At 73.3% G+C, this 57671-nt stretch carries 49 protein-coding genes (1 of these 49 running past the window's edge); 19 read left to right on the plus strand and 30 right to left on the minus strand.

The window, feature by feature from the left end:
* Window positions 1–165: 165 nt before the first annotated feature.
* The 4 genes from LCD33_RS03025 to LCD33_RS03040 all read right to left on the minus strand — a co-directional run bounded on the left by LCD33_RS03025 (window position 166) and on the right by LCD33_RS03040 (window position 4531).
* Window positions 166–1209 (minus strand): 3-isopropylmalate dehydrogenase, encoded by a 1044-nt coding sequence (locus LCD33_RS03025; protein ID WP_224956488.1) that lies wholly within the window; start codon window positions 1207–1209, stop codon window positions 166–168.
* Between the two features lie 235 nt (window positions 1210–1444).
* Window positions 1445–3034: a phosphoglycerate dehydrogenase gene (gene serA / locus LCD33_RS03030; protein WP_224956487.1), complete on the minus strand. Its 1590-nt coding sequence runs from the start codon at window positions 3032–3034 to the stop codon at window positions 1445–1447.
* Between the two features lie 216 nt (window positions 3035–3250).
* Window positions 3251–3511 carry a DUF397 domain-containing protein gene (locus LCD33_RS03035; protein WP_373690015.1) on the minus strand — a complete coding sequence of 87 codons (261 nt, stop codon included), beginning with the start codon at window positions 3509–3511 and terminating at the stop codon, window positions 3251–3253.
* A 111-nt stretch (window positions 3512–3622) separates the two neighbouring features.
* Complete coding sequence (locus tag LCD33_RS03040) at window positions 3623–4531, minus strand: DMT family transporter (RefSeq protein WP_224968636.1); 909 nt, start codon at window positions 4529–4531, stop codon at window positions 3623–3625.
* 69 nt (window positions 4532–4600) lie between these two features.
* Between LCD33_RS03040 and LCD33_RS03045 the strand changes: the two genes are divergently transcribed.
* Complete coding sequence (locus LCD33_RS03045; RefSeq protein WP_224977489.1) at window positions 4601–5458, plus strand: LysR family transcriptional regulator; 858 nt, start codon at window positions 4601–4603, stop codon at window positions 5456–5458.
* A gap of 309 nt (window positions 5459–5767) precedes the next feature.
* Here LCD33_RS03045 and ilvC read toward each other — a convergent pair whose 3' ends face one another.
* The 3 genes from ilvC to LCD33_RS03060 form a co-directional block, all read right to left on the minus strand.
* On the minus strand, window positions 5768–6763 hold the full coding sequence (ilvC, locus tag LCD33_RS03050; protein WP_224956484.1) for a ketol-acid reductoisomerase: 996 nt from the start codon (window positions 6761–6763) through the stop codon (window positions 5768–5770).
* A 125-nt stretch (window positions 6764–6888) separates the two neighbouring features.
* The gene (ilvN, locus tag LCD33_RS03055; RefSeq protein ID WP_224956483.1) at window positions 6889–7395 is read right to left on the minus strand and encodes an acetolactate synthase small subunit; all 507 of its coding nucleotides are present in this window, start codon (window positions 7393–7395) and stop codon (window positions 6889–6891) included.
* Between the two features lie 8 nt (window positions 7396–7403).
* Window positions 7404–9236, minus strand: coding sequence for an acetolactate synthase large subunit (locus tag LCD33_RS03060; RefSeq protein ID WP_224956482.1), 1833 nt, complete (start codon window positions 9234–9236; stop codon window positions 7404–7406).
* 574 nt (window positions 9237–9810) lie between these two features.
* On the opposite strand from LCD33_RS03060, the gene LCD33_RS29305 reads away from it, so the two are divergent.
* Entirely contained in the window at window positions 9811–10671 is an 861-nt protein-coding gene (locus LCD33_RS29305; RefSeq protein WP_224966759.1) for a PH domain-containing protein, read from the plus strand.
* Window positions 10672–10901: 230 nt separating this feature from the next.
* Window positions 10902–12746: a dihydroxy-acid dehydratase gene (ilvD, locus tag LCD33_RS03070; protein WP_224956481.1), complete on the plus strand. Its 1845-nt coding sequence runs from the start codon at window positions 10902–10904 to the stop codon at window positions 12744–12746.
* 98 nt (window positions 12747–12844) lie between these two features.
* Here ilvD and LCD33_RS03075 read toward each other — a convergent pair whose 3' ends face one another.
* A complete protein-coding gene (locus LCD33_RS03075; RefSeq protein WP_224956471.1) occupies window positions 12845–13567 on the minus strand; it encodes a DoxX family protein in 723 nt (240 codons plus the stop codon).
* 391 nt (window positions 13568–13958) lie between these two features.
* Between LCD33_RS03075 and LCD33_RS03080 the strand changes: the two genes are divergently transcribed.
* From LCD33_RS03080 to LCD33_RS03090, 3 genes are all read left to right on the plus strand, one after another.
* Window positions 13959–15134 (plus strand): sorbosone dehydrogenase family protein, encoded by a 1176-nt coding sequence (locus LCD33_RS03080; RefSeq protein WP_224977490.1) that lies wholly within the window; start codon window positions 13959–13961, stop codon window positions 15132–15134.
* Between the two features lie 145 nt (window positions 15135–15279).
* Window positions 15280–16770 carry a potassium/proton antiporter gene (locus LCD33_RS03085; protein WP_374108022.1) on the plus strand — a complete coding sequence of 497 codons (1491 nt, stop codon included), beginning with the start codon at window positions 15280–15282 and terminating at the stop codon, window positions 16768–16770.
* Between the two features lie 32 nt (window positions 16771–16802).
* Window positions 16803–17360 carry a sugar O-acetyltransferase gene (locus LCD33_RS03090; protein WP_224977491.1) on the plus strand — a complete coding sequence of 186 codons (558 nt, stop codon included), beginning with the start codon at window positions 16803–16805 and terminating at the stop codon, window positions 17358–17360.
* A 63-nt stretch (window positions 17361–17423) separates the two neighbouring features.
* Here the strand turns inward: LCD33_RS03090 and gatB are convergent, their stop codons facing one another.
* From gatB to gatC, 4 genes are read right to left on the minus strand one after another with little or no spacing between them, the layout of a single operon-like run.
* Complete coding sequence (gene gatB, locus LCD33_RS03095; RefSeq protein WP_224966757.1) at window positions 17424–18929, minus strand: Asp-tRNA(Asn)/Glu-tRNA(Gln) amidotransferase subunit GatB; 1506 nt, start codon at window positions 18927–18929, stop codon at window positions 17424–17426.
* Window positions 18926–19123 (minus strand): hypothetical protein, encoded by a 198-nt coding sequence (locus tag LCD33_RS03100; protein ID WP_224956466.1) that lies wholly within the window; start codon window positions 19121–19123, stop codon window positions 18926–18928. Before LCD33_RS03100 ends, gatB begins: the two co-directional genes overlap by 4 nt.
* Complete coding sequence (gene gatA / locus LCD33_RS03105; protein WP_224956464.1) at window positions 19123–20658, minus strand: Asp-tRNA(Asn)/Glu-tRNA(Gln) amidotransferase subunit GatA; 1536 nt, start codon at window positions 20656–20658, stop codon at window positions 19123–19125. The genes LCD33_RS03100 and gatA overlap by 1 nt, the downstream gene beginning before the upstream one ends.
* The gene (gene gatC / locus LCD33_RS03110) at window positions 20658–20957 is read right to left on the minus strand and encodes an Asp-tRNA(Asn)/Glu-tRNA(Gln) amidotransferase subunit GatC (protein ID WP_224956462.1); all 300 of its coding nucleotides are present in this window, start codon (window positions 20955–20957) and stop codon (window positions 20658–20660) included. The genes gatA and gatC overlap by 1 nt, the downstream gene beginning before the upstream one ends.
* Before the next feature lie 391 nt (window positions 20958–21348).
* Between gatC and LCD33_RS03115 the strand changes: the two genes are divergently transcribed.
* The gene (locus tag LCD33_RS03115; protein ID WP_224956480.1) at window positions 21349–22002 is read left to right on the plus strand and encodes an amino acid-binding protein; all 654 of its coding nucleotides are present in this window, start codon (window positions 21349–21351) and stop codon (window positions 22000–22002) included.
* 257 nt (window positions 22003–22259) lie between these two features.
* On the opposite strand, the gene ligA is transcribed toward LCD33_RS03115, so the two are convergent.
* The 4 genes from ligA to LCD33_RS03135 form a co-directional block, all read right to left on the minus strand.
* Entirely contained in the window at window positions 22260–24374 is a 2115-nt protein-coding gene (ligA, locus tag LCD33_RS03120) for an NAD-dependent DNA ligase LigA (RefSeq protein ID WP_224956479.1), read from the minus strand.
* Between the two features lie 250 nt (window positions 24375–24624).
* Window positions 24625–25308, minus strand: a complete 684-nt coding sequence (locus LCD33_RS03125) for a hypothetical protein (protein WP_224977492.1) — start codon at window positions 25306–25308, stop codon at window positions 24625–24627.
* Between the two features lie 66 nt (window positions 25309–25374).
* Window positions 25375–26439 (minus strand): DUF6461 domain-containing protein, encoded by a 1065-nt coding sequence (locus tag LCD33_RS03130; RefSeq protein ID WP_224956457.1) that lies wholly within the window; start codon window positions 26437–26439, stop codon window positions 25375–25377.
* 86 nt (window positions 26440–26525) lie between these two features.
* A complete protein-coding gene (locus LCD33_RS03135) occupies window positions 26526–27557 on the minus strand; it encodes a methionine synthase (RefSeq protein WP_224977493.1) in 1032 nt (343 codons plus the stop codon).
* 128 nt (window positions 27558–27685) lie between these two features.
* On the opposite strand from LCD33_RS03135, the gene LCD33_RS03140 reads away from it, so the two are divergent.
* The gene (locus LCD33_RS03140; RefSeq protein WP_224956454.1) at window positions 27686–28654 is read left to right on the plus strand and encodes an ABC transporter substrate-binding protein; all 969 of its coding nucleotides are present in this window, start codon (window positions 27686–27688) and stop codon (window positions 28652–28654) included.
* Window positions 28655–28771: 117 nt separating this feature from the next.
* On the opposite strand, the gene mnmA is transcribed toward LCD33_RS03140, so the two are convergent.
* The 3 genes from mnmA to LCD33_RS03155 are packed head-to-tail and all read right to left on the minus strand — an operon-like array spanning window position 28772 to window position 32559.
* Window positions 28772–29860 carry a tRNA 2-thiouridine(34) synthase MnmA gene (mnmA, locus tag LCD33_RS03145; RefSeq protein ID WP_224956453.1) on the minus strand — a complete coding sequence of 363 codons (1089 nt, stop codon included), beginning with the start codon at window positions 29858–29860 and terminating at the stop codon, window positions 28772–28774.
* Between the two features lie 4 nt (window positions 29861–29864).
* Window positions 29865–31097, minus strand: a complete 1233-nt coding sequence (locus tag LCD33_RS03150; protein WP_224956452.1) for a cysteine desulfurase family protein — start codon at window positions 31095–31097, stop codon at window positions 29865–29867.
* Window positions 31098–31152: 55 nt separating this feature from the next.
* Window positions 31153–32559 (minus strand): MFS transporter, encoded by a 1407-nt coding sequence (locus tag LCD33_RS03155; protein ID WP_224966754.1) that lies wholly within the window; start codon window positions 32557–32559, stop codon window positions 31153–31155.
* A 140-nt stretch (window positions 32560–32699) separates the two neighbouring features.
* On the opposite strand from LCD33_RS03155, the gene LCD33_RS03160 reads away from it, so the two are divergent.
* A complete protein-coding gene (locus LCD33_RS03160) occupies window positions 32700–33329 on the plus strand; it encodes an SRPBCC family protein (RefSeq protein WP_224966753.1) in 630 nt (209 codons plus the stop codon).
* Window positions 33330–33374: 45 nt separating this feature from the next.
* Window positions 33375–34148, plus strand: coding sequence for a class I SAM-dependent methyltransferase (locus tag LCD33_RS03165; RefSeq protein WP_224966752.1), 774 nt, complete (start codon window positions 33375–33377; stop codon window positions 34146–34148).
* A 118-nt stretch (window positions 34149–34266) separates the two neighbouring features.
* On the opposite strand, the gene LCD33_RS03170 is transcribed toward LCD33_RS03165, so the two are convergent.
* Window positions 34267–35118, minus strand: a complete 852-nt coding sequence (locus LCD33_RS03170; RefSeq protein ID WP_224977494.1) for a 1-acyl-sn-glycerol-3-phosphate acyltransferase — start codon at window positions 35116–35118, stop codon at window positions 34267–34269.
* Window positions 35115–35894: a GNAT family N-acetyltransferase gene (locus LCD33_RS03175; RefSeq protein WP_224977495.1), complete on the minus strand. Its 780-nt coding sequence runs from the start codon at window positions 35892–35894 to the stop codon at window positions 35115–35117. Before LCD33_RS03175 ends, LCD33_RS03170 begins: the two co-directional genes overlap by 4 nt.
* Window positions 35895–36034: 140 nt before the next feature.
* Here LCD33_RS03175 and rnhA point away from each other — a divergent pair, with 140 nt between their 5' ends.
* Window positions 36035–36490 (plus strand): ribonuclease HI, encoded by a 456-nt coding sequence (rnhA, locus tag LCD33_RS03180; protein ID WP_224956447.1) that lies wholly within the window; start codon window positions 36035–36037, stop codon window positions 36488–36490.
* 108 nt (window positions 36491–36598) lie between these two features.
* Here the strand turns inward: rnhA and LCD33_RS03185 are convergent, their stop codons facing one another.
* Together LCD33_RS03185 and LCD33_RS03190 are read right to left on the minus strand one after the other, a co-directional pair.
* Entirely contained in the window at window positions 36599–37558 is a 960-nt protein-coding gene (locus LCD33_RS03185) for an electron transfer flavoprotein subunit alpha/FixB family protein (protein WP_224956446.1), read from the minus strand.
* A 28-nt stretch (window positions 37559–37586) separates the two neighbouring features.
* Window positions 37587–38369 (minus strand): electron transfer flavoprotein subunit beta/FixA family protein, encoded by a 783-nt coding sequence (locus tag LCD33_RS03190; protein ID WP_224956445.1) that lies wholly within the window; start codon window positions 38367–38369, stop codon window positions 37587–37589.
* 306 nt (window positions 38370–38675) lie between these two features.
* Between LCD33_RS03190 and LCD33_RS03195 the strand changes: the two genes are divergently transcribed.
* On the plus strand, window positions 38676–39521 hold the full coding sequence (locus tag LCD33_RS03195) for a DegV family protein (RefSeq protein WP_224956444.1): 846 nt from the start codon (window positions 38676–38678) through the stop codon (window positions 39519–39521).
* Here the strand turns inward: LCD33_RS03195 and hrpA are convergent, their stop codons facing one another.
* The 3 genes from hrpA to LCD33_RS03210 all read right to left on the minus strand — a co-directional run bounded on the left by hrpA (window position 39522) and on the right by LCD33_RS03210 (window position 45935).
* The gene (gene hrpA / locus LCD33_RS03200; RefSeq protein ID WP_224977496.1) at window positions 39522–43472 is read right to left on the minus strand and encodes an ATP-dependent RNA helicase HrpA; all 3951 of its coding nucleotides are present in this window, start codon (window positions 43470–43472) and stop codon (window positions 39522–39524) included.
* 128 nt (window positions 43473–43600) lie between these two features.
* Window positions 43601–44356: a tyrosine-protein phosphatase gene (locus tag LCD33_RS03205; protein ID WP_224977497.1), complete on the minus strand. Its 756-nt coding sequence runs from the start codon at window positions 44354–44356 to the stop codon at window positions 43601–43603.
* A 97-nt stretch (window positions 44357–44453) separates the two neighbouring features.
* Window positions 44454–45935, minus strand: a complete 1482-nt coding sequence (locus tag LCD33_RS03210) for a neutral zinc metallopeptidase (protein WP_224966747.1) — start codon at window positions 45933–45935, stop codon at window positions 44454–44456.
* 228 nt (window positions 45936–46163) lie between these two features.
* On the opposite strand from LCD33_RS03210, the gene LCD33_RS03215 reads away from it, so the two are divergent.
* A complete protein-coding gene (locus LCD33_RS03215; protein WP_224977498.1) occupies window positions 46164–47321 on the plus strand; it encodes a hypothetical protein in 1158 nt (385 codons plus the stop codon).
* Between the two features lie 19 nt (window positions 47322–47340).
* Here the strand turns inward: LCD33_RS03215 and glgP are convergent, their stop codons facing one another.
* On the minus strand, window positions 47341–49890 hold the full coding sequence (gene glgP, locus LCD33_RS03220; protein ID WP_224956439.1) for an alpha-glucan family phosphorylase: 2550 nt from the start codon (window positions 49888–49890) through the stop codon (window positions 47341–47343).
* Window positions 49891–50057: 167 nt separating this feature from the next.
* Between glgP and LCD33_RS03225 the strand changes: the two genes are divergently transcribed.
* The 6 genes from LCD33_RS03225 (at window position 50058) to LCD33_RS03250 (ending at window position 56055) form a co-directional block, all read left to right on the plus strand.
* Entirely contained in the window at window positions 50058–51335 is a 1278-nt protein-coding gene (locus LCD33_RS03225; protein WP_224956436.1) for a neutral zinc metallopeptidase, read from the plus strand.
* Between the two features lie 471 nt (window positions 51336–51806).
* Window positions 51807–52397 (plus strand): cysteine dioxygenase family protein, encoded by a 591-nt coding sequence (locus tag LCD33_RS03230; protein WP_224966745.1) that lies wholly within the window; start codon window positions 51807–51809, stop codon window positions 52395–52397.
* Window positions 52394–52849, plus strand: a complete 456-nt coding sequence (locus tag LCD33_RS03235) for a rhodanese-like domain-containing protein (RefSeq protein WP_224956434.1) — start codon at window positions 52394–52396, stop codon at window positions 52847–52849. The genes LCD33_RS03230 and LCD33_RS03235 overlap by 4 nt, the downstream gene beginning before the upstream one ends.
* A 229-nt stretch (window positions 52850–53078) precedes the next feature.
* Window positions 53079–53846 (plus strand): ABC transporter ATP-binding protein, encoded by a 768-nt coding sequence (locus LCD33_RS03240; protein ID WP_224956478.1) that lies wholly within the window; start codon window positions 53079–53081, stop codon window positions 53844–53846.
* A gap of 144 nt (window positions 53847–53990) precedes the next feature.
* Window positions 53991–54773, plus strand: coding sequence for an enoyl-CoA hydratase/isomerase family protein (locus tag LCD33_RS03245; RefSeq protein WP_224956433.1), 783 nt, complete (start codon window positions 53991–53993; stop codon window positions 54771–54773).
* Window positions 54774–54876: 103 nt separating this feature from the next.
* Window positions 54877–56055 carry a class I SAM-dependent methyltransferase gene (locus tag LCD33_RS03250; RefSeq protein ID WP_224966744.1) on the plus strand — a complete coding sequence of 393 codons (1179 nt, stop codon included), beginning with the start codon at window positions 54877–54879 and terminating at the stop codon, window positions 56053–56055.
* On the opposite strand, the gene LCD33_RS03255 is transcribed toward LCD33_RS03250, so the two are convergent.
* From LCD33_RS03255 to LCD33_RS03265, 3 genes are all read right to left on the minus strand, one after another.
* Window positions 56056–56805, minus strand: a complete 750-nt coding sequence (locus tag LCD33_RS03255) for an alpha/beta hydrolase (protein ID WP_224956431.1) — start codon at window positions 56803–56805, stop codon at window positions 56056–56058.
* 116 nt (window positions 56806–56921) lie between these two features.
* On the minus strand, window positions 56922–57236 hold the full coding sequence (locus tag LCD33_RS03260) for a hypothetical protein (RefSeq protein ID WP_224956430.1): 315 nt from the start codon (window positions 57234–57236) through the stop codon (window positions 56922–56924).
* A gap of 32 nt (window positions 57237–57268) precedes the next feature.
* Window positions 57269–57671, minus strand: partial view of a DUF3558 family protein gene (locus LCD33_RS03265; protein ID WP_224956429.1) — the end only. 569 nt of this gene lie beyond the right edge of the window; 403 of the gene's 972 nt are visible here — the last part of the coding sequence; the start codon falls outside the window, past its right edge; it ends in the stop codon at window positions 57269–57271.

Below are 57671 nucleotides of genomic sequence, written 5' to 3' on the forward strand. Positions count from 1 at the left end.
CAGCGCGCGCAGGATCGCCCGGTGCTCCGACCCGGTCGTCTCCGCGTGGTCCTCGGTGGCCGCCAGCAGCTCGCGCGGCCCCGACCGGGGCGTCCGCGGCCCGCACCCGGACCCGCGGACGGGCGCCTCCCCGGAGTGGGGAGGCGCCCGTCCTGGACCCGGAGATCAGGGTTGCTGGGCCACCTCGCGGGAGGACACCAGCGCGGCGAGCCGGTCGCCGACGGCGAACGTCGCTCCCGGTGCCGAGTGGTCCCGCGTCGCCAGGTCGAAGGCCACGGAGGCCTCCACCCGGCGTGCCGCCTCGGTCTGCCCGACGTGGTCGAGCAACAGCGCCACCGACAGCACCGCGGCCGTCGGGTCCGCCGAACCGTGCCCGGCGATGTCCGGCGCGCTGCCGTGCACCGGCTCGAACATGCTCGGGTTCCGCCGCGTCGCGTCGATGTTGCCGCTGGCGGCGAGACCGATCCCACCGGTCACCGCACCGGCCAGGTCGGTGATGATGTCGCCGAACAGGTTGTCGGTGACCACCACGTCGAACCGGCTCGGGTCGGTCACCAGGTGGATCGTCGTCGCGTCCACGTGCTGGTAGGCGACCGTCACGTCGGGGTGTTGCAGCGAGACCTCCTCGACCACCCGGGACCACAACGATCCGGCGTGGGTGAGGACGTTGGTCTTGTGCACCAGCGTGAGGTGCTTGCGCGGCCGGGACGCGGCGCGGGCGAACGCGTCGCGCACCACCCGCTCCACGCCGAACGCCGTGTTGAGGCTGACCTCGGTGGCGATCTCGTGGGTCGTGTCCTTGCGCAGCAGACCGCCGTTGCCCGCGTAGGGGCCTTCGGTGCCTTCGCGCACCACCACCATGTCGATCTCACCCGGGTCGTTGACCGGGCTCTTCACCCCCGGGTACAGCCGGGCGGGGCGGAGGTTGACGTGGTGGTCGAGCTCGAAGCGCAGCCGCAGCAGCAGCCCGCGCTCCAGGATTCCGCTCGGCACCGAGGGGTCGCCGACCGCGCCGAGCAGGATCGCGTCGTGCTGGCGGAGTTCGGTCAGCACCGATTCCGGCAGCAGCTCACCGGTCGCGTGCCAGCGGGCGGCTCCCAGGTCGTATCGAGTGATCTCGGTATCGGGAACGACCTCACCGAGGACCTTGAGCGCCTCGGCCACCACCTCCGGCCCGATCCCGTCACCGGGGATCACAGCGAGCCGCATGTACACACCTCCCGACTACCACCCCGACCCGCGGGGCTCGAACTGTTGCGCCGAAGGCTACCGGCAAGGCCACGCGGGCAGGCACGCCGGACCCACCAAGTGGTCGAGGCATCCCGGTTGGCGGGACACCCGAACGAGTGACGCAGGTGAGCGGGGTGGCGAAAAGGGCCGCCCACAGGTGTGCGACGGCCCCTTTTCCGGCAACGGCGAACCCGAAACCTCGCCGGTCAGCCGATCACTCGAAGTCCACGGTCCGGACCGTGCGAGCGCCGACGGCCGCGCCGATCGGCTCCAGCACGCCCGCCTCCACCGGGCGGTCCACCCGCAGCAGCATGATCGCGTCGGAGCCCTCGGCGGTCTGGCTGACCGTGGCCGCCTCGATGTTCACGCCGACCTCGCCCAGCAGGGTGCCGACCTTGCCCATCACGCCCGGGCGGTCCGGGTACTCCAGCAGCAGCACGCTGCCCTCGGCCCGCAGGTCGAAGTGGCGGCCGTTGACCTCGATCAGCTTCTCCACCAGGTCGGTGCCCGACAGCGCGCCCGACACGACCGCCGAACGGCCGTCGGCGAGCGTCGCGCGCACCGAGACGACGCTGCGGTGGTTCGGGCTCTCCGAGGTGGTCTTCACCTCGACCTGCACCCCGAGGTCCTCGGCCAGCTGCGGCGCGTTGACGAAGGTGACCTGGCTGTCCACGGCACCGGAGAACACGCCGCGCAGCGCCGCGAGCTGCAGCACCGAGACGTCTTCGTGCGCGAGCTCGCCGCGCGCCTCGACGGTCACCGAGGTCGGCGTGCTGCCGAGCACGGCGGCCAGCAGCTGGCCCAGCTTCTGGGTCAGCGGCAGGTACGGGCGCACCTCTTCGCCGACGGCACCGCCCTGCACGTTCACCGCGTCCGGCACGAAGTCGCCGCGCAGCGCCAGCAGCACCGAGCGGGCCACGTCGGTGCCCGCGCGGTCCTGCGCCTCGGTGGTGGAGGCGCCCAGGTGCGGGGTGGCGACCACGTTGGTCAGCTCGAACAGCGGGCTGGAGGTGGTCGGCTCCGTCTTGTAGACGTCGATGCCGGCACCGCCGATGTGGCCGCTGCGGATCGCCTCGGCCAGCGCCTCCTCGTCCACCAGGCCACCGCGGGCGGCGTTGATGACGATGAGGCCCTGCTTGGCCTTCTTGAGCTCCTCCGCGCCGATCAGGCCGAGGGTCTCGGCGGTCTTCGGCAGGTGGATGGAGATCGCGTCGGCGCGCGCCAGCAGGTCTTCCAGGCTGACCAGCTCGATGCCCAGCTGCGCGGCGCGCGCGGCCGAGACGTAGGGGTCGTAGGCGATGAGCTTGGTGCCGAAGGCCGCGATGCGCTGCGCGAACAGCTGGCCGATCTTGCCGAGGCCGACGACGCCGATGGTCTTGCCGTTGAGCTCGATGCCGCTGAAGGAGCTGCGCTTCCACTCCCCCGCGCGCAGGCTCGCGTCCGCGGCGGCCACGTTGCGGGCCACCGCCAGCAGCAGCGCCAGCGCGTGCTCGGCGGCGGAGACGATGTTCGAGGTGGGCGCGTTGACGACCATCACGCCGCGCTCGGTGGCGGCGGGCACCTCGACGTTGTCCAGGCCGACGCCGGCGCGGGCGACGACCTTGAGCTTGCCGGTCGCGCCGAGGACTTCGGCGTCCACCTTGGTGGCGGAGCGGACCAGCAGCGCGTCGGCGTCGGCGACGGCCTCCAGCAGCGCCGGCCGGTCCGTGCCGTCGACGTGGCGGATCTCGACCTCTTCTCCGAGGGCTTCCAGCACGGAGGGGGCCAGCTTCTCGGCGATCAGGACGACAGGACGGTTGGTCACGGGCGCGCTCCATTGAGAGGGATCACGGTCGTAGCTGGGCACGGCGTTGTACCCGGACGGTCAGCGAGTTTAACGGGAGATTGAGAACTCGTTCACAAGGGTGTGACGCATCCCAACCCCACCGCGCGCCGCCCCGGGCGTCCGCGCGAGCGGCCCGACCGGATCGAAGGCGGGAGGATGAACCGGCAGCTCAGCGGCTGCGCGTGCGGTCGGGGATCACGGCTCGTCGAATTCGCCGTCCTTGGCCCCCGCGACGAAGGCGTCCCATTCCTCGGGCGTGAACACGAGGACGGGTCCTTCCGGCTCGGCGCCGTTGCGCATGCCGATGTAGCCGTCGACGAAGGCGATCTCCACGCCCGGTTCGTCGTCGTCCTCGGTGCTGGTGATCCACTCGGCGTCGGTGAAGTCCAGCTTGTGCCGGATGTGCGCCTTGTCGTCCACCGGTTCGTCCACGGTGGTGTTGGTCTCTTCGCTCACGCCCGGCACGATACCGCTCACCGGCGGTGCCCTTCGATCGCGTGAACGGGTGGCCGGTCCCCCGGACGCCGACGCGTCCGGGCCCTCCGGTGACGCCCCGCTGCGCGGTCGTCAACGGCGGGCCGCGCGGGGCCCGGCGAGCACGGCGACCGCGTTCGCCGCCACGATCACCCCGATCGCCACCCACTCCAGCGGTCCGGGCCGCTGGCCCAGCACGACGAGGCCGACCACCGCGGCGAGCACCGGGTTGACGCTCATGAAGACGCCGAAGAAGTTCGCGGGCACCCGGCGCAGCGCGAACAGGTCCGCGACGAACGGCACCACCGAGGACAGCACTCCCGCGGCGACCGCGCAGCCGAGCGCGGCGGGCGTCGGCGGGTGCTGCCAGAGCACCGCGATGCCGATCGGCAGGTACAGCAGCCCGGAGACGCCCGCCGCGGCCGCCGAGCCCTGCGCGCCGGGCACCCGGCGCCCCACGGTCCGGTTCAGCAGCACGTAGCAGCCCCAGCAGACCGCGGCCAGCAGCGCCAGCCCGATGCCCGCGTAGTCGGTGCTGGGCTGCGGCCGGGTCAGCACCACCACGGCGGCCCCGGCGGCGAGGGCGCAGCCGAGGTCGACGGCGCGCCGCGAGGTCAGCAGCGCCACCGCCAGCGGCCCGAGGAATTCGAGGGTGACGGCGAGGCCGAGCCCGACGCGGTCGATGGCGGTGTACAGCGAGAGGTTCATGGTGGCGAACACGGCGGCCAGGCCCAGCACCGGCCACCACTGCCGCGCGGTGAACGAGCGCAGCCGCGGCCGCCCGGCGACCAGCAGCACCACGGCCGCCACCCACTGCCGCACCGCCACCACCCCGGCGGGCCCGACGACGGGGAACGCGAGCGCCCCGGTGGCGGCGCCGAACTGGTTCGACAGCCCGCCGCCGAGCATCAGCGCCACCCCGGCCGCCCGCCCGGTTCCCGCGGTCCCGGTGTCCGCGGTGGTGGTCCCGATGGCCGGTTCGAGGCGTTCCGTCGTCGTCATGACCGCGAGCATCGGGCCGCCGCGGCGCCGGGCAAAATGCACCGGGACCACCATCCATACGCTGGAGTCATGGATGTGGAGTTGCGGCAGCTGCGCTGCCTGGTGGCGATCGCGGACGCCGGGACGTTCACCGACGCCGCGATCGAGCTCGGCGTGTCGCAGGCGGCGGTCTCGCGCACGCTGCGCTCGCTGGAGCGCGCGCTCGGCGTCCGGCTGCTGGACCGCACCAGCCGCAGCTGCGTCCCGACCACGGCGGGCGCGCGGGTGCTGGCCCGCGCCCGGCACCTGCTGGCCGAGGCGGAGGAGCTGGCGCGGGAGGCCACCGGCGGCCACGCCCGGCTGCGCCTCGGGCACGCGTGGTCGGCGGTGGGGCGGCACACCAAGGAGTTCCAGCGCCGCTGGGCGGCCGAGCACCCGGACGTTGCGCTGCACCTGGTGCGCACCAACACGCACACCGGCGGCCTCGCCGAGGGCGCCTGCGATCTGGCGGTGGTGCGGGCCGGGGTGGATTCCGCGCGCTACGGGCACGCGACGGTGGGGCACGAGCGGCGCTACGTGGCGCTGGCGGGCGACGACCCGTGGGCGCGGCGGCGTTCGGTGCCGCTGGGCGAGATCCGGGACCGGGTGCTGGTGGTGGACCGCCGCACCGGCACCACCACCGCGGACCTGTGGCCGCCGGAGCAGCGCCCGGTGCTGGAGCAGACGCACGACATCGACGACTGGCTGGCGGCGATCGCGACCGGCCGCTGCGTGGGGATCACCCCGCACGGCACGGTCGCCCAGTACCGCCGCGACGGCATCACCTACCGCCCGGTCCGCGACGCGCCCCCGGTCCCCGTCCAGGTCATCTGGCCCCGCAACGACCCCCACCCCGCGACCAGCGCCGTGGTCGACCTCCTCACCACCCTCTACGCGAAGAAGCCCTGACACCCCCGTCCTGTCAGCGGCGAAGCCGATGAGCGGAGACCACACACGCAGCAGGACCACCCGCGGGTTCTCAGCGCTTTCCTCGCGAGGACAGCGTTTTCTCATGTGGCGGAGCCACCTGTGAAAACGATCCCGCAGCGAGGAAAGCGCTGAGGTTCCGCCACCCCACCCCGGATCAAGAAGACCCCGGGGAAAAAACGCCGAAGGCCCGGTGATCCCTTGTGAGGATCCCGGGCCTTCCCGACCGCTCACCCGCCGTCGATCGGACGGCGGGCGGCGTGCTGGTTCAGTTCAGCGGTGCGCCGATGCTCACTTCCCGGTCCAGGACATGAGGGCGCGGAGTTTCTTGCCGACCTCTTCGATCTGGTGGTCGTTGCCGGCCTGCTGCAGCTTGGTGAAGTGGGGGCGGCCGGCCTCGTCCTCGGCGACCCATTCCTTCGCGAAGGTGCCGTCCTGGATCTCGCCGAGGATCTTCTGCATGGATTCCTTGACGTGCGCGTCGACGACGCGCGGGCCGCGGGTGAGGTCGCCGTACTCGGCGGTGTCGGAGCAGGAGTAGCGCTGCCCGGCGATGCCGCCCTCCCACATGAGGTCGACGATCAGCTTCAGCTCGTGCAGCACCTCGAAGTAGGCGATCTCGGGCTGGTAGCCGGCCTCGACGAGGACCTCGAAACCGGTCTGCACGAGGGCGCTGGCACCACCGCAGAGGACGGCCTGCTCACCGAACAGGTCGGTCTCGGTCTCCTCCTTGAAGGTGGTCTTGATGACGCCGGCGCGGGCGCCGCCGATGCCCGCGGCGTAGGACAGCGCCAGCGCCTGCGCGTTGCCGGAGGCGTCCTGCTCGATGGCGATCAGACACGGCACGCCCTTGCCGTCGACGAACTGGCGGCGCACCAGGTGGCCGGGACCCTTGGGAGCGACCATGGCGACGTCGACGTCCGACGGCGGCTGGATCAGGCCGTAGCGGATGTTGAAGCCGTGGCCGAAGAAGAGCGCGTCGCCGCTCTTGAGGTTGGGGGCGACGTCGTTGGCGTAGATCTCCCGCTGCTTGGTGTCCGGCGCCAGGATCATGATCACGTCGGCTTCGGCGGAGGCCTCGGCCGGGGTCAGCACCCGCAGGCCCTCTTCCTCGGCCTTGGCGCGGGACTTCGATCCCTCGGGCAGGCCGATGCGAACGTCCACACCGGAGTCGCGCAGGCTCAGCGCGTGCGCGTGGCCCTGGCTGCCGTAGCCGATGACCGCGACCTTGCGGCCCTGCACGATGCTGAGGTCGGCGTCGGCGTCGTAGAAGATCTCAGTTGCCATGATGGTTTCCGTGTTCCTTTCGGGACTTCTCGAATTGTTCTGCCCGCGGGGGCCGTCCCGGTCGCGGCGGGACGGCCGCCCGCCGGTGCGCGCCGACGATCTCCCGGCGGAGCCGGGGACCGGGGTCAGCGCACCGCGGTGGCGGTGATGGAGCGGGGTCCGCGGCCGATGGCGATCGCCCCGGACTGCACCATCTCCCGGATACCGTAGGGCTCCAGCATGCGCAGCAGCGCGCCCAGCTTCTCGCCGTCGCCGGTGGCTTCGACGGTCAGCGCCTCCGGGGAGACGTCGACGACCTTGGCCCGGAACAGCTGGACGGTTTCCAGCACCTGGCTGCGCACGGAGGCGTCCGCGCGCACCTTGACCAGGAGCAGTTCGCGCTGGACCGCGACCTCCGGTTCCAGCTCCACGATCTTGATCACGTTGACGAGCTTGTTGAGCTGCTTGGTGACCTGTTCGAGGGGCTGGTCGCTGACCGCGACCACGATCGTCATCCGGGAGATCTCCGGGTGCTCGGTCGGGCCGACGGCCAGGGATTCGATGTTGAAGCTGCGGCGGGAGAACAGCCCGGAGACGCGGGCGAGCGCGCCCGGCACGTTCTCCACCAGCACGCTGAGAGTGTGTCGGCTCATGGGTGCGGTCACCCCTCGTCTTCGTCGAACAGCGGGCGGATTCCGCGCGCCGCCATGATCTCGTCGTTGCCGGTTCCCGCGGCCACCATGGGCCACACCTGCGCGTCCTTGCCCACCACGAAGTCGATCACGACGGGTCGGTCGTTGATCTCCATCGCCTGCTGGATGACGCTGTCGACGTCCTCCCGGGATTCGCACCGCAGGCCCGCGCAGCCGAGCGCTTCGGCCAGCAGCTTGAAGTCGGGGATGCGGTGCTTGTGGGTGCCGAGGTCACTGTGTGAGTAGCGCTCGGCGTAGAACAGGCTCTGCCACTGCCGGACCATACCGAGGTTGCCGTTGTTGATGACGGCCACCTTGATCGGCAGTTCCTCGATGGCGCAGGTCGCGAGCTCCTGGTTGGTCATCTGGAAGCAGCCGTCGCCGTCGATCGCCCACACCTGGGTGCCGGGCAGTCCGGCCTTGGCGCCCATCGCGGCGGGCACCGAGTAGCCCATGGTGCCGAGACCGCCGGAGTTCAACCAGGTCCGGGGGTTCTCGTAGTTGATGAACTGGGCCGCCCACATCTGATGCTGGCCGACGCCCGCGCAGTACACCGCCTCCGGCCCGGCCAGCGCCCCGAGCCGCTCGATGACGTACTCGGGGGCGAGGCTGCCGTCGGCGGGCCACTCGTAGCCGAGGGGGAAGGTGTCGCGCCAGCTGCTCAGCTGCGTCCACCACGGGCCGAGGTCGGCGGTGCCGCCCGCTTCGGTGGCGGTGGCGACGGCGTCGATGAGCTCGGCGATGACCTCCTTGCAGTCGCCGACGATCGGCACGTCGGCGTTGCGGTTCTTGGAGATCTCGGCCGGGTCGATGTCGGCGTGCACGACCTTCGCCTCCGGCGCGAAGGAGGACAGCTGCCCGGTGACCCGGTCGTCGAACCGGGCGCCGAGCGCGATCAGCAGGTCGGAGCGCTGCATCGCGGCGACCGCGGCGACGGTGCCGTGCATGCCGGGCATGCCCAGGTGCAGCGGGTGCGAGTCGGGGAACGCGCCGCGGGCCATCAGGGTCGTGACGACCGGGATGCCGGTGGTCTCGGCGAGCTCGCGGAGCCGCTCGGTCGCCTCGGCCTTGAGCACGCCACCACCGACGTAGAGCACGGGCCGCTGCGCCGCGGTGATCAGCTTCGCGGCTTCGCGGACCTGCTTGCCGTGCGGCTTGCTGGTCGGCCGGTAGCCGGGCAGCTTCATCTCCGGGGGCCAGGAGAAGGTGGTCGCGGTCTGCTGGACGTCCTTCGGGATGTCCACCAGGACCGGCCCGGGACGTCCGGACGAGGCGATGTAGAAGGCCTCGGCGATGGTGCGCGGGATGTCCTCGGCCTTGGTGACCAGGAAGTTGTGCTTGGTGATCGGCAGCGTGATGCCGCAGATGTCGGCTTCCTGGAAGGCGTCGGTGCCGATCAGGCTGGTCGACTGCTGGCCGGTGATCGCGACGATCGGGACCGAGTCCATCTGCGCGTCGGCGAGCGCGGTGACCAGGTTCGTCGCGCCGGGACCGGAGGTCGCCATGCACACGCCGACCTTGCCGGTGGCCTGGGCGTAACCGGTGGCGGCGTGCCCGGCGCCCTGCTCGTGCCGGACCAGCACGTGCCGGACCTTCGTGGAGTCGAGCAGCGGGTCGTAGGCAGGCAGGATCGTGCCGCCGGGGATGCCGAAGACGATCTCGGCGCCGACGGACTCCAGCGACCGGACGAGCGACTGCGCGCCGGTGACCTGCACTGGAGCGTCGTTGGTCGGTGCTGGTTTGGGACGGTGTCCCGGCGGCGGTGCCGGGACCGGGCTCTGCCTGGTGTGGGCGCTGGTCATCGAGTTCGCCTCTGTCCGAACGGTGGTGGTCGGTGAGTGGGCACGAAAAAACCCCCGCCGGGCCGGATAGGACCGTACGAGGGTTGGCGCGTCGTCGCTGCGGAGCTTCCTCAGGCGTCGACGCGCCGGGGAAGTACGAGAATGTCGTGCAGTCGCAGCATGACGAGGACGTTAACGGCCCGGACGCCGCGAGGTCAAACCATGCGGGAAGATCCTCCCGCATGCTGGACACCGGAGGCCCGGGCGGAGCCGCGCACCGCCCGGTGTTCCCGCAGGTCGGGAGCATGCCGCGCGCATTCGGCGGAACCCGGTGTGGCGTACGTCGCTCCGCCGCCGCGGGTCCGCGCGGCCCGGTCGCGACACCGGGCGCACCGCGTCCCCGCACTCCCGCCACCAGCAGGGACGCTGCGGGCGTCCCGCGCGCGGGTGAGAGCATCGAGGGGTGAGCGAGACACCTGCGGCACCCGAGCCGCCCGGCCCCGGCCGCGGCGAGCGCGACACCGGGCGCACCGGCTCCCCCGCGGAGCCCGGGGCCGCGGGGCCGGAACGCGCAGAGGCAGAGGGGACCCGCGAAGTGAGCACGTCCGAGGACCAGGGCACGACCGGCACCGCCACCCGGGAGGACGCGGCGGAACCCGGCGTCGCGCCGGCCACCGAGGCGACCGGCCCCGATGCGCCCGAGGGCTCCGGCGCCGCCGGGCAGCCCCGCACCGCCGAGGGATCCAGCACCGGAGACTCCGGCACCGACGACTTCGGCATCGGGAGCTCCGGCACCGCCGAGCCCGCCGGACCGGCCGCGACGCCCGTCCCGCGCGCCGCCGGGCGTGCCAAGGCGCTGCCGAAGTCGCTGACCTTCCAGCTGACCCGGACCTCGCTGCTCGCGGTGTTCGCGGTGACGATCTCGGTCACGCCGATCGCCTTCGCCGAGCCGTTCCCGCAGCTGCTGCCCACCTACCTGATCCCGCTGGCGCTCGCCTACGTGATCGTGCGGCCGCGCACCGTGGTCACCGCCGAGCGGATCACCGTGCGCCGCCTGTTCGGCCGCACCGGGTTCGGCTGGGACGAGCTGGCCTCGCTGCGCCTGGACGAGCGGCGCTGGGTGCGGGCCGTGCTCGGCTCCGGCGCGGAGATCGCGCTCCCGGCGATCCGGGTGCGGGACGTGGGTCGGCTGGCCGAGCTCAGCGGCGGCCGCGTCCCCGACCCGAACGCCGCGCCGAGCGCTCCGGAGCCCGACGGCGCCACCGCCGAGGCCCGGGACGCGGCGGACGAGGGCACCGGGTCCGCGACCGACGCCGAATCCGCCGCCACCGCTGGAGATGCCGCCTCCGGATCTCCGACCACCGCGGGCACCGAGGCCACCGGTGCCGAGTCCGCCGCCGAGCCGTCCACCGACGAGCCCGGCGCCGACGGCACCTCCCGCGAGTCCGCGGGCTGATCCCCGCTCGCGCCGGCGGTGCCCGTTCCGAACCGGGCGCCGCCGGCGCCGTCCGCTCCCCGGTACCGGCCGAGGCCTGCGTCACGAACGCCCGGGGAGCGCGAACCGGTCACCTCCGGCGCCGCCGGGCAGGAGTAGCGTCGAGGTCACCGCAGTTCGTCCCCCCACTCACGAGGTGGGCGTCTTTTCGCCGTCCCGACGCGAATTCAGCGAGAGAACCGAGAAGGACCATGCCCCAGTTGCGCTCCCGCACCACCACCCACGGACGGAACGCCGCAGGCGCCCGTTCGCTGTGGCGTGCCACCGGCATGACCGACGACGACTTCGGCAAGCCGATCGTGGCCATCGCCAACTCCTACACCCAGTTCGTGCCCGGTCACGTGCACCTCCGCGACCTCGGCGACGTGGTGGCCGAGACGATCCGCGAAGCGGGCGGTGTGCCGCGGGAGTTCCACACGATCGCGGTGGACGACGGCATCGCCATGGGCCACAGCGGGATGCTCTACTCGCTGCCCTCGCGCGAGATCATCGCCGACTCGGTGGAATACATGGTCAACGCGCACCAGGCGGACGCGCTGGTGTGCATCTCGAACTGCGACAAGATCACGCCGGGCATGCTGAACGCCGCGATGCGGCTCAACGTGCCGACGGTGTTCGTCTCCGGTGGCCCGATGGAGGCCGGGAAGGCCGTGGTCGTGGAGGGCGTCGCGCAGGCGCCGACCGACCTGATCACCACGATCTCCGCGTCGGCGAACTCCGCGGTCGACGACGACGGGCTCAGCGAGGTGGAGCGCTCCGCCTGCCCGACCTGCGGCTCCTGCTCCGGCATGTTCACCGCGAACTCGATGAACTGCCTCACCGAGGCCTTGGGCCTCGCGCTGCCCGGCAACGGTTCCACGCTGGCCACGCACGCCGCGCGCCGCGCCCTGTTCGAGGAGGCCGGGCGCACCGTCGTGCGGATCTCGAAGCGCTGGTACCAGGAGGACGACGACTCGGTCCTGCCGCGCTCGGTCGCGAACAAGAAGGCGTTCGAGAACGCGATGGCGCTGGACATGGCGATGGGCGGCTCCACGAACACGGTGCTGCACACGCTGGCCGCCGCCCGCGAGGGCGAGATCGACTTCGAGCTCTCGGACATCGAGCGGATCAGCCGCCAGGTGCCGTGCCTGTCGAAGGTCGCGCCGAACTCCGACTACCACATGGAGGACGTGCACCGAGCCGGCGGCATCTCCGCGATCATGGGTGAGCTGGACCGCGCGGAGCTGCTGCACCGCGACGTGTCCTCGGTGCACAGCGCCAGCCTCACCGAGTGGCTGGACCGCTGGGACGTGCGCGGCGCATCGCCCTCCCAAGAAGCGCTCGACCTGTTCCACGCCGCGCCCGGCGGAGTCCGCACCACGCAGGCGTTCTCCACCGAGAACCGCTGGTCCTCGCTGGACACCGACGCCGCGGGCGGCTGCATCCGCGACTTCGAGCACGCCTACACCGCGGACGGCGGGCTGGCGGTGTTGCGCGGCAACCTCGCCGAGGACGGTGCGGTCGTGAAGACCGCGGGCGTCGAGGAGGAGCTGTGGCACTTCCAGGGCCCGGCGCGGGTGCTGGAGAGCCAGGAGCAGGCCGTCGCCGCGATCCTGCAGAAGAAGATCGAGCCCGGTGACGTGCTGGTGATCCGCTACGAGGGCCCCTCCGGCGGACCGGGCATGCAGGAGATGCTGCACCCGACCGCGTTCCTGAAGGGCTCCGGTCTCGGCAAGAAGTGCGCGCTGATCACCGACGGCCGGTTCTCCGGCGGTTCCTCCGGGCTGTCCATCGGGCACATCTCGCCGGAGGCGGGCAACGGCGGCGTGATCGGCCTCGTCGAGGAAGGCGACCAGATCCTCATCGACGTGCGGGAGCGCACGCTGCAGCTGCTCGTCGACGACGAGGTGCTGGCCGAGCGGCGCGCCAAGATGGAGAGCAGCGAGCACCCGTGGCAGCCGGTGTCCCGCGAGCGCAAGGTGACCTCGGCGCTGCGCGCCTACGCGCGGCTGGCCACCTCCGCCTCGCACGGCGCCGTCCGAGACGTCTCCAAGTAGGACCGCGAACGTGCCGATGGCCGGGTTCCACGTGGAACCCGGCCGTCGCTTTTCGTCGGAGGACGCGGAGCCGCCGAGGACCGGCGCTCCGCCGGACATCAGGACCTCAGCAGGACCAGCACCGCCGCCGCGGAACCCGCCGCGATCACCAGGCAGATGAAGCCGCTGACCAGCGGGTGCCGGAACCAGGACCGCCCGTTGTCCAGCGCGACCCGGCCGGGTCCGGTGAACATCAGGCACAGCGCGATGGCGATCAGGACGACCGGGTACTCGTAGCCGCCCTCCTGGTCGAAGAACGGGCCGGGCAGCTTCATCGACACGATGGCGCTGGCCATCACGCCGACGATGCCCGCGGCCGCCAGCGGCGTGAACAGGCCCAGCACGAGCAGTGCGCCCGCGCCGAGCTCGGTCCCGCCGGTGACCAGGGACAGCACCGCGCTCTGCTCGAACCCGGCCTTGGCCAGGCTCTGCGCGAACTTCTCCGGGCCGGAACCGCCGAGCACGCCGAACAGCTTCTGCGCGCCGTGCGCGGCGAAGATGCCGCCGACGACCAGGCGCAGCACCAGCAGGCCCAGATCGGTGCCTGCGTTCCACGCGAACGGCTTGCGGTCGTCGAGCTCTTCGTAGAAGTCGGCACCGGAGCCGCGGTCCACCACGGCGGTCGCGTTCGCATCGCTGTACGCGGCGTCGTCGTAGTAGTCGTAGTCGTAGTCCTGCACGCCGAGGCCCTGGGTTCCCGTAGGCCCGTCGGCGGACTTCTTCCCGCCGCGCTGCGGACGCTCGTCTCGGTGTCCGCTGGGGCGATCGTCGTGAATGCTCACGGCGCAGAAGGTTAAGGCATCACGCACTGCCGAAGCGACCCTTTCGGGTGAACCTTTTCCGAGGGGAATTCCACGGAGATCGCGTTGTTCCGGCATTCGCCAGAATGCGGTACCGGACTCGTGAATTCTTCGTTTCCGCAGGTGCCGGCGATGCGCCGCGCGACTCGGACGGTTCCGGATCGACCGCCCGGACCGGTCTCGCGGCGCGGACCGGTTCCGGATCGGCGACCGCGGTCTCATCCGGAATTGCTGCATTCGGTGGCGCTCGCGCGGCTGCACGGCGGGTTCCGCGGAACGGACGTTCCCGGCGGGTGGGATTCCGGGCGGCGCGACGCTCGGCCCGCCGGGTGCTCACCCGGTGTTCACGGCGCGGCCGATACCCTCGGCACTCGTGGCAGCCCAGCGCACCTCCCCCGCCGGTCGCCGTCCTCGCGCGCGGACGGCGGGAGCGCTGCTGGCCGCGATCGCGCTCGGCGGCTGCGCCCAGTTCCCCGACGAGCACCCCGGTGCCTGGCGCGACCAGCCGTCGCTGGAACCGCAGGCCGGCCCGCAGCCGTCGATCGAGCAGCCCGCGCCGCCCCCACCGCCACCGGGACAGCCCACCGAGGACGTGCCCGCGGTGCCCATCGGCTGCATCGACCCGGACCCGGCGGTCGTCGCGACCTGCCTCGACCCGGTCGGCGCCATCACCGTGCTGCCCGACGGCCGCGGCGCGCTGGTCGGCGAACGCGCCACCGGCCGCATCCTGCGCGTCGAGCAGGACGCCGAACCCGTCGAGATCGCCCGGGTGCCGGTGGACCGCTCCGGCGGTGGCGGGCTGACCGGGCTGGCGCTGTCCCCGAGCTACCAGGAGGACGAGCTCGTCTACGCGTACGCCAGCGTCGGCGGCGAGAACCAGGTGCTGCGGGTCGCGCCGGGCGACAGCCCGAAACCGGTGCTCACCGGCATTCCGAAGGGCTCCACCGGCAACGCGGGGGCGCTGCTCGACGACGGGCGCGGCGCGCTGCTGGTCGCCACCGGCGACGCGGGCGACCGCGCGAACGCGGCGAACCCGGGATCGCTGGCGGGCAAGGTGTTGCGCATCGACGGCTTCGGCGCGCCCGCCGCGGGCAACCCCGACCCGAAGTCCCGGGTGGTCGCCTCCGGCGTCTCCGATCCCGGCGGGCTGTGCGGGGCGGCCGAGACCGGCGGCTACTGGCTGACCGACCGCGGCGCGACCCGGGACGCGCTGCACCGCGTCGAGTTCGGCACCGCGCTCGGCGAACCCGCCTGGAGCTGGCCGGACCGGCCCGGCGTGGCCGGTTGCGCCGCCGGACCGGCCTCCGTGGTCGTGGCGCTGACCGACGCGGCGGCGCTGTACGCGCTCAACCCCGGCCCGGACGGCACCTTCACCGGCCAGCCCGCCAAGGTGATGGAGAAGACCTACGGGCGCTTCTCCGCCGCCGCGAACGGCCCGGACGGGCTGCTGTGGCTGGGCACCTCGAACAAGTCCGGCGGCGCGCCCGTGCCCAGCGACGACCGGGCGATCCGGATCGAACCTCCCTCCGGCGACACCGGCAAGGACTGACCCGGGGCCGAAGGCCTGACGGGTCCGCCCCCTCGCCGCTGCGAGGGGGTGACCGGAGCAGGACGAACCCGGCCATGGTCCACTCAGGACGCGTCCCGGCCCGAGGCCGGCGGCGCGCCGGTGGCGGAACGGAACAGCGATGACCTTGGAGCAGCTGTACACGACGCTGCTGGCGGGTGGGCTCGTGCTGCTGGCAGCCATCCTCGCCACCCGCGCGGCGGCGCGCTTCGGCCTGCCCGCGCTGCTGCTGTTCCTCGCGCTGGGCCTGGTCATCGGCGAGGACGGGCTCGGCCTGCACTTCGACGACGCGCAGCTCGCGCAGGACCTGGGCACCGCCGCGCTCGCCGTCATCCTCGTCGAAGGCGGCCTCACCACCCGCTGGTCGGACGTGAAACCGCTGCTCGCGCCCAGCGGGCTGCTCGCCACCGCCGGGGTCGCGGTCAGCGTCGTCGTCACCGCCGCGGGCGCGCACCTGCTCATCGGGCTCCCCTGGCAGGCTTCGCTGCTGCTCGGCGCGGTCGTGTCCTCCACCGACGCGGCCGCGGTGTTCTCGGTGCTGCGCACCCTGCCGGTGCCGCGTCGGGTCTCCGGGATGCTGGAGGCCGAATCCGGCTTCAACGACGCGCCGACGGTGATCCTGGTGCTGCTGTTCAGCACCGTGCCGCTGGAGTTCCACCCGCTGGAAGTGGCCGGGGACGTGCTCTACGAACTGGGCGCGGGCGCCGTGATCGGCCTGCTCGTCGGCCGGGCCGGGGCGTGGGTGCTGCACCGGGTGGCGCTGCCCGCGTCCGGGCTGTACCCGGTGGCGATGTTCGGGCTCGGCGTGGTCGCGTTCGCCGCCTCCGGCGCGGTGGACGCGTCCGGGTTCCTCGCCGCGTTCCTGTCCGGTCTGGTGCTCGCGAACTCCGGGCTGCCGCACCGCGCCTCGGTGCGCTCGTTCGCCGAAGGGCTCGGGTGGCTCGCGCAGATCGGGCTGTTCGTGCTGCTGGGCCTGCTGGTCACCCCGCACGAGCTGCTGCCGGAGCTGCTGCCCGCGCTGGTGGTGGGGCTGGTGCTGCTGCTGGTGGCGCGACCGCTGTCGGTGCTGGTGTCGCTGCTGCCGTTCCGGGTGCCGCTGCGGGAGCAGGCGTTCGTGTCCTGGGCAGGCCTGCGCGGCGCGGTACCGATCGTGCTGGCCACCTTCCCGGTGGTGGCGGGCGTGCCGGGCAGCGACCGGGTGCTGAACGTGGTGTTCGTGCTGGTCGCGGTGTTCACCCTGGTGCAGGGCCCCGGGCTGCTGGGCCTGGCCCGCGCGCTCGGGCTGGTGCGGGCGGACGCGGCGCGGGAGATCCAGGTGGAGGTGGCGCCGCTGGACGTGCTCGACGCGGAGCTGCTGACCGTGTCGGTGCCGCCGGGCTCGCAGCTGCACTACGTGATGCTGCGGGAGCTGCGGCTGCCGGACCCCAGCGCCATCACCCTGATCATCCGCGGCGGCACCTCCTTCGTGCCGGAACCGGGGACGCGGCTGCGCACCGGCGACGACCTGCTCATCATGACCACCGCGGGAGCGCGCACCGCCACCGAGCACCGGCTGCGCGCCGTGAGCCGCCGCGGCCGCATGGCCCACTGGTTCGGCGAGGACGGCGCCCCCGACTGACCCGCGCGGCACCGCGACGGGACGATGCGGGCATGGGTGAGCACAAGGAGCGGATGCTGCGCGGGGAGCCGTACCAGGACGGCGATCCGGAACTCCTCGCCGAGCGCAGGCGCTGCCAGGAACTGCTGGACGACTTCAACGCGACGAGGGCAGGTGAGGAGCAGCGGCGGCAGGACGTCCTCGGCAGGCTGCTCGGGCGGCTGGGCACCGGATCGTGGATCATGCCGCGCTTCCAGTGCGACTACGGGTACTTGATCAGCCTGGGGGACAACAGCTTCCTCAACTACGACGCGATCCTGCTGGACTGCGCGCCGATCAGCATCGGGGACGACGTGTCCATCGGGCCGCGCGTCCAGCTGCTCACCGCGCTGCACCCGATGACCGACCACCAGGCCCGGCGGGAGCGCTGGGAGACGGCGGCGCCGATCAGCATCGGCAACAACGCGTGGCTGGGCGGCGGTGTGATCGTCTGCCCGGGCGTGACCATCGGCGACGACGTGGTGATCGGCGCGGGCAGCGTCGTCACCCGAGACGTCCCGGACCGCGTCTCCGCAGCGGGAAACCCCTGTCGCGTGATCCGCGCGCTCTAGCCCTCAACGCCGAACGGGCCGCCCGTCCCGGAGGACGAGCGGCCCGCTGCCGGTCGGACGGTGCTACTGGCCGCAGGCGGCGAGGATGAGCTCGCGGACCCGCTTGGCGTCGGCCTTGCCGCCGGTGGACTTCATGACCGCACCGACGACGGCGCCCGCGGCCTGCACCTTGCCGCCGCGGATCTTGTCCGCCACGTCGGGCTGCGCGGCCAGGGCCTCGTCGATCGCGGCCTGCAGCGCGGAGTCGTCGGAGACGACCTCCAGGCCCTGCGCGGCGACGACCTCGTCCGGCTCGCCCTGCCCGTCGAGCACGCCGTCGACGACCTGGCGGGCCAGCTTGTTCGTCAGCTTGCCCTCGGCGACGAGCGCGATGACCCGCGCCAGCTGCGCCGGCGTGATCGCGAGCTCGGTGAGCTCGACGCCGCGGGTGTTGGCCTGCTGCGACAGGTAGGCCACCCACCAGGACCGCGCCTCGGCGGGCGGGGCTCCGGCATCCACGGTGGCCGCGACGAGGTCGAGCGCCCCGGCGTTGACCAGGTCGCGCAGCTCCTCGTCGGAGAGCTTCCACTCGTCCTGGACGCGCTTGCGTCGCTCCCAGGGCAGCTCGGGCAGGGTCCGGGACAGCTCGTCGACCCACTCGCGGGACGGCGCGATCGGAGTCAGGTCCGGCTCCGGGAAGTACCGGTAGTCCTCGGAGGTCTCCTTCTTGCGCCCCGCCGAGGTCGTCGCGGTCGACTCGTCGAAGTGCCGGGTCTCCTGGCGGATCTCGCCGCCGGAGGTCAGCACCGCGGCGTGCCTGCGCATCTCGTGGCGCACCGCGCGTTCCACGCTGCGCAGCGAGTTGACGTTCTTCGTCTCGGTGCGGGTGCCGAACTCGGTGGTGCCCTTCGGCATCAGCGAGACGTTCGCGTCGCAGCGCAGCGAACCCTGGTCCATCCGCACGTCGGAGACGTCCAGCGAGCGCAGCAGGTCGCGCAGCGCGGCCACGTAGGCCCGCGCCACCTCGGGAGCGCGCTCCCCGGCGCCGACGATCGGCTTGGTGACGATCTCCACCAGCGGCACGCCCGCGCGGTTGTAGTCCAGCAACGAGTGCTCGGCGCCGTGGATGCGGCCGGTGGCACCGCCGACGTGCAGCGACTTGCCGGTGTCCTCCTCCATGTGCGCCCGCTCGATGTCGACGCGGAAGGTCTCGCCGTCGTCGAGCACCACGTCGAGGTGACCGTCGAAGACGATCGGCTCGTCGTACTGCGAGGTCTGGAAGTTCTTCGGCTGGTCCGGGTAGAAGTAGTTCTTCCGCGCGAACCGGCACCACTCGGCGACCTGGCAGTTCAGCGCCAGCCCGATGCGGATCGCCGATTCCACCGCCTTGCCGTTGACGACGGGCAGCGCGCCGGGCAGGCCCAGGCACACCGGGCACACCTGCGTGTTCGGCTCGGCGCCGAACTCGTTGGCGCAGCCGCAGAACATCTTGGTGGCCGTGGACAGCTCCACGTGCACCTCGAGGCCGAGGACCGGGTCGAACCGCTCCAGGACCTCGTCGTAGTCCATGATCTCGGCGACCGCGGTCACTGGCCGTCCTCCCCCTTGCGCAGGGTGCGGATGGCGAGCGCGGTGCCGGTGATCAGGCCGAGCGCGGTGATGATCGAGTCGGCCATCGCGAGCCGGTCGCCGTTCGCCTTGGCCTCGCGGAGGCTCGCGCGCAGGCCGTAGGCCGCGGAGAGCACGGATGCGAGCTGGAACGCCGCCTTCAGTTTCTGGTTCATCACGCCACCTCCAGGGCGGGGACACGGTCGAGCAGCGGGCCGCCCTGGGCGGCGTCGCGCGCGGTCTCGTAGGCGGCGCCGACCCGGTAGAGCCGGTCGTCGGCCAGCGCCGGGGCCATGATCTGCAGACCCACCGGCAGGCCGTCCTCATCGGACAGTCCACTGGGGAGGCTCATGGCCGCGTTGCCCGCCAGGTTCGACGGGATGGTGCACAGGTCCGCCAGGTACATCGCCAGCGGGTCGTCGGTGCGCTCGCCGATCGGGAACGCCGTGGTGGGCGTCGTCGGCGACACCAGCACGTCCACCTGCTCGAAGGCGGCGGCGAAGTCGCGGGTGATCAGCGTCCGCACCTTCTGCGCCTGCCCGTAGTAGGCGTCGTAGTAGCCGGAGGACAGCGCGTAGGTGCCGAGCATGATGCGCCGCTTCACCTCGGGCCCGAACCCGGCTTCGCGGGTCAGCGACATGACCTCTTCGGCGCTGCGGCTGCCGTCGTCGCCGACGCGCAGGCCGTAGCGCATCGCGTCGAACCGGGCCAGGTTCGAGGAGCACTCGCTCGGCGCGATCAGGTAGTAGGCGCCCATCGCGTACTCGAAGTGCGGGCAGGAGACCTCGACGACCTCGGCACCCAGCTTCGCGAGCTGCTCGACGGCGGTGCGGAACGAGCGCTCCACGCCGGGCTGGTAGCCGTCCCCGGCGAACTCGCGGACCACGCCGACCTTCACCCCGGTGAGGTCCCCGGCGGCGCCATCGCGGGCGGCGGCCACGACCTGCGGCACCGGCGAGCTGATCGAGGTCGAGTCCATCGGGTCGTGCCCGGCGATCACCTCGTGCAGCAGCGCCGCGTCCAGCACGGTGCGCGCGCACGGCCCCGGCTGGTCCAGCGAGGACGAGAACGCGACCAGGCCGTAGCGGGACACCCCGCCGTAGGTGGGCTTCACGCCGACGGTGCCGGTGACGGCGCCGGGCTGGCGGATGGAACCGCCGGTGTCGGTGCCGATGGCCAGCGGGGCCTCGAACGCGGCGAGCGCCGCGGCGGACCCGCCGCCGGACCCGCCCGGGATGCGCTCGGGGTCCCACGGGTTGCGGGTCGGTCCGTACGCGGAGTTCTCGGTGGAGGAGCCCATCGCGAACTCGTCCATGTTGGTCTTGCCGAGGATGACCACGCCGGCCTCGCGCAGCCGCCGCGTCACCGTCGCGTCGTACGGCGGCGTCCAGCCCTCCAGCATCTTGGAGCCGCAGGTGGTGGGCATGTCGCTGGTGGCGAACACGTCCTTGAGCGCCAGCGGCACGCCGGCCAGCGGCGAGGCGGCCTTCCCCGCGGCGCGGTCCTCGTCGGCCTGCCTGGCGGCGGCGAGCGCGCCGTCCGCGTCGACGTGCAGGAACGAGTGCACCACGCCGTCCACGGCGGCGATGCGGTCCAGGTGGGCCTGGGCGGCCTCCACCGAGGTGACCTCGCCCGCGGCGAGGCGGTCGGCGAGGTCGGCGGCGGACAGGCCGGTCAGGGCCGGGTCACCTCCGGTCGCGGTCGTCGTCATCACGCCTCCTCACTCAGGATCCGCGGAACGCGGAACCGGTTCTCCTCGGCCGCGGGCGCGCCGTCCAGCGCAGCCTCGCGCGGCAGGCTGGGCCGCACCACGTCGTCGCGGAACACGTTCGTCACCGGCACGGCGTGGGAGGTCGGCGGGATGTCCTCCGCGGCGACCTCACCGACCCTCGCGACCGATTCCAGGATGACGTCGAGCTGCCCGGCGAACGTGTCGAGCTCCTGTTCGGTGACCGCCAGCCTGGCGAGGCCGGCGAGGTGCGCGACCTCGTCGCGGGAGATCTTGGACACTACGAAGGCTCCCTGGTCATGTCCGGTATCACGGTTGCTCCTCAGTCTATGGCGGAGCCCGCGCCCACCCGCCCAGGGGGCGATCGGGCGCGCCGGGCACCCGGTCGCTCCGCGCGATCGGGCGACCGCGCCGGGTCCCGGCGAACTCCCGCATCGTGGACGAACGCGGGCACATCGTGGACATCGACCGGGGCGGCGCGGACCTGGGCGGGAACCCCGCGAATGCCGTGCTCGTTCCACTACACGAACGCCGGTCGCACCGATAGGGTGCGGTGTCTGCCACAATTTGCCCCGCCTGCCGGGCGCACGGTGGCCTCCGCGTGCGGCCGTGTGCGGTGCGGGGAGCGCGGACGGCGAGGTTCCGCGCACGAAGCTGGAGGCGTTGAGTCCGGTGTCCTTCCTGATCCGGGTGCAGATACCGGACCGTCCGGGCGTGCTGGGGGCGGTCGCGTCCGCACTCGGCGAGATCGGCGCCGACATCCTCAGCGTCGACGTCGTGGAGCGCGGCGGGGACGTGGCGATCGACGACATGGTCGTCGAACTGCCCTCGGGCCGCCTCCCGGACATCCTGATCACCGCCGCGGAGTCCGTGGACGGCGTCGAGGTCGACGCGGTCCGCCCGTACGCGGGCGTGCTGGACACCCACCGCGAGCTGGAGCTCGTCGAGGACATCGCCGCGGAACCCGGCAACGGGCTGCAGATCTTCGCCGAAGGCGTCCCGAAGATCATCCGGTCGGGCTGGGCGATCGTGTTCGGCCACCACGCGGGCGGTGCCGAGCAGCTCGCCGCGAGTTCGTCGGCCCCGCAGGAGGGCTACCTGGAACTGCCGTGGTTACCGCTGCCGCGGGCCACGATCCTGGACGGCGACGAGCTGTGGGTGCCGGAGACCTGGCAGGAGCTGGGCACCGAGCTGGCCGCCACGCCGATCGGCAAGCCGGACCGCGTCCTGCTCGCCGGCCGCCCCGGCGGCCCCATGTTCCGCGCCGCCGAGGTCGCCAGGCTGGCCCACCTCGCCGGAATCGTCTCAGTAGTCCTGGACGGCTGACCAGCGACGGAGGTCGTCACTCACCTCTTGTCAGCGACGAGGCCGCTGAGCGGCGCCCCCAGCGGCCTCGTCATTTTCCTGTCAGCGGCGAAGCCGATGAGCAGCGACCACCAGAGCAAAAGGACCACCCGCGGGTTCTCAGCGCTTTCCTCGCGAGGACAGCGATTTCCCTCGTGGCGGAGCCACTTGGGAAATCGATCCCGCAGCGAGGAAAGCGCTGAGGTTCCGCCACCCGCCCCTATCGCAGGGCGATCCGATCACTCAACCTCAAGCGCCGCGGAGGCTGCTGCTTCTGGGCCTTGTTCCAGGAGCACCCGGAACCCGTCCTCATCCAGCACCGGCACCTTCAGCTGCACGGCCTTGTCGTACTTGGAGCCGGGCGAGTCGCCGACGACCACGAACGCGGTCTTCTTCGACACCGAGCCGGCGGCGCGGCCGCCGCGGGCCATGATGAACTCCTTGGCCTCGTCCCGGGAGTAGGTCTCCAGCGAGCCGGTGACGACGATGGACAGGCCGGTGAGGGTGCGCGGCACCGACTCGTCCCGCTCGTCGGCCATCCGCACCCCGGCGGCGCGCCACTTGCGCACCACTTCGCGGTGCCAGTCCACCTCGAACCATTCGCGGACGGCGGTGGCGATGGTGGGGCCGACGCCGTCGACGGCGGCGATCTCCTCCTCGGCGGCGTCCTCGATGCGCTCCAGGGAGCCGAATTCGCGGGCGAGCGCTTGTGCCGCGGTGGGGCCGACGTGCCGGATGGAGAGCGCCACGAGCACCCGCCACAGCGGCTTCTCCTTGGCGGCGGCGAGGTTCTTGAGCAGCTTGGCACCGTTGGCGGAGAGGTTGCCCTCCTTGGTGCGGAACAGCTCGGTGCGCAGCAGCTCGTCCTCGCCGAGGTCGAACACGTCGCCTTCGTCGACGAGCACGCCGGAGGACAGCAGCGCCACCGCGGATTCGTAGCCCATGGCTTCGATGTCGAAGGCACCGCGCCCGGCCAGGTGGAACAGCCGTTCCCGCAGCTGCGCCGGGCAGGACCGGGAGTTGGGGCAGCGGATGTCGACGTCGCCCGCCTTCTGCCGGTGCAGGGTGGCGCCGCACTCGGGGCATTCGGTGGGCATCACGAATTCGCGTTCGCGGCCGTCGCGGACGTCGACGACGGGCCCCAGCACTTCGGGGATCACGTCGCCCGCCTTGCGGATGACGACGCGGTCGCCGATGAGCACGCCCTTGCGCCGCACCTCGTCGGAGTTGTGCAGGGTGGCCATGGAGACGGTGGATCCGGCGACCTTGACGGGTTCCATCTCGGCGTAGGGGGTGACGCGGCCGGTGCGGCCGACGTTGACCTTGATGTCGCGCAGCGTGGTCGTCGCCTGCTCCGGCGGGTACTTGTAGGCGATGGACCAGCGCGGGGCGCGGGAGGTGGTGCCGAGGCGGCGTTGCAGCGAGACCTCGTCGACCTTGACGACGACGCCGTCGATCTCGTGCTCGGCGGTGTCCCGGTTCTCGCCCCAGTACCGGATGTGCGCCACGATCTCGTCCACTGTGGACAGAACCCGGGTGTGCCGGGACACCGGCAGGCCCCAGGCCTTCAGCGCCGCGTAGGACTCGGACTGCCTGCTCGGTTCGAAGCCCTTCCGCTTGCCAAGGCCGTGGCAGATCAACCGCAGCGGGCGGCGCCGCGTGACGCGCGGGTCCTTCTGCCGCAGCGAACCGGCGGCCGCGTTGCGCGGGTTCGCGAACGGGGATCCGCCCGCGTCGACCAGGGCGGCGTTGAGCTCGGCGAACTCCTCGACGCGGAAGAACACCTCGCCGCGGACCTCCACCAGCGCGGGCACCGGGTACTCGTCGATGCCGTGCAGCTCGGTGGGCACGTCGCCCATGGTGCGCACGTTGAGCGTCACGTCCTCGCCGGTGCGGCCGTCGCCGCGGGTGAGCGCGCGCGCCAGCTTCCCGTCCCGGTACAGCAGGTTGATCGCCAGCCCGTCGATCTTCAGCTCGCACAGGTAGTGCACGTCGGTGCCGACCTCGCGCTCCACCCGGTCCACCCAGGCGCGGAACTCCTCGGTGTCGAAGGCGTTGTCCAGGCTGAGCATCCGCTCCAGGTGGTCCACCGCGGTGAACTCGGTGGAGAAGGTGCCGCCGACGGTCTGCGTCGGCGAGTCGGGGGCGCGCAGCGCGGGGTGCTCGTCCTCCAGCCGCTGCAGTTCCACGAACAGCTCGTCGAACTCGGAGTCGGCGATCGTGGGCGAGTCGAGCACGTAGTAGCGGAACTGGTGACCGCGGACCTCGTCGGCGAGCGCCGCGTAGCGCTCCCGCACCTCGGCGGGCACGTCCTCCACGCCCTCCGCCTGCGCGACGGCCGGGTCGGCGGGCAGCTCGGCGTCCGGCCGCGCGGCGGTTCCGCCCTGCTCGGGGCCGGTCGCGTCCGGACTGGTGGGAGCGGTCTTCTCGCCGGAGGCCGTGCCGGCGCGGTCCTTGCTGGTCACGCACTGAGCCTAACGAGCCACCCCGACAGCTCGCGCGGATCACCCGGCCCCGCGGCGCGCCCGGGCCGCGACCCGGCCGGTGCGGTCACCGCGGGCTACCGGGCGGCGGCTCCGCCACCGGTCCGGGTGGGGCTCGGAATCACCCCGCGTCGTCCGGCCGGGCCGCGGCGCCCACGCCGCGGACCAGTTCGCGGAACTCCAGCAGCCCGATCGCGCCCTGTGGTTCCCGCTCGGCGGTCTCCACCCGGCCGAGGCGGTCCGCGGCGAGCCGCTCGCCGAGCGCGGCGTCCAGCGGCAGGAAGGTCAGCGCCGAGCGGGCCGCGGGCTCCATCGCGGCGAAACCCGGGTGGTACACGGCCACGTCCACCACGCCCTCGGCCTCGTCGACCTGGGCGAACACCCGCACGTCGGCCAGCGGCCAGCGCTCACCCGCCAGGTTCACCACGACCTGCGTCGGATCCGGCACCGGCGGCACCGCGTCGTGGTACTCGAACAGCGAATCGCCGGTGGGAGCGTCGGCCAGCCACGCGTCGGTGTAAGGCCGCACCCGCGGATCGGCCTGGCCGCTGACGACGAGCGCGTAAGGGGTGCGCCCACCCTGCTCCAGGGAGAACGCCAGGTCCGGGTGCAACGCCGTGACGGCCGCCGCCAGCTCCGCGTCCAGCTGCTGCGGGGCACCTTCGCCGAGGGCCGCGGCCACTCGCGGCAGCAGTTCGTCCCAGCGGCGCCAGAACTCCGCCGCCTTCGCCCGCGCGTCGGCGGCCACGTCGTCGACCTCGTCGGGCGCGTCCTGGGCGGTGCGGCGGCGGAAGAACCTCAGCATGCGGCCATTGTGCCGCCCCGGCCCCGATTCCCGCGGCCGTTCCGGAAGATCCCGTCCCGCGGCCGATCAGGTCAGGGCCGCGGTCACCAGGTCGGTGAGGTCGCGGCGTTCGATCCGCAGCCTGCCCGCCTCGGCCAGCGCACCGAGCAGCGCGGTCAGCGGATCGCGGTTCGTGGCCTGCCGCAGCACTTCCAGCGCCCGCACCCGCGCGCGGTCCACGCTCGTCACCGGTGCTCGGTGCAGCTCCCACCGGCGCAGCCGCACCACTTCGCCGATGGCGGTGCCGTCCGGTTCGGCCCCGTCCTCCAGCCCGCGCAGCGTCGCGGCCACCACCAGCTGGTCGTGGCCCGCGGTCAGGTCCAGCACGTGCCGCGCCACGTTCACCGCGGCCCGCCGGCACCGGGCGGGACCCGCGCTGCGCACCAGGTCGAGCAGTTCGGTGGGTTCGGCCTCGAAGTCCTCGGCGGCGGGCCGGATGCCGATCTGGCCCAGCCCCACCTCGTCGAGCAACGCCTCCGGGGAGCTGGGCAGGTCCAGCGGCCAGGCCGCGACCGGGTAGGTGGCGAAGTCCCCGTCGAACCACTCCGGGGTCAGCGGTTCACCGGTGATGCGGGCGGCCAGCGCCAGCATCAGCTCGATGGTGTCCGCCCCGCGCTCCCCCGGTCCGCTGCCCGCCCACGGGAGTCCGGCGCGGACCTCTTCGAGCCCGTCGGGCCGGGTCCCCTGGCGGAACGCGGGCATCAGCGCTTCGAAGGACGTGCGCACCTCGCCGTCGACGGCGTGGCTGAACTGGGTGAGCGCGTTGACGTTCCAGAACGCCGAGACGACTTCGGTGCCGCGGCTGACCTGGCGCAGCACCTCCGGCCTGCTGCCCTGGAAACCGCCGTCCTCGGCGACCAGCGTCCACTCCCCGGCGCTGCGCAGCCCGATCACCGGATAGCGGTCCTGGTGGGCGAAGGCCTCTTCGCAGTACTCGTCGAAGTCGAGGGGGCGCCGGTGTTCGGTGATGGCGCCGAACCGCCCCGCGATCGCGTCGAGGCCGGTGCCGCGCACGAAGGTCAAGCACGCGGCGTCCTGGACGGTGCTGCGGTGCACCCATCCGAACCGCTCGACTTCCCCGGTGTTCGACACGTCTGGTTTCTTACCATCGCTGGGACATCCAGGTGATGTGAACGGCACTAACGATCTTGCTCATCGGGGCGAACCTCGCGCCACCGCTAGCGTTCCGCCGCTTCCGCGAACACCTCGTTGACCTGTCGCGCCACCGCGGGCGCCCGCCGCGCCCACTCCGGGGAGGCCCCGGCCAGCCCGCAGGACGGGCACACCGCGGCGCGTTCCAGCAGCGCCTTCGGCGCGAAACCGAGGCGGGCGGCCAGTTCCAGCCCGGGCCGGGCGAGTTCCCGCGGATCCGGGCGGTGTTCCGGGTCGACGGCGGGGACCAGGCCGAGCAGCAGCCGGGTGCCCTCCTCCCACGCTTCGCCGAGCTCGTCGGCGAACGCCCCGGTGACCGAGCCGAGCCGAGTGGCGTCCAGCGAGATCGTCCCGGCGCCCGCGCCGCGCAGCAGCCGCACCGGCGGCCGGGACGCGCAGCAGTGCACGATCACCGGCTGCCCGGTGGCGGCGGCGAGACCGTCGATCAGGTCCGCGAGCAGTCGCTGCGCCTCCGGCCCGGGCACCGCGGGCACCTGGCCGTAGCCGGACGGGGTGGGCAGGTTCCCGGCGAGCACGGCGGGCAGCGATGGTTCGTCGAGCTGCACCACGACGGGCGCGCCGGTGCGGGCGGAGACTTGCGCGGCGTGTGCGCGGAGCCCTTCGCCGAGGGATTCGGCGAAGTCCCGCAGCGCGCCCGGGTCGGTGAGCACCCGGTGCCCGCGCTCCAGCTCGATGCCGGCCGCGAGCGTCCACGGTCCGGCGGCCTGCACCTTGACCGCGCGCGGCGCACCGGCTTCGGCGACGGCCTGCTCGACGGCGTCCAGGTCCCACCGCAGCAGGTCCAGGGCGCGGCGGTGGTCCCGGCCGGGGCGGCCCGCGACGCGGTAGCCGGAGGGCACGACCTCGACGGCGAGGTCGACGAGCAGCCCGGCGGTGCGGCCGAGGATGTCGGCACCCACTCCGCGCGCGGGCAGCTCCGGGAACGGCATCAGGTCCGGCAGCTCGCCCAGCACGACGCGGGCGGCTTCCAGCGGATCCGTTCCCGGCATCGAGCCGATGGCGGTGGCGATCCCGGGGTTCCACGCTGCGTCACTCACGCCCCCATTATCGGCGGCGCCCACGGGCGGACCGGCAGGCGGGATGCGCACGCTAGGTTAGGCTAACCATGCTTACCGTCCTTCGGTGTCACCCGCTCGGGCGCGCCGGTTCTGCGAAGGAGTACTCCATGCCCCTGTCGTCCGGGACGTCCGCGCTCTCGCGCCGCGGGTTGCTGCAAGCCGCGGGGGTGCTCGCCGTGCTGGGCGCCGCGGGCTGCGCGGGAGGAGGCGGCGCCGCCGAACCCGAAGGGGCGACCCGCAGCGTCGACTCGCACCTGGGCCCGGTGACCATCCCGGCCGACCCGCAGCGCGTCGTGTGCCTCGACCAGTACGCCACCATCGCGCTGCTGGACGTCGGCATCCGGCCCGCGGCCACCGTCGACGGCCTCGACGACTGGATGCCGCAGCAGCACAAGGCGGCCTACGAGCAGCTGCCCCGCGTCGGCGGCTACCAGCCGGAGATGGAACGGGTGATCTCCATGCACCCCGACCTGATCATCGGCAACAGCGCGTTCACCCTCACCGGCGGCAGCACCTACGAGCAGCTGTCCGGCATCGCGCCGACCGTCATCCTCACCTCCCGGGTGTCCGGCGAGTGGCAGGAGATGGCGTTGCAGGCCGCGAACATCGTGAACCGGCCGGAGCCGATGAACCGGCTGCGCGACGACTACCTCGCGCGGGCGAAGAAGATCCGCGAGACCTACGCGGACGCGCTGGGCCGCACCCGGTTCAACCTGGTGGCCTCGTTCAGCTCCGGCAGCTGGAACCTGTGCCTGCCGGACTCGTGGAGCGGCGTCGTGCTCGCCGAGGCGGGCGCCCGGTTCGGCTCCGCCGCGGAAGGCAAGACCGGCAGCGCCGTCGAGCACTCCTACGAGCAGCTGGGCGTGCTCAACGACACCGATGTGCTGCTGTACCAGGTGAACCCGGACGGTTCGGCGGAACCGGCGATGGAGGCGCTGCTCGGGCAGGGCGCGTTCCAGAACCTGCCCGCCGTTCGCGAGCGGCGCGGGATCCCGTTCCACAACCTGTACGTCTTCGGCTACTCCCAGGCCGTCGCGGCCCTGGACGAGCTCGAAGCGATCCTCAAGACCCGCTGACGCACCGGCTGCACGGCGGCCCGAGGGGATCCGGCGCGGCGGCCGCTGCTCGGCTGAACGGCCCACCGGCCCGAGATCGGGCGGGTGGGCCGTTCAGCCGAGCGGGCCGGAGGATCCTCAGCGGGTCGCCGAGATGAGGCCGCTGCCGAGGACCAGATCGCCCTCGGGTTCCGGGCGGTACAGCACGATCGCCTGGCCAGGGGCCACGCCGCGCAGCGGTTCGGTGAGCTCGACGCGCAGGCCGCCGTCCGCGACCTCGGCGACGGCCCCCGCCGTGCCGCCGTGCGCGCGCACCTGCACCACGCACTCGGTGGACCCGTCCAGTTCCCGCTCGGACGGCCAGATCGGCCGCTTCGCGTCGATCCCGGTCACCCCGAGGTGGTCGGCCGAGCCGACCTTCACGGTGCCCGACACCGGTTCCAGCGACAGGACGTAGCGCGGTTTGCCGTCCGGCGCGGGGGCGTCGATGCCGAGGCCCTTGCGCTGCCCGACGGTGAACCCGTGCACGCCGGTGTGCTTGCCGAGGACCGCGCCGGTCTCGGCGTCCACCAGCTCACCCGGGGTCTGCCCGAGCTTCGACTCCAGGAAGGAGCGGGTGTCGCCGTCGGGGATGAAGCAGATGTCGTGGCTGTCCGGCTTCTGCGCGACGGCCAGGTCGCGGCGCTCCGCCTCGGCCCGCACCTCGGACTTCAGCGAGTCGCCCAGCGGGAACATCGAGTGCCGCAGCTGCTCCGCGGTCAGCGAGGCCAGCACGTAGGACTGGTCCTTGCCCTCGTCGCGGCTGCGGCGCAGCTCCGGCACGCCGTCCTGCACGACGAGCCGCGCGTAGTGGCCGGTGCACACGGCGTCGAAGCCGAGCGCCATCGCCTTCTCCAGCAACGCCTCGAACTTGATCTTCTCGTTGCAGGTGAGGCACGGGTTCGGGGTGCGGCCGGCGGCGTACTCGCCGACGAAGGTCTCGATGACCTCCTCGGTGAACCGCTCGGCGAAGTCCCACACGTAGAACGGGATGCCGAGGATGTCGGCGGCGCGCCGCGCGTCGCGGGAGTCCTCGATGGTGCAGCAGCCGCGGGCGCCGGTGCGCAGCGTCCCCGGTTTCGCCGACAGCGCCAGGTGCACGCCGGTCACGTCGTGGCCGGCCTCCACCGCGCGGGCGGCGGCGACCGCGGAGTCCACCCCGCCGCTCATCGCAGCCAGTACTCGCACTGCCTCACACCTCCGTCGTGGCGGTCGTCCGCGCCGCCGCACGGCGCAACCCGGTCAGCCCGGCGTTGCGCGCCCGTTCCACCACCGGCCCGATGGCCTCGGTCAGCGCCCGCACGTCGGCGCCGGTGGAGTCGTGTCCCAGGGAGAACCGCAGCGAGCCGCGCGCCGCCCGCGGTTCGGCCCCCATCGCCAGCAGCACGTGGCTCGGTTCGGCGACGCCCGCGGTGCAGGCGGAACCGGTGGAGCACTCGATGCCGTGCGCGTCCAGCAGCATCAGCAGGCTGTCGCCCTCGCAGCCGGGGAAGGTCAGGTGCGCGTTGCCGGGCAGCCGCGCCGGCGCCGGTCCGGTCACCGACAGGTCCGGGTCGCCGTTGAGCACCACGTCCGGCACCGCCGCGCGCACCCCGGCGAGGAGTTCGTCGCGCAGCGCGGCGACCGCGGGCACGTGCGCGGCGCGCTGCTCGACGGCTTCGCGGGTCGCGGTGGCCAGGCCGATCACCCCGGGCACGTCGAGCGTTCCGGAGCGCACCTCCCGCTCCTGGCCGCCGCCGTGCTGCAGCGGGGTGCACGGCACGTCGCGCGCCAGCAGCAGCACGCCCGCTCCGTAGGGGCCGCCGACCTTGTGCCCGGTCATGGTGAGCGCGGCGGCGCCGGAGGCGGCGAAGTCGACCGGCACGGTGTCCACGGCCTGCACCGCGTCGGTGTGCAGCGGCACCCCGTAGCGGTCGGCGATCGCGGCGAGCTCCGGGATCGGGTTGACGGTGCCGACCTCGTTGTTGGCCCACATCACGGTGGCCAGCGCGACGCGGTCGGGATCGGCGCGCAGCGCCTCCTCGAACGCCTCGGGGCGCACCCGGCCGTGCTCGTCGACGGGCAGCCAGGTGACGTCGGCGCCTTCGTGCTCGGCGAGCCACTCCACGGTGTCGAGCACCGCGTGGTGCTCCACCGCGGAGGCCAGCACCCGGTCGCGCGCCGGGTCCGCGCCGCGGCGGGCCCAGAAGATGCCCTTCACCGCGAGGTTGTCGCTCTCGGTGCCGCCGCCGGTGAACAGCACTTCGGAGGGCCGGGCGCCGAGGGCGGTGGCGATGGTCTCGCGGGACTCCTCCACGGCGCGGCGGGCCCGGCGGCCCGAGGTGTGCAGGGACGAGGCGTTGCCCAACCGGGCCAACGCCCCGCTCATCGCCGTGACCGCTTCCGCCCGCATGGGCGTGGTGGCCGCGTGGTCGAGGTAAGTCATCGCCCCACCAGGGTAATGCAGGCTCATCACCCGACTCGCCGTGCCAGGTGCTCGGTCACGCCCGGCCGCTGCGGAACACGCGGACGGCACCGAGCACGGCGATCACCGCCAGCCCCAGGTCCAGCGGCACCACCCCCGCGGTGGCCGCCCCCGGCGCGGCCAGCGCGGCCACCAGGACGCCGCCGAGCGCCACCAGCAGGGCCTGCCCGAGCATGTCGGAGATCTGCAGCGCCGAGGAGTGGAACCCGCGCTGCTCCGGCGCCGACAGCGCCAGCACCCGCACCGAGGTGCTGGCCACGCCGAGCCCCATCCCCACCCCGCCGAGCGACCACAGCACGAACACCGGCCACGCCGAGCCGCCGGCCGGGGCGATCAGCACCAGCCCGGCCACCGCGATCGCCACCAGCACCAGCCCGGACCCCACCAGGTGCTCCCGGCGCGCACCGGCCCGGCGGCTCTGCCACAGCGCCCCGACGCTCCAGCCGAGCGAGCCGACGGTCAGCGGGACGCCCGCCGCGGTCGGCGAGAACCCGTGCACCACGGACAGGGTCAGCGGCACGAACGCCTGCGCGGTGAAGAACACCCCGGCGAGCAGGCCGCGCGCGAGCACCATCACCGGGATGCCGGGCCGCCCGGTCCCGGTACCGCTGGGCAGCAGCACCCGCAGCGACGGCACCAGCACCAGCAACCCGACCAGTCCCGCGACCAGCACCGGCAACCGCACTCCCCCGGCCGAACCGGACAGGTCCTGCGCCGCCCAGTTCAGCCCCACGGTCCCGGCGGCGGCGCCTACCGCCGCCAGCGGCAGCCCCGGAACGGGCGCGGCGTCCGGTTCGCCCTCGGAACCGATCCGCCGCACCGTCGGCACCAGCAGCAGCGCCCCGAGCACCATCAGCGGCGCCAACCCGAGGAACACCCAGCGCCAGCCCACGTGCTCGGTCAGCGCCCCCGCCACCACCGGCCCGAGCAGCGCGGGCACCACCCAGGCCGCGGACAGCGCGCCGAACGCGGCAGGCCGGTCCCGCTCCGGGTAGACGCGGGCGATCAGCACGTACAGCGCGACGATCTGCGCCCCGGCACCGAGCCCCTGCAGCGCGCGGGCCACCAGCAGCACCGGCATCCCCGGCGCGAACCCGGCGAGCACCAGGCCCGCCGCGAACGTCGGCATCGCCACCAGCAGCGGGACCGCGGGACCGCGCCGGTCGCAGATCCGGCCCGCGACGACCGTGCCGATGGCGCTGGCCGCCATGAAGATCGTGAACGGCCACGAGTACCACTGCTCGGCGCCCCATTCGCGCACGATCGTCGGCAGCGCGGTCCCGATGCCCATCGCCTCGAACGCGGCGAGGGTGATGACGAGGACCAGTCCGGCGGTGAAGTTCCGCCGCTGCGGGCTCCACAGCGCGCTGGTCGAAGGACGGGCGGGTTCGGGCGTGCCGGTGGCTTCGTCGTCGATCGTCACCCGGTGAGCCTGCAACCCGCACCCCGGTCGAGGTCCAGTCGAGTCCACCGTTCGGCGGTGCGAGACCTGCGCCGGGCCGGACGCCGGCGGTCGCTCCTACGCTGGCCCCGGAGCGAGCCGCCACCACGGAGGAGCAGGTCATGGTCGACGCCCAGCAGCAGTTGGCCGCGGTGCGGCGCACCGTCGGCACCCGCGAACTGGAGACCGGTCCCGCGCGGGTCGCGGTGCTCGCCGAACGGCTGGACGCGCCGCTCGACGAGGTCTGGGACGCCGTGACGAGCGCCGAGCGGATCCCGCGGTGGTTCCTGCCGATCAGCGGGGAGCTGCGCCTCGGCGGCCACTACCAGCTGGAGGGGCACGCGGGCGGCACCGTGCGGCGCTGCGATCCGCCGCGCTCCTTCGCCGCGACCTGGGAGTTCGGCGGCGAGGTGAGCTGGATCGAGGTGCGGCTGCGCCCCGCCGACGGCGGCACCGACCTGGAGCTGGAGCACCTGGCGCACGTGTCCGAGCAGCGCTGGGCGCAGTACGGGCCGGGTGCGGTCGGGCTCGGCTGGGACTCGATGCTGCTCGGCCTCGCCTCGCACCTGGCGCCGGAGGGCGGGATCACCCCGGAGGAGGGCCCGGAGTGGCTGGCGTCCGAGGAAGGCCTGCGGTTCCTGCGCGCCGGCTCCGAAGCCTGGTACGCGGCGAGCGTGGCCGCGGGCACCCCGGAACCGGAGGCGCGCGCCGCCGCCGACCGCACCCTCGCCGCCTACACCGGCCGGGAATGAGCGAACCTCGGCGAACCGGGCCCCCCACGACGGCGGAAGAGGACGATGGAGAAGTACGGCGACACCCTGTTCACCCTGGACGCCGACGAGGAGGTGCGGCTCGGCCTGCTGTGCCGGATCTTCGACCCGGAGACCACCCGCCTGCTCGCCGAGCTCGGCACCCGGCCGGACGCCCGCTGCCTGGAGGTCGGCGCCGGCTCCGGCTCGGTCGCCCGGTGGTGGTGCGAGCAGGTCCCCGACGGCGAGGTGGTCGCGACCGACGTGCAGACCTCCCTGCTGGAGCGCGACCCGCGCCCGAACCTGACCGTGCTGCGCCACGACGTGGTCCGCGAGGTGTTCCCGCCGGAGTCGTTCGACGTGATCCACGCCCGGCTGGTGCTGTCCCACCTCCGCGAGCGCGACGAGGTGCTGCGCCGGATGCGGGACTGGTTGCGGCCCGGGGGCGTCGTGCTGGTCGAGTCGTTCGGCTGGTTCCCGCTGGGCGGTTCGCCGAACCCGGTCTACAGCGGGGTGCTGCGGCGGTGGAGCGACCTGCTGCGGGAGGTCGTGGGCACCGACAGCGGCTGGTCCCGGCGCCAGCCCGGATCGCTGCTGGAGCTCGGCTACCGGGACGTCGGGGCGCGCTCGGCCACCTGGCACCTGCGCGGCGGCACGGACCTCGCCGAGTTCTGGCGGCGCGGCGTGGCGATGTCGGCGGAGCGGCTGCTCACCGACGGCCGGGTGTCGGCGGACGAGCTGGCGGAGTTCCACCGCCTGCTGCGGGACCCGGGTTTCTGGGATCTCTCCCCCGCGTTCGTGCAGGCGTGGGGCCACCGCTAGCGGTTCCCCCCGGGGCCCTTCCGCCAGGACGGTGCCGGGTCGCCGTTCAGCGGCCGCGCCGCTGACGAGGAGCGGACGTCCCCGACACCGGCCCGCTGCCGCGTTCGTCCAGCGGTGATCAGGCCGCCGACGGGAGCGGGTGCGGGGCGCAGCGGTGCCGGTGGGCGGGGTGCCGTTCCGCTGCGGAGGTGGCTCGGGCGACGGCGTGCCGTGCGCGGCGGGCCAGCTCGGCCCGGGGGCCGGTCGCCAGCTCCGGCAGCACCTCGAACTCCACCACCAGGTCCCGCGCCCGCGCCACCGCGAGCACCGAGTCCAGCAGGGTCGCCGCCCCGACGAACGCGGCGACCGTGGTGGGCTCCCCGGCCCCGGTGCGGAACCGCAGGGCCACCGGCCGCACCGGCACCCCCGCGTCCAGCGCCGCCTGGAACACCGCGGGCCGGTAGCGCCCGGAGGCCCGGCCGCACCAGGTGGTGCCCTCCGGGAAGGCGCCGACGACGGCACCACCGCGCAGCGCGTCGGCGAGCGCGCCGATCGCGGCGGGCAGCGCCGAAAGCCGCTCCCGGTCGATGTAGAGGGTGCCGACGCGGGTGGCCAGCGGTCCCACCACCGGCCAGGCCCGCAGTTCGATCTTCGCCAGCAACCGCATCGGCCGCACCGCCATCAGCGCCACCACGTCCAGCCAGGACACGTGGTCGGTGACCACCAGGCAGCCGGAGCTCCCGAGCTCGCCGCGCACCACGAACCGCACCCCGAACGCGCGCAGCAGCGCCCGGAACCAGGCCCGCACCAGCGCGGTGCGCAGCGAGCCGCGCAGCAGCGCGAACACCACCGCCAGCGCCACGCCCAGCAGCAGCAGCGCCACCGCGCGGGACAACCGCAGCACCACCAGGTGGGTGCCGGCCCGCGGGCTCCCCGGCCCGGGCAGGCATCCGGGACCGCACGGGGAGTCCGGGAACCACGGGTGCGTCATGCCGACGCGCCCAGGAAGAACCGCAGGTACCGCTGGTCGATCTCGGTGAAGTTGAGCAGCACGAAGAAGTCCGCGACCCCGAACTCCGGGTCGTGCGCGGGCGGCCCGCACACCCAGGCCCCGAGCCGCAGGTAGCCCTTCAGCAGCGGCGGCAGCGGCCCGCGGTGGGTGCGCGGCACCCCGTCCGGGTCCCACGGCAGGTAGGGCCGCACCTGCAGCTCGGGCGGCGAGGCGTGCTTCGCGGACACGGTGTCCCACACCTTCGCCGCCAGCGGCCCGCCGTCGTCCAGCGGCACCGAGGCGCACCCGGCGAGCCAGGTGTGGCCGGACAGCAGCATGTAGCGGGCGATCCCCGCCCACACCAGGCTCACCACCGCGCCGGAGCGGTGGTCGCGGTGCACGCAGGACCGGCCGGTCTCGACCAGGGCCGGGCGCAGCGAGGTGAGCGAGCCCAGGTCGAACTCGCCCTCGGAGTACAGCTTCCCGGCGGCGTGCGCGCGTTCCGGCGGGAGCATCCGGTAGGTCCCGACGACCGCCCCGGAGCGGTCGCCGCGGACGATCAGGTGATCGCAGAAGTCGTCGAACGGATCGGTCTCCACGCCGGGCAGGTCGGCGTGCACGGTGGCGCCCATCTCCTCGGCGAACACCTGGTAGCGCAGGCGTTGGGCGGCCCGCACCTCCTCGGTGTCCCTGGCGACGAGCAGCGAGTAGTGGGCGCCGTCGGTGGCGGGCGATCCTGCGGGCGCGGTGCTGGCAAGCAGCTGCGACTCGGACATGCCTGAAGGTGTATCGCCGCGCGCAGGAAGCGCAGTAGATCGGACGAGGGCACGCAGCAGGAACTTTCGGTGAATGCGCGGTACTCGATCGATGCGGTCCGCCTCGCGGGTCGCCGCGGCCCGGGAAGTAGGTTTGCGGGATGCCTGAGCCCGACCGGAACCTCGTGGAACTGTTCACCGACGGCGCCTGCAGCGGCAACCCCGGCCCCGGCGGGTGGGGCGTGGTGCTGCGCTACGGCGACCACGAGCGCGAGCTGCACGGCGGGGAGCCCGCCACCACGAACAACAAGATGGAGCTCACCGCGGTCATCGAGGGGCTGGCCGCGCTGACCCGCCCGATGCCGCAGGTGCGGGTGTTCAGCGACAGCACCTACGTGCTCAAGGGCATCTCGGAGTGGATGCGCGGCTGGAAGCGCAACGGCTGGTTGACCTCGGCGAAGAAGCCGGTGAAGAACGCGGACCTGTGGCAGCGCCTGGACGCCGAGGTGCAGCGGCACGGCGAGGTGACGTGGAACTGGGTGAAGGGCCACAACGGCCACCCGGAGAACGAGCGCGCCGACAAGCTCGCCTGCCAGGGCCGCGACGAGCACCGCTGACCCGCGGCCGGGCTCCGGCGGTGGCCGCCGCCGAGGAGCCCGTCCGTACGACGAGAACGGGCCGCGCCCCGGTGCGGGGTGCGGCCCGTTCTCGGCTCAGCGGAGGGCTCAGCCCTTGCGCTTGCCGACCTCGTCGGTCAGCTGCGGGGCGACCTTGAACAGGTCGCCCACGACGCCGTAGTCGGCGATCTCGAAGATCGGCGCCTCGGCGTCCTTGTTGACCGCCACGATCGTCTTCGAGGTCTGCATCCCGGCGCGGTGCTGGATGGCGCCGGAGATCCCGAGGGCGATGTAGAGCTGCGGCGAGACGGTCTTGCCGGTCTGCCCGACCTGGAACTGGTGCGGGTAGTAGCCGGAGTCGACCGCGGCGCGGGAGGCGCCGCCGGCGGCGCCGAGCGAGTCGGCGAGCTTCTCGACGACGTCGAACGACTCGGCCGAACCGACGCCGCGGCCCCCGGAGACGACCACGGACGCCTCGGTGAGCTCGGGGCGGTCCCCGGCCTCGGCGGGCTGCACGCCGGTGATCTTGGCGTTCTTCGCGGCGTCGACCGCGGGCACCTCGACCGCTTCCTGGGCACCGGCGCCGGCGGCCTGCTCGGCCTCGACGCTGCCGGGCAGCACGGTCACGACCGGCGTGCCGGTGGTGACCTGGGCCTTGGCGTTGTAGGTGCCGCCGAACAGCGAGTGCGAGCCGATCCCGTCGCCGTCGATGTCGACGACCTCCGAGAGCAGACCCGAACCGAGCCGCACGGCCAGCCGGCCCGCGATCTCCTTGCCGTCGATCGAGCCCGGTACCAGCACCGCGGCCGGGGAGGCCGAGCCGACCAGCGACGCGAGCACGTCGACGGCCGGGGTGACCAGGTAGGACGCGGTGTCGGCGGACTCGGCCGCGTACACCTTCTCGGCGCCGTAGGACGCCAGCACATCGGCCAGCTTGCCCGCTTCACCGGGCTCGCCGACGACGACCGCGGACGGTGCGCCGAGGCGGCGGGCGGCGGTCAGCAGCTCCAGGGTGACCTTCTTGACCTCACCGCCGGAGTGGTCGACGAGGACCAGAACCTCAGACATGTCTTTCATCTCCTCGCGAACCTAGGACTCAGACCAGCTTCTCGGCGGCCAAGAACTCGACGATCTTGGTGCCGCCGTCGCCCTCGTCGTTGACGCGCTGGCCGGCCTGCTTCGGCGGCTTCGGCGCGGACTCCACGACCTTCGACCCGGCACCGGCCAGTCCGACCTCGGACGCGTCGATGCCGGCGTCGGCCAGGGTCAGCACGGAGACCGGCTTCTTCTTGGCGGCCATGATGCCCTTGAAGGACGGGTACCGCGGCTCGTTGATCTTCTCGGTGACCGACACGACCGCGGGCAGGTTCGCCTCCAGGCTGATGATGCCCGCGTCGGTCTCGCGCTCGATGCTGATGGTCGAGCCGTCGGTGGTGACCTTGCGCGCGTAGGTCAGCTGCGGCAGGCCCAGCAGCTCGGCCAGCATCGCCGGGACCGCGCCCACGCGGCCGTCGGTGGCCTCGTTGCCCGCGATCACCAGGTCCACGGAGTCGACGGTGCCGACGACCTTGGCGAGGGCCTTGGCGGTGGAGACCGCGTCGGAACCGGCCAGCGCCTCGTCGGAGAGGTGCACCGCCTTGTCCGCGCCCATCGACAGCGCCTTGCGGATCGCGTCGGTGGCGCGGTCCGGACCCATCGCCACGACGGTCACCTCACCGCCCTGCGCCTCCTTGATCAGCAGCGCCTCTTCCACCGCACGTTCGTTGATCTCATCCAGCACGGCGTCCGCCGACTCGCGGTCGAGCGTGTGGTCGGAGTCTTTGAGCTTGCGCTCGGACCACGTGTCGGGCACCTGCTTCACCAGGACGACGATGTTCATGGGTCCTCTTCGACCTCCTGCGGACTTCACGTCGGCTTCGCTTGCGTTTCGCGCGGTTGCGCGGGGCTTCCGTTCGGTGCGATGACACCGCTACCGGGAAGTTCGACCTTGCCACGGCGCACTGGTGGTGGCACAGTGACGCCGCCCACCCCGGATGTTACTTGCCGGTAGCCCCTGCACAACCGAGGTTTCCCGTGACGGTACTCACGTCGTCGCCAGGACTTTCCACCAGTCCCGCGGAAGTCCGCCCCGGAACTTCCCCCGGCCAAGATCTGAAAACTTTCACAAGTGACTAGCCTGCACGCCATGAAGCACCACGTCGCCATCGTGACGGACTCCACCGCCTCGATCCCGCCCGACGTCGCCGATCAGCTGAACATCTGCGTGATCCAGCTGGAACTCACGATCGGCGACCAGGAGAACGACGAACGCCGCATCCCGCACTCGGAACTCGCGCAGGCGATGCGCGACGGCACCCACGTCGAAACGGGACCGCCGCCGCCACCAGCGTTCTTCTGGAACTACAACGACGCCGCCTCCTCCGGGGCCGAGGCGATCGTCTCCGTGCACATCTCCGAAGGCCTCTCCCAGACCTGCCAGTCCGCGCGCACCGCCGCGGAGGAGATCAGCCTGCCGGTGTTCGTGGTCGACTCGCGGCTGTGCGGGCTCGGCATGGGGTTCCCGGTGATCGCCGCCGCCGAGGCCGCCGCCGCGGGCGGCAGCACCCAGGGCGTGCTCGGCGTGCTGGACCGCAGGCTGCGCAGCACCACCCAGATGATCTACGTGGACACCCTGGAATACCTGCGCCGCAGCGGCCGCGTGGGCCGCGCCCAGGCCTTCTTCGGGCAGGCGCTGTCCATCAAACCGGTGCTGGTGCTGCGCGAAGGCATCCTGGAACCGATGGTCAAGGGCCGCGGACCGGAGCGGGCGCTGAAGAAGGCCGTGCGCGAAGCCGTCGCCCGCGCCGGCGACGGGCCGGTGGACATCGGCATCGAGCACTTCCAGTACGGCGAACGCGCCCACGAGATCGCCGAGCAGCTGCGCTCGCAGCTCCCGCAGGCCCGCCGCGTCGTCGTCGCCGAGACCAGCGCCATCATCGGCGCCCACGCCGGGCCGGGGGCGCTCGGGCTCACCGTCTCCCCCGCCACCTGATCAGCGCAGCGCCTTGTCCAGGGCCCGGTGGATCCGCTTGGCCGACACCGCCTTCGGGGTGCCGATCGACTGCGCGAACAGGGAGACGCGGAACTCCTCGATCATCCAGCCGACGTCGAGGAGTTCCGGCGCGGGCGCGTGCCCGTCCGGCACCGCGTCCAGCGCGTCCAGGTAGCGGTCCCGCACCTCGTCGACCTGCGCCATCCACTGCCGGTCCCGCTGCGGGTGGTGCTGGACCTTCTCCAGCCGCTGCTCCACGGCCCGCAGGTAGCGCTCCAGGTCCGGCAACCGCGCCCACCCGGCCTCGGTGACGAACCCCGGGTGCAGCAGGCCGGAGAGCTGCTCCTCGACGTCGGCGCGCGAATCGGCCGGCATGGTCGGCGCCCGGTCGGCGAGCGCCGAGCGGGCCCGCTGCGCCGCGTCGAGGACCTTCTCCACCTTGGCGGCGGCGTCGGCGGTGACCGGGCCGAGCCCGGCGCGCACCTTCGCCTGCAGCGCCGCGAACCCGTCCTGGCTCCACACCGGGCCGCCCGCGTCGGCGACGAGCTTGTCCACCGCGCAGCTCGCGCAGTCCTGCAGCAGCAGCCCCAGATCGCCGTGCGGGGCGGTGCCCAGCACCACGCGGGTGCGGGCGTTCATGCCGCGCTGCAACGACTTCACCGGCGACGGCAGGTTCAGCAGCAGCAACCGGCGGGTGCCGTCCCACAGCGCGCGGCGCTGCTCGGCCTCGGTGTCGAACATGCGGACCGCGACGGAATCGCCCTCGTCCACCAGCGACGGGTAGGCCTTCACCGCGTTCCCGCCGCGATCCTGCTCGAAGGTGCGGGGCAGTTCCCCGAAGTTCCACGAGTCCAGCCCGGCGCGTTCCACGGTGCCCGCGGCCGCGGAGATCTCGGCGCGCAGCTTCGGCCGCAGCCGCCGCTTCAGCTCCTCCAGGTCCTTCGACTCGGCGAGCTTCTTCCCGTCGCCGTCGATGACGCGGAACGACATCGACAGGTGGTCGGCCAGCGAGTCCACGTCGAACTCGCCCGGCGGCACCGTCACCCCGGTCATCCGCCGCAGCTGGTCGCTGAGCGCCCCGACCAGGTCGCCCTGCAGCGCGGGCATCCGGGACAGCGCGGCCTTCGCGTGGTCGGGCACCGGGACGAAGTTGCGCCGCAACGACTTCGGCAGCGATTTGATCAGCGCGACGACGAGTTCCTCGCGCAGGCCCGGGATCTGCCAGTCGAACCCGGCCGGTTCGATCTGGTTGAGCACCGCCAGCGGGACGTGCGCGGTGACGCCGTCGGCGTCCGCGCCCGGCTCGAACTGGTAGGTCAGCTCCAGCCGGTGCCCGCCCTGCTGCCAGGCGTCCGGGTAGTCGTGGTCGGTGACCCGCGCCGACTCCTGGTTGATGAGCATGGACTTCTCGAAGTTGAGCAGGTCCGGCTGCTCGCGGCGGGTCTTCTTCCACCAGCTGTCGAAGTGCCTGCCGGAGACGACCTCGGCGCCGACCCGCTGGTCGTAGAACTCGAACAGCGTTTCGTCGTCGACGAGGATGTCGCGGCGGCGGGCCCGTTCCTCCAGGCCCTCCACCTCGGCCAGCAGCGCGCGGTTGTCGTGGAAGAACCGGTGGTTCGTGTCCCAGTCGCCCTCCACCAGCGCGTGCCGGATGAACAGCTCCCGGCACAGCTCCGGTTCGACGCGGCCGTAGTTCACCTTGCGGTCGGCGACCAGCGGCACCCCGTACAGCGTGACCTTCTCGGCGGCGACGACGGCGGCCCGCTTCTTCTCCCAGTGCGGTTCGCTGTAGCTGCGCTTCACCAGGTGCCCGGCGAGCTGCTCCACCCACTCGGGTTCGACGCGGGCGTTGACCCGCGCCCACAGCCGGGAGGTCTCGACGAGCTCGGCGGACATCACGAACCGCGGTGGCTTCTTGAACAGGGCCGAGCCGGGGAAGATCGCGAACTTGGCGCTGCGCGCTCCCAGGTATTCGGTGGCGCCGCGCTGGCGCTTGCCGCTCTGCTTCTTCTCGTCGACGTCCTTGAGCCCGATGTGCGACAGCAGCCCGGCCAGCAGCGAGCGGTGCACCAGCTCGGGCGCGGCCGGGTTGTCGTTGAGCGTCATGTCCAGCGACTTCACCATCTGCCGCAGCTGCGAGTACAGGTCCTGCCACTCGCGCACCCGCAGGTGGTTGAGGAAGTCCGCCTTGCACTGCTTGCGGAACTGGTTCGACGACAGCGCGCGCTGCTGCTCCCGCAAGTGGTTCCACAGGTTCAGGAACGCCAGGAAGTCCGAGCCCTCGTCGGTGAACCGGGCGTGCTTCTCCCCCGCCGCCTGCTGGTGCTCGGCGGGGCGCTCCCGCGGGTCCTGGATGGACAGTGCGGCGGCGATGACGAGCGTCTCGTGCAGGCAGCCGTTGCGGTCCGCGGCCAGCACCATCCGCGCCAGCCGCGGGTCGACGGGCAGCTGCGCGAGGGTGCGGCCGACGGGGGTGAGCGTGCGCTTCCCGTCCTGCTCGCCGGTGTCCAGCGCGCCCAGCTCGTGCAGCAGGTTCACGCCGTCGGTGATCTGGCGGCGGTCCGGCGGCTCCAGGAACGGGAACTCGGCCACGTCGCCGAGGCCCAGCGAGGTCATCTGCAGGATCACCGAGGCGAGGTTGGTGCGCAGGATCTCCGGGTCGGTGAACTCCGGCCGGGACTCGAAGTCCTGCTCGGAGTACAACCGGATGCAGATGCCCTCGGACACGCGGCCGCAACGGCCCTTGCGCTGGTTCGCCGACGCCTGCGACACCGGCTCGATCGGCAGCCGCTGCACCTTGGTGCGGAAGCTGTACCGGGAGATGCGGGCGGTGCCCGGGTCGATCACGTACTTGATGCCGGGCACCGTCAGCGAGGTCTCGGCGACGTTGGTGGCGAGCACGACGCGCCTGCCGGTGTGCGGTTGGAACGCGCGGTGCTGCTCGGCGGCGGAGAGCCGCGCGTACAGCGGCAGCACCTCCGTGTTCCGCAGCTTCAGCTGCTCCAGCGCGTCGGCGGTGTCGCGGATCTCCCGCTCACCGCTGAGGAACACCAGCACGTCCCCGTCGCCTTCGGCGCCGAGCTCGTCGACGGCCTCGCAGATCGCCTGCGTCTGGTCCCGTTCGAGCGCGGGCAGGTCCGGGTCGTCCGGTTCCTCCACCAGCGGCCGGTAGCGGACCTCGACCGGGTAGGTGCGGCCGGAGACCTCCACGACGGGGGCGTCGTCGAAGTGCCGGGAGAACCGCTCCGGGTCGATCGTCGCCGAGGTGATGATCACCTTGAGGTCGGGGCGGCGCGGCAGCAGCTGCTTGAGGTAGCCGAGGATGAAGTCGATGTTGAGGCTGCGCTCGTGCGCCTCGTCGATGATGAGCGTGTCGTAGCGGCGCAGCAGCCGGTCCCGCTGGATCTCGGCGAGCAGGATGCCGTCGGTCATCAGCTTCACCAGCGTCGACTCGCCCGCGCGCTCGGTGAACCGCACCTGGTAGCCGATCGCCTCGCCCAGCTCGGTGCCGAGCTCCTCGGCGACGCGTTCGGCGACGGTGCGGGCCGCGATCCGGCGCGGCTGGGTGTGGCCGATGCCGCCCTGGATGCCGCGCCCCAGCTCCAGACACATCTTCGGCAGCTGGGTCGTCTTCCCGGAGCCGGTCTCGCCCGCGACGATCACCACCTGGTTGTCCCGGATCGCCGCCAGCAGGTCGTCGCGGCGCGCGCTGACCGGCAGCTGCTCGGGGTAGGTGATGCGCGGGACCGCGGCGCGGCGGCGCTCGACCCGCTGTTCGGCGGCCGCGACCTCGGCGGTGATCTCGCCGGTGACCGAGTCCAGCGCCGCGGCGTCGCGGATCTTGCGGGCGCCTTCGATGCGGCGGCGGAGCCTGCGCTGGTCGTTGAACATCAGCTCGGGCAGGCGGCCGCGCAGATCGGCCAGCGGGGAGCTCACAGGTGACGTACCCATACTTCGTTCCAGGATAGAGAACGCCGCCACCGGTTTTCCGCCGGTCAGGCTGTGACGCGGCGGACGCCCCGCCGGTCGGCTCCCGCCGCGGTGCGGCAGCACGGCCCGGCAGCGCGGGAGGGGCCGGCTCAGCCGTGCAGGAACGGGGTGTCGATGGGGCGGGCCGGGCGGACGCGGCCGAGGGTGCGCTCCCGCGGCGCGGTGAGCTCCCCGCCGGTCAGGCCCGCCGCGAGCACCTCGGCGGCCAGGTCGCGCGCCTCGACGACCTCGCGGACCACGGCGGCGGTGCTGCTGCCGTGGGCGGCGAGCAGCCGCCGGATCTCCGGGGCGTCGTCCGGTCTGCCCTCGGCGGCGGCGACCGCGCGCAGCGGGGCGTGGCTGAGCGCGTGGTCGGCGGCGATGACCTCGGCGGAGGCGCCCAGCAGGCCGAGCAGCACCACCACCAACCCGGTCCGGTCCCGCCCGCTACCGCAGTGCACCAGCACCCCGCCCGGGCGGGCGGTGGCGATCGCGCCGACCACCTCGGCCAGCCGCCGCGGGTAGCGCCGCACGAACGCCGGGTAGTACAGCGGGGTGCAGGACAGCGCGCCGCCCCAGCGGTCCCGGAACTCGACGTCCCCGGGATCGTCCAGCGGCAGGTGCAGCGTGCTGAGCCCGGCGGGCCGCGGCGCCCGGTCCGGGCCGTCCTCGACGCCGTCGGTGAGGTCGACGACGGTGCGCACCCCGTGCGCCCACAGCGCCGCCCAGCCCTCGGCGCTCAACCGCACCGGGTTCCCGGCGCGGACGACGGCGCCCCAGCGCACGTAGCCGTCGCGCACCGGCACGCCGCCCAGCTCGCGGCCGTTGATCAGTCCGTCCCACCCGAGTTCCCGCCATCCAGCCATGTCCGGAGGACGCGCGGACCCGGCCGCCGTTGCACGCCGAACGGCGCAACCACCGCCCGTCGTTCGCCGCCCGCCGCGATGCTCCCGCGGTCGCGTCTCAGGCGGATCCGGCGGAGTACTGGGTGCTGCAGGGGGAGAAACCGTCCTGGAAGCCGAGGCGGAAGGCTTCGACCCGGGCGAAGCCCGCGGGCACCTGCCGGCCGTCGACATCGGCGGCGATGAGGCTGTCGTCGCCGAGCAGCGCGGCCACCCCCTCGTCGATGTCCCCGGGCGCCATCCGCAGTTCGCCCACCGGGTTGCGCCGCCCGATCGGGTCCTCCACCAGCAATCCGCTCCAGGCGCCGACCATGCACGCGGTGCGCAGCCCCGCGTTCTGCCCGGTCAGCGGCAGCCCGGCGGCGTCCTGCACGGACAGCGCGTAGCGGGACGCGACCTGGGCGTACGCGGCGAAGTCGCCGTAGCCGGAGTTCGCGTCGTCCTTCGCGGGCGGGGTCGCGATCCGCTGCAGGTCGTCGAGGCTCAACGACACCGTGTTGGTGCCGGGGCAGTAGGCGACGGGGCTGGTGCTGCGCACCCCCGCGCAGGCGAGCGGTTCGGTCACCAGGTGCGGCGGCAGCGCCCCGGTGTCCTTGAAGACCAGCCGGAGGCTCTCCTGCACGGCGGCCAGGTTCTTCTCGTCGACGGGCAGGTCGGTCTCCTGCGCCTGCTTCCAGAACCGGAACTGGGTGGTGCGCTGCTTGACGTCCTCGGCGTCCATCTCGGCGCAGCGCTTCGGCCCGTCGCTGAAGCCGTACTGGAAGGCGGTGACCCGGTCGAAGGCGCTGCCGTGCGCGTCGGCGCCGGTGAAGTCGCTCTCGCCCGGGGTGTCGCGGATGTAGCTGAGCACGCCCATGACCTGGTTCAGGCCGTCGCCGGTGGAGACCTGGAAGTGCTGCGCGCCGCCTTCGGCGACGTGCCGGAAGAAGGAGCCGGTGAAGCAGTCGGCCTGCTGCTCGGAGACCAGCGTCGAGTCCTGCTCCCCGACGGTCCCGGCGCGCTGCTGCACGGCGTGGCCCATCTCGTGCGCGAGGACGGTGACGACGGCGATCGGCCCGAAGCTGTTGCTCAGCCGCGGCAGCAGGTCCGCGCGGTCCCAGGCGACGAGGTCCTCCTCGCCGCAGTAGAACGCGTTGGACAGCCCGCGGGTCTGCTGGCCGCAGAGCGCGCCGCCGAGCGCCGTGGAGTCGTAGGAGACGAACTTGCCGACCGGGTCGAACTCCTTGCCGTCGAAGGCGTCGGGGAACTCGGCCTTCCAGTAGTCCTGGACGTCGGAGACGGCGTTGCGGGCGAGCCCGTCGATCTCGCCGCGGTCGGTGCCCTCCACCGCCAGGTCGGCGTCGGCGACGCCCGCGCGGGGCCCGGTGGGTCCGTCGTTCACGGGCAGTCCGGCCACGTCGTCGGCGGCGGGCCCGCCTTCCGCGGTGGGGGTGCCGCTGATCACCCGCGAGCACCCGCTCACCAGCGAGATGCACGCGAGCAGCGCGAGGACCGCGCCGCCGACCCGGGTGCCGCGCGGAGCGCCTGCCGAAACCGGTGCCACAGAAGTTCCTCATCCTGTTCGAAGGTCCGTTGGCGGCGGCGGATCCGCGTCCCCGAGCTCGGTCCACCGGCCGCGCGGATCAGCCTATCGGGTGGCCGGTTCGGCCCGGTTCTCCGCGCCGCGCCCGGAATCCGGTGCCGCGCACGGCGTCCGCGCCGCGGATCGAGACGGGCTCCGCACCGGAAACCGCCGTGGTGGCGGCGATCGTTCCCGTAAGGTCCTCTGCCCATGGGGACGTTGCGTCAGTGGTTTCGGCCGTGGGTGGTGGCCGCGCTGTCCGGCCTGGTGGCCGTGGGGGTCGTGGAAGGCGTCGCGGGCAGCGGTCCCGGCGGGTTCGGGTGGGGCGTGCTGGGCGCGCTCGCCGGGGTCGTCGCACTGCCGATGATCACGCAACTGGGGTTGCTGACCGGGGCGGCGGTGTTCGGGCTGCGCATCCGGCACGTCGTGATCGGTTCGCTGCGCGGCATCGCGACCTGGCGGGTGGGGCGCACCACGATCACGTTGCGGGCGCTGCCGCTGGAACTGGCCTCCGAGATCGGGCCGTGGCGCAGCCCGGTGATCCTGCGCTGCTGGCTGGCGGGCGTGACGTCGGCGGTGGCCGGGATCGGTGCCGTGCTGGCGTGCTGGCTGCTGGCGGAGGGATCGTTCGGACGCGGGCTGCTGATCGCGGTGACGCCGCTGATGCTGCACAAGTTGTGGCCGCGGCGGGCGCCGCTGGCCACCTCGACCGGCTGGCTGCTGTTCGGGTTGCCGCGGATGGAGGAACCACGGCGCACCGAGTTCCTGGCGAGCCCGCTGGCGGCGCGCGCGCACGAGGCGTTGCAGGACGGGGACGTGGCCCGCGCGCAGGTGGTGGTGAACCGGCTGGCCGCGCTGCACCCCGGCCTGGACACCACGATCAACTGCCAGATCACCATGCACGAGGCGCGCGGCGAGTACGCGGAGGCGGTGCTGAAGCTGGTGGGGCACATCGCGGCGGCCGACCTGCCGCCGCGCGAGCTGTCCTACGTGCTGGCGGGCCTCGCCGGGTTGGGCTGCTGCGCCGCGGAATCCGGCCAGCTGCCCGCCGACGAGGTGCTGCCGATCGCGCGGAAGGCGATGGAGGACGCCATCTCGCTCGGCTACCCGGCGTACCGGCTGAACGGGACGAAGGGATTGCTGGCGCTGCTGGAGGGCGACGCGGACGAGGCGGCGCGGCTGGCCGCGTCCGGCGCGGACCACGCCACCTCGCCGCTGTCCAAGGCGGACGACTTCGCGACCTTGGCCCGCGCGCACATGGCCCGCCGCGACAACGCCGCCGCCCGCACCGCGCTCGCCGCCGCCGAACGCCTCGCCGCCTGGTGGCCGCGGGTCCGCGACGTCCGCGACCGCCTGCACGTCGCCTAGTTCCCGGCCGCGAACCGGGTCAGGCGAGCACGATCCGGCCCAGTTCCGCCGGACCGGACAGCAGGGGGTGCTTCGGCAGGACGCGGACCGTGTAGCCGGCGGGTCCGGCGTGCGGCAGGGTCACCGTCGCCTCGTAGTCGCCGTCCGGCCCGGGCCGCATGGATCCGGTGCTGAACTCGTGCAGCTGGTCCGCGTCGTCGACGCGGCCCACCACCACCTCGACGTCCACATCGGACGGTGCGAGCCCGGCGAGGTCGACCTGGGCGCGCACCGTGATCCGCCCGCCCAGCAACGGGGTCGCGCCGTCCGGCACCGACATCCGGGTGGAGCCGATCCGCACCGAACCCCACGCCGACCCGAGCCGCGCCCCGTACTCGGCGAGCTCCTTCGCGCCGCGGTGGTCGTGCTCGGTCATCGCCTGCGCCGACCGCGCCGCCGGCCCGTAGTAGCGGTCCACGTACTCGCGGACCATCCGGGACGCCTGCACCCGCGGGCCGAGCGTGGCGAGGGTGTGGCGCACCATCGACATCCACTTGCCGGGCACGCCGTCGGCGCTGCGCTCGTAGAACGTGGGGGCCACGCCGGTGGCGATGAGCTCGTACAGCGCGGCCGCCTCCAGGTCGTCGCGCCGGTTCTGGTCGGTGACGCCGTCGGCGTTCGGGATCGCCCACCCGTTCTCGCCGTCGAACAGCTCGTCCCACCAGCCGTCCCGCACCGACAGGTTCAGCGCGCCGTTCAACGCCGCCTTCATCCCGGAGGTGCCGCAGGCCTCCAGCGGCCGCACCGGGGTGTTCAGCCACACGTCGCAGCCGGACACCAGGTACCGGGCCAGCGACATGTCGTAGTCCGGCAGGAACACGATGCGGTGGCGCACCTCGGGGTCGTCGGCGAACCGGGTGATCTGCTGGATCATCGCCTTGCCGCCCTCGTCGGCCGGGTGCGATTTGCCCGCCACGACCAGCTGGACGGGCCGCTCCGGGTCGAGCAGCAGCCGCCGCAACCGCTCGGTGTCCCGCAGCATCAGCGTGAGCCGCTTGTAGGTCGGCACCCGGCGGGCGAAGCCGATGGTGAGCACGTCCGGGTCGAACACCGAATCGCACCAGCCGAGCTCCAGGTCGGAGGCGCCGCGCTGCAACCACGCCTGCCGCAGCCTGCGCCGCACCTCGTCCACCAGCCGCTGCCGCAGCGAACTGCGCAGCTCCCACAGCAGCGGGTCGCTCACCGGTTCCATCCCGCGCAGCCCCGCGCCGCTGTCCATTTCGGACTCGCCGAGCAGCTTGCCGAGCTCCCGCGCCGACCAGGTGGGCCCGTGCACCCCGTTCGTGACCGACCCGATCGGCACCTCCTCCACGCCGAAACCGGGCCACAGCCCGCGGAACATGGTGCGCAGCACCCCGCCGTGCAGCGCCGACACCCCGTTGGCGCGCTGCGCGAGCCGCAACCCCATGTGCGCCATGTTGAACATGCCGGGCTTGTCCTCCGCACCCAGCGCCAGCACCCGTTCCGTCGGCACCCCCGGCAGCAGCGCCCCGGAGGAACCGTCGCCGAAGTAGTGCCGCACCAGGTCCACCGGGAACCGGTCGATGCCCGCCCGGACCGGGGTGTGCGTGGTGAACACGGTGCCCGCGCGCACCGCCGCCACCGCCTCGTCGAAGTGCAGCCCGGGCCCGCCGTGCAGCTCCCGGACCCGTTCCAGGCCGAGGAAACCGGCGTGCCCCTCGTTGGTGTGGAACACCTCCGGCTCGGGGTGCCCGGTCAGCTCGCAGTAGGCGCGCAGCGCCCGCACCCCGCCGATCCCGGCGAGGATCTCCTGCCGGATCCGGTGGTCCGCGTCCCCGCCGTAGAGCCGGTCGGTGGTGCCGCGCAGGTCGTCGTCGTTGTCCGGCAGGTCGGTGTCCAGCAGCAGCAGCGGAACCCGGCCGACCTGCGCCTTCCAGATCCGCGCGCGCAACTCCCGCCCGGCGGGCATCGCCACCCGCACCAGCAGCGGCGATCCGGACGGCTCGGTGAGCACCTCCAGCGGCAGGCCCTTCGGGTCCTGCACCGGGTAGTGCTCCTGCTGCCAGCCCTCCGCGGACAGCGCCTGCCGGAAGTAGCCGGAGCGGTAGAACAGGCCCACCCCGATCAGCGGCACCCCCAGGTCCGACGCCGACTTCAGGTGGTCGCCCGCGAGCACGCCGAGCCCGCCCGAGTAGTTCGGCAGCGCCTCGCTGACCCCGAACTCCATCGAGAAGTACGCCACCGACGACGGCAGCCCGGCGCCTTCGGCCTGCCGCTGCTGGTACCAGCGCGGCACCGACAGGTAGTGCCGCAGGTCGTCGTGCACGGCGCGGGTGCGGGCCAGGAAGTCGTCGTCCTGGGCTAGCCCGCGCAGCCGCTCCGCGGGCACCTCCTCCAGCAACCGCAGCGGATCACCGCCCACCCGCGACCACACCTGCGGGTCCACCGCGGCGAACAGGTCCTGCGTCGGCGGGTGCCAGGTCCAGCGCAGGTTCGTCGCCAACGTCCCCAACGCCGCCAGCTGTTCCGGCAGGTGTGCTCGAACGGTGAATCGGTGGACGGCTTTCACGGCGGCTGATCCCATCTCGCGGTCTGGTCGGTCGCGGGAACCGGCGCGGCGTCGCACAGCTCCGACGAGTTCCGCGCCGCCCGCGGGCGAACGCGTGCCCGCCAGTCTCGCAGGCCGGAGACGCGGCCGCGGACGGCTGATCCACCCGGTGGTGCGAAGCTGGCGGGGTGCGCATCTTCCCGTCCGCCGTGCTGGCCCTCGTCCTCGGGGTCGCGGGTTGCTCGCCCGCGGCACCGCAGCCGCAGCCCGCGCCCGCCGGGGAACCGGCGAACCGGGCGGTCGACCCGGGTTTCGTGCACGGCACCGACGGCGGCGACACCGACCGGCTCGCCGCCACCGTCCTCACCGACGTGCGGGACTTCTGGAGGGCGAACCTCCCGGCCGTGGCGGGCGAGGAGTGGCACGACCTCGACGGCGGCTACTTCTCGGTGGACACCTCGAACGGCACGGGGCGCCCGCCGCCGTGCTCGGGCACCGTCGCGAACCTGGAGGGCAACGCCTACTACTGCGCCTCGGTGGACGCCGTCGCCTGGGACCGCGCGGCGCTGCTGCCGGTGCTGCGGGAGCACTACGGGGACGCGGCGGTCGCCGTGGTCCTCGCCCACGAGATCGGGCACGCGGTGCAGCAGCGCACCGGGGTGGACGTGGGCGCGGGCGGCGACGCGGCGCGCACCGAAGCCGGGGCGGACTGCTACGCGGGTGCTTTCCTGCGCGCCGCCGCCGACGGGCGCACCGCGCACCTGCGGTTCTCGCCGCAGGACCTGGACGGGGCGTTGCACGCGCTGATCGTGTTCCGCGACCCGATCGGCACCGACGCCACCGCCGGGGACGCGCACGGCACCTCCTTCGACCGGATCTCCGCGTTCCAGGACGGCTACCGGGACGGGCCCGGCGGCTGCGCCGACCCCGACGTCGAACGCGCCCCCACCGGCGACGGGCCCGACGGTCCCAACGCTCCCCTGGACGCCGCGGTCGCGCGGGCGGAGACGACGACCCGCGCGTTCTTCGGCGCCAGGGTCGCCGCCGCCGGGCGCGGCTGGACGCCGCCCGCGGTGCGCGCCGGGGACTGCCCCGGCGACCCGGTCGGCCTCTGCGCCGACCGCGGGATCGTCGGCTACGATCCGCCACGGCTCGACGAGCTGCACCGCGACATCGGCGACCAGGCCACCGCGACGCTGCTCGCCTCCCGGTACGCGCTCGCCGCGCTGGAACCGCTGGGACTGCCGACGACCGGTCCGGCCGCGGGGACCGCGATCAGCTGCCTCACCGGGGCCTACACCGCCGCCGAGCGGGTGTCCGCGGGCGATCTGGACGAGGCCGTCGAATCGCTGCTGGTCACCGACGCCGCGTCCCGCGACGCAGGCGGCGGGCAGGAGCTCACCGGTGCGCGGCGCGTCGAGGCCTTCCGCGACGGGCTGCTGCACGGCCCGGACCGCTGCGGCTGACCGCCGGGCCGCCGGCACGACCGGGGACCGGGGTCGGAGGCACCGGCGGACCGGGACAACCGGATCGGCCGCACCGGACTCGGGGACACCGGGATCGGGACACCGGGATCGCGGGCGCCGGATCGGCGGCCCGGACCGATCGCAGCGGGTGATCACCGCGGTCGCACCCGCACCCCCGGCCCGGCGCCCACATCGTGGGAGGCACCGGCCGGGGTATGGCCGAGAAACCCGGTGACGTGCCACGATCCGTCCGTGCCGGATTCGTTGCTGACTCGTGATCGCGTGATCGACCTGTTCCTGGTCGTCACCTCGGCCTGTCACTGACCGCAACTCCCCGTGGACCCGCTCGGGTCGACGGCGCGGCACCACCTGATCCCCGGACCCGCCCGCCCTGCCGCGGACGCATGCGGTCCGGCCCCGCCGATCGGCCCGTTCCCGATTCAGCTCTCGAACGAAGGAACGGAAACACCCATGTCCGCACCCACGCACATCTCGCAGTACACCCCCACCGAGGAGATCCCCGAACTCGGTGCGTTCGAGCTGCACCCCGCCCTCGACCTGCCGCTGCTGCGGGACTGGATCCGGCCCGACCACGACCTGTGGACGCCGAAGGAGCTGCGCGACCTCACCACGCTGGCCATCACCGAGCTGACCGGCTCGCTGCTGGACCTCGTCGAGGTGCACGACGAGGAACGCTGGTGGGCGCGGCTCGGCCTCACCGCGGGCGTCGAGCTGTGGCTGCTGTCCTGGGCGCCCGGCCAGGGAACCCACCCGCACGACCACGGCGGCGCCTCCGGCTCGTTCGCCGTGCTGTTCGGCGAAGTCCGCGAGGACTACCGCTACCCGTCCGGCCCGATCCGCACCGCGCAGCACGGCACCGGCGCCTCCATCGGCTTCGGCGCGGGCCGCGCCCACCAGGTGCGCAACACCGGTTCGGTGAACGCGGCCAGCGTGCACGCCTACTCGCCGCCGCTGCTGCCGGTGCGGCACTACGCCGACCTGGCCGACGTGCCGCCCGTCGCGCCGCAGCCGGCGGGCCCGATCCGGAAGGCAACCCGATGAGCGAGGTCACCGTGCCCCAGCAACGCGTCCACCCGGAGGACACCCCCGGATTCGGCCCGTACGGCATCGACCACCTGCTCGGCGACGCCCGCGACGAACTCGACCGGGTCGACCCGCAGCGGGCGGCGGAGCTCCAGCGCGACGGCGCCCTGCTGATCGACATCCGCCCGCAGGCGAACCGGCTCTCCGAAGGCGAGATCCCCGGCGCCCTGACCGTGGAGCGGATCGTCCTGGAGTGGCGGCTGGACCCGTCCAGCCCGCACCGGCTCGACGGCCTGCGCGTCGACCAGCCGGTCATCCTGGTCTGCAACGAGGGCTACGCGTCCAGCCTCGCCGCCGCGCAGGCCCGCGACCTCGGCCTCGGCCGGGCGACCGACCTGGTCGGCGGGTTCCGGGCGTGGGCCGCGGCCGGGCTGCCCGTCGTCGAAGGCGGCCACGCCCCCGTCGGCTGAGCACCCAGGTGAACGGACCGTTCGTCCGATCCGGTGGGACGAACGGTCCGTTCCCGCGCGTCCACCGCCCCCTCGGGTCGGCCCCGGCGCAAGCCCGTGGTGCGGGACCGGAAGAATGAGCACCGGAGGGGACCCGCCGGTGATCGCAGGCGGTCCGAACGCGCCCGGAACCGTGCGCAGAGCGGCCGGAAACGGCTGGGAGGTGGACGTGGACGACCTGGTCATCCGGATGGACGGTGTCGGAGTCCGGCGCGGCGGGAACGCGCTGCTGTCCGACGTGAACTGGTCGGTGGAGATCGACGAGCGCTGGGTGGTGCTCGGCCCGAACGGCGCGGGCAAGACCACGCTGCTCAAGCTGGCCGCCGCCGAACTGCACCCGTCGGACGGCACCGTGGACGTGCTCGGCGAACGCATGGGCCGCGTCAACGTCTTCGAGCTGCGCCCGCGCATCGGCCTGACCTCGGCGGCGCTCGGCTCCCGCGTGCCCGGGGACGAACTCGTGCGCGACGTGGTCGTCAGCGCCGGGTACTCGGTACTCGGGCGGTGGCGCGAGGAGTACGACGACATGGACACCGACCGGGCCGGGGAGCTGCTGGAGCTGCTCGGCGTGGCGCACCTGGCGGACCGCTCCTTCGGCACGCTGTCCGAAGGGGAGCGCAAGCGCACCCTGATCTCCCGCGCGCTGATGACCGACCCGGAGCTGCTGCTGCTGGACGAACCGGCCGCCGGGCTGGACCTCGGCGGCCGCGAGGACCTGGTGGCACGGCTGTCCGCGCTCGCCCTCGACCCGGACGCGCCGGCATCGGTGCTGGTCACCCACCACGTCGAGGAGATCCCGCCCGGGTTCACCCACGGGCTGCTGCTGCGCGACGGCGCGATCGTCGCGCAGGGACTGCTGGACGACGTGCTCACCGAGGACAACCTGTCGAAGACCTTCGACCAGGACCTGGAGCTGCAGCGCAGCGGCGACCGCTTCTTCGCCCGCAGGCGCGCCTGACCGCACCCGCGAACCGGGCCCCGCTCCCCAGCCGGAGCGGGGCCCGTCGCGTCCCGGACCCGACGTGAGATCAGCGCCACTGACGGTGCCCGCCGCTCGGGATAGCCTGCGGGCAAGCAGCGGTTTCGACGAGGAGGTTGCGGCGTGGGCGAGTTCGTCAGGCTCGAAGTGGAAGGCGCCATCGGCACGATCCGGCTGGACCGGCCGCCGATGAACGCGCTGAACCAGCAGATCGAGCAGGAGCTGAAGGCCGTGGCCGCCGAGGCCGCCGCGCACCCCGACGTGCGCGCGGTGATCGTCTACGGCGGCGAGAAGGTCCTCGCCGCGGGCGCCGACATCAAGGAGATGGCCGGCATGTCCTACGCGGACATGGCGGGCAAGGAAGCCGACGGGCTGTCCGCGGCGATGAGCGCCGTCGCCGCCATCCCGAAGCCGACCGTCGCCGCCATCACCGGCTACGCCCTCGGCGGCGGGTTCGAGCTGGCGCTGAGCTGCGACCGCCGCATCGCCGGAGAGGGCGCGAAGGTCGGCCAGCCGGAGATCCTGCTCGGCGTCATCCCCGGCGCGGGCGGCACCCAGCGGCTCGCCCGCCTCGTCGGCCCCAGCAAGGCGAAGGACATCATCTTCTCCGGCCGGTTCGTGAAGGCCCCCGAGGCGCTGGAACTCGGCCTCGTCGACGAGGTCGTCCCCGGTGACGAGGTGTACGCGGCCGCGCGGAAGTGGGCCGAGCAGTTCGCGAACGGACCGGTGCACGCGCTCGCCGCCGCGAAGGCCGCCATCGACGGCGGACTCGACGTGGACCTGGCCAGCGGGCTGAAGCTGGAGACGCAGATCTTCGCCGGGCTGTTCGCCACCGAGGACCAGAAGATCGGCATGCGCTCGTTCGTCGAGAACGGGCCCGGCAAGGCCGAGTTCACCGGCCGCTGACCGGCACTCCCGCGGACGCCCCCCCCGCCCCCCCCCGCGGGCGGGGCGGGCGCGCGGACTAGAGTGCTGCGCGTCCGAGCAGCGCGTGGCAGGGAGACCCGGAGTGGCGTACGCCTTCGACCTGGACGACGTGGCGTTCCTGCGCTCCCCCGCCGGGACCGAGGCCGTCGCCGCGCTGTCCGGGCGGCCGCTGACCGCGGACTCCCGCCTCGCCGACGTCGCCGCCGCCCGCGCCGCCGCGGGCCCGCGGTTCGCCGCCGCCGCGCTGGAGACCGCGGTGCTGCGCGGCAAGGCCGCGGCGAAGCTCGACGGCACCGCGGACTGGTTGTTCACCGGCGACGCGCTGCAGCAGGCCACCGCGGCCGCCGTCGCCCGGCACCGCGCGCGCCGCCTCGCCGGGCGGGACGTGCACGACGTGACCTGCTCGATCGGCGCCGATCTCCGGGAGATCGCCCGCGTCGCCCGGCGCTGCCTCGGCTCGGACCTCGACGAGGTGCGGCTCGCCATGGCCCGGCACAACCTCGCCGCCGACGGCGCCACCGCCGCGTTCGCCCGCGCCGACGCGCTGCGGCCCACCAGCACCGGCACCGCGATCACCGCGGACCCGGCGCGCCGCGACGGCAGCGGGCGCCGCCGCTGGAACCCCGCCGACCTGGTACCGCCGCTCGACGAGCTCCTCGACGTCTACACCGGACGCGACCTCGTCGTGAAGTGCGCGCCCGGCCTGGACTTCGACGCCATCCCCGCGCACGCCGAAGTGGAGGTCGTGTCGCTGGCCGGGCAGGTGCGGGAGGCCGCGGTGTGGCTCGGCGGGCTCGCCGACCCCGAAGTGCGCCGCCGCGCCACGGTGCTGCGCGCCGACGGCACCCGCGACGAGCTCACCGACCGCGAACCCGACGACTGCCCCACCCGCGACGCCGGGCAGTGGCTGGTCGACCCGGACGGAGCGGTGGTGCGCGCCGGGCTGGTGCGGCACTACGCGGCGCGGCACGGGCTGGGGCAGCTCGACCCGCGCATCGCCTACCTCACCGGCGACGCGCCGCCGCCCGGCATCCGCGCGTTCCGGGTCCTCGACCACGGCAAGTACTCCGAGAAGGCGCTGCGGGCGCTGCTGCGCGCGCACGACGTGGGGCGGCTGGAGATCATGACCCGCGGGGTGGACGTCGACCCGGACGCGCTGCGGCGCAGGCTCAAACCGCGCGGCGCCGGCGAAGCCACCGCGGTCCTCACCCGCGTCGGCAGCACCCCGCGCGCCTACCTGTGCCGGGCCGAACGCACCTGATCACTGCCCGACGATGGTGACCTGGCGGGTCTCGTGCGGGCCGTCCCAGGTGCGCGGCAACGGCGTCGTGACCTCCGGCGCGACGACGTCCACGATCGCGTCCAGCGCGGCCTCCGCCTTGCCGACCCACAGGTGCTTGGTGTCGCCGAAGCCGTGCACCCGGGCCTGCGGGATCGCCGCGAACCGTTCCCGCGCCTCCGCCGGGCGCAGGTAGTCGTCGAACTCCGGAACCAGCGCGTGCACCGGCTTCCCGGACTCGCCCCAGGCCCGCAGGTGCTCCTCGGTGCTCCAGCGCAGCGGCGGCGAGATCAGCACCGCGCCGCGCACCAGCGGATCCAGCCCGTGCACCAAGGTCAGGTCGGTGCCGAACGACCAACCGACCAGCCACACGTTCGGCAGGTCGTGGAACTCGGCGTACTCCAGGGCGGCGGCCACGTCGAACCGCTCCGCGCCGCCCGAGTCGAACTCGCCCTCGCTGCGCCCCGCCTCGCTGGCCGTACCGCGCGTGTTGAACCGCAGCACCGCCAGATCGGCGAGCGCGGGCAGCCGGAACGCGGCCTTGCGGAACAGGTGCGAATCCATCATGCCGCCGTGCGTCGGCAGCGGGTGCAGGCACACCAGGGTGGCCCGCGGCGCGCCGGTCTCCGGCAGCGACAGCTCACCGATCAACCGCAGCTCGTCCGCGGTGTGCAGGGTGATCTGCTCCCGCTTCGCGGGCAGCACGGTGTTGGCGCGGATCTCGGTGCTCATCCCCGCGATCCTCCCACGCGAGCACGCACCGATCGTTGTGAGCTTCCCGGCAACCGGGCCCGCCAGTACCGGCCGCAGCGGTGCGGTCGCCGAGGCACCGCCCCGCGCGAACCGGCTCAGGACCACCGGCGCGTCGGGCCGCGCCGGGCGCGGGCCTGCCAGCAGGAGCTGTGCCAATGCCTCCGGTCCGCCACGTCCCCCTGCTCGTCGGCGGGCCACGCCACCACGTGCCCGACACCGGGCCGCACCTCGTGGTCGCAGCCCGGGCAGCGGTAGGTCTTGGTGGCCTGCGCGGCGGGCACCGTGCGCACCACCCACTCGCCGTCGGGACCCTCTTCGACCCTGGACCAGCCGAAACCGGCGCCCAACGGGCGCGGGGACTTCCCCGGCTGGCCTCCGGCGGGACGTTGTTGGCGGTTGCGGCGCGGCACGCCCCACACCGTAACCGCCCGCGCCGCCGCCCCTAGCGCGGTGGCAGCCCGGGCCAGGCGCGCTCCGCGAGGCCCCTCGCGAACTCGCACGCGTCCAGGCCGGTCCCGTCCGGGTAGGCGACGACGAGCATCGCCACCTCCACCTGGCCGTCGCCGGCCGGGCCGAACGGCAGGTGCCCGGTCTCCGCCGAGCACAGCGGGGTCGCCGGATCACCACCGACGACGCTGGTCACGGTGCGCCGGCCCGCGATCTGCTCCTCGACCGCCGTGCCGTGCAGCACCGCAGGCGGGTCACCGGCCGTGTGCACCAGCCGGACCCGCGGCGCGGACGCGTCGTCCGGCCCCCACTGGCACTGGTGGCCGCCCGGCGCGGCCACCGGCTCGGCGTTCTCCAGGCCCGGGACCTGCCGCACCACGTCGGTGGACAGCACCCGG

This window comes from Saccharopolyspora sp. 7B (genome assembly GCF_020177435.1).
Taxonomy (GTDB): domain Bacteria; phylum Actinomycetota; class Actinomycetes; order Mycobacteriales; family Pseudonocardiaceae; genus Saccharopolyspora_C; species Saccharopolyspora_C gregorii.

Coding starts and splice junctions, on each gene's coding strand:
- LCD33_RS03100 (WP_224956466.1), bottom strand. CDS start 19,123: ATGAACCAGAAACTGAAGGCGGCGTTCCAGCTCGCATCCGTGCTCTCC.
- ilvD (WP_224956481.1), top strand. CDS start 10,902: ATGCCCCAGTTGCGCTCCCGCACCACCACCCACGGACGGAACGCCGCA.
- LCD33_RS03150 (WP_224956452.1), bottom strand. CDS start 31,097: ATGACTTACCTCGACCACGCGGCCACCACGCCCATGCGGGCGGAAGCG.
- LCD33_RS03125 (WP_224977492.1), bottom strand. CDS start 25,308: ATGCTGAGGTTCTTCCGCCGCCGCACCGCCCAGGACGCGCCCGACGAG.
- LCD33_RS03045 (WP_224977489.1), top strand. CDS start 4,601: ATGGATGTGGAGTTGCGGCAGCTGCGCTGCCTGGTGGCGATCGCGGAC.
- LCD33_RS03165 (WP_224966752.1), top strand. CDS start 33,375: ATGGAGAAGTACGGCGACACCCTGTTCACCCTGGACGCCGACGAGGAG.
- ilvC (WP_224956484.1), bottom strand. CDS start 6,763: ATGGCAACTGAGATCTTCTACGACGCCGACGCCGACCTCAGCATCGTG.
- LCD33_RS03060 (WP_224956482.1), bottom strand. CDS start 9,236: ATGACCAGCGCCCACACCAGGCAGAGCCCGGTCCCGGCACCGCCGCCG.
- hrpA (WP_224977496.1), bottom strand. CDS start 43,472: ATGGGTACGTCACCTGTGAGCTCCCCGCTGGCCGATCTGCGCGGCCGC.
- LCD33_RS03175 (WP_224977495.1), bottom strand. CDS start 35,894: ATGTCCGAGTCGCAGCTGCTTGCCAGCACCGCGCCCGCAGGATCGCCC.
- LCD33_RS03170 (WP_224977494.1), bottom strand. CDS start 35,118: ATGACGCACCCGTGGTTCCCGGACTCCCCGTGCGGTCCCGGATGCCTG.
- LCD33_RS03195 (WP_224956444.1), top strand. CDS start 38,676: ATGAAGCACCACGTCGCCATCGTGACGGACTCCACCGCCTCGATCCCG.
- LCD33_RS03040 (WP_224968636.1), bottom strand. CDS start 4,531: ATGACGACGACGGAACGCCTCGAACCGGCCATCGGGACCACCACCGCG.
- LCD33_RS03230 (WP_224966745.1), top strand. CDS start 51,807: ATGTCCGCACCCACGCACATCTCGCAGTACACCCCCACCGAGGAGATC.
- LCD33_RS03185 (WP_224956446.1), bottom strand. CDS start 37,558: ATGTCTGAGGTTCTGGTCCTCGTCGACCACTCCGGCGGTGAGGTCAAG.
- LCD33_RS03190 (WP_224956445.1), bottom strand. CDS start 38,369: ATGAACATCGTCGTCCTGGTGAAGCAGGTGCCCGACACGTGGTCCGAG.
- LCD33_RS03090 (WP_224977491.1), top strand. CDS start 16,803: ATGGGTGAGCACAAGGAGCGGATGCTGCGCGGGGAGCCGTACCAGGAC.
- LCD33_RS03205 (WP_224977497.1), bottom strand. CDS start 44,356: ATGGCTGGATGGCGGGAACTCGGGTGGGACGGACTGATCAACGGCCGC.
- LCD33_RS03240 (WP_224956478.1), top strand. CDS start 53,079: ATGGACGGTGTCGGAGTCCGGCGCGGCGGGAACGCGCTGCTGTCCGAC.
- rnhA (WP_224956447.1), top strand. CDS start 36,035: ATGCCTGAGCCCGACCGGAACCTCGTGGAACTGTTCACCGACGGCGCC.
- LCD33_RS03215 (WP_224977498.1), top strand. CDS start 46,164: ATGGGGACGTTGCGTCAGTGGTTTCGGCCGTGGGTGGTGGCCGCGCTG.
- LCD33_RS03255 (WP_224956431.1), bottom strand. CDS start 56,805: ATGAGCACCGAGATCCGCGCCAACACCGTGCTGCCCGCGAAGCGGGAG.
- ilvN (WP_224956483.1), bottom strand. CDS start 7,395: ATGAGCCGACACACTCTCAGCGTGCTGGTGGAGAACGTGCCGGGCGCG.
- LCD33_RS03025 (WP_224956488.1), bottom strand. CDS start 1,209: ATGCGGCTCGCTGTGATCCCCGGTGACGGGATCGGGCCGGAGGTGGTG.
- LCD33_RS03160 (WP_224966753.1), top strand. CDS start 32,700: ATGGTCGACGCCCAGCAGCAGTTGGCCGCGGTGCGGCGCACCGTCGGC.
- LCD33_RS03235 (WP_224956434.1), top strand. CDS start 52,394: ATGAGCGAGGTCACCGTGCCCCAGCAACGCGTCCACCCGGAGGACACC.
- LCD33_RS03140 (WP_224956454.1), top strand. CDS start 27,686: ATGCCCCTGTCGTCCGGGACGTCCGCGCTCTCGCGCCGCGGGTTGCTG.
- gatA (WP_224956464.1), bottom strand. CDS start 20,658: ATGACGACGACCGCGACCGGAGGTGACCCGGCCCTGACCGGCCTGTCC.